At 70.7% G+C, this 55,119-nt stretch carries 54 protein-coding genes and 1 pseudogene (1 of these 55 running past the window's edge); 20 read left to right on the top strand and 35 right to left on the bottom strand.

Features of this window, described 5'->3' with window-relative positions; all coding sequences use genetic code 11:
* The 5 genes from ACWIHY_RS06670 to ACWIHY_RS06650 form a co-directional block, all read right to left on the bottom strand.
* Positions 1–47: the beginning of an N-acetylmuramoyl-L-alanine amidase gene (locus ACWIHY_RS06670; protein ID WP_454374525.1), read on the bottom strand. It extends 1,930 nt beyond the left edge of the window; 47 of the gene's 1,977 nt are visible here — the first part of the coding sequence; it begins with the start codon at positions 45–47; its stop codon lies beyond the left edge, outside the window.
* A 211-nt stretch (positions 48–258) separates the two neighbouring features.
* Entirely contained in the window at positions 259–531 is a 273-nt protein-coding gene (locus ACWIHY_RS06665; RefSeq protein ID WP_454374524.1) for a hypothetical protein, read from the bottom strand.
* 64 nt (positions 532–595) lie between these two features.
* Positions 596–1,627 carry a PHP domain-containing protein gene (locus ACWIHY_RS06660; RefSeq protein WP_454374523.1) on the bottom strand — a complete coding sequence of 344 codons (1,032 nt, stop codon included), beginning with the start codon at positions 1,625–1,627 and terminating at the stop codon, positions 596–598.
* Positions 1,628–1,781: 154 nt separating this feature from the next.
* Positions 1,782–2,798, bottom strand: coding sequence for a glutathione S-transferase family protein (locus tag ACWIHY_RS06655; RefSeq protein ID WP_454374522.1), 1,017 nt, complete (start codon positions 2,796–2,798; stop codon positions 1,782–1,784).
* A 177-nt stretch (positions 2,799–2,975) separates the two neighbouring features.
* The gene (locus ACWIHY_RS06650) at positions 2,976–4,127 is read right to left on the bottom strand and encodes an aminoglycoside phosphotransferase family protein (protein WP_454374521.1); all 1,152 of its coding nucleotides are present in this window, start codon (positions 4,125–4,127) and stop codon (positions 2,976–2,978) included.
* Positions 4,128–4,357: 230 nt separating this feature from the next.
* Between ACWIHY_RS06650 and ACWIHY_RS06645 the strand changes: the two genes are divergently transcribed.
* Positions 4,358–5,845, top strand: coding sequence for a DNA-binding protein NsdB (locus ACWIHY_RS06645; RefSeq protein ID WP_454374520.1), 1,488 nt, complete (start codon positions 4,358–4,360; stop codon positions 5,843–5,845).
* Between the two features lie 75 nt (positions 5,846–5,920).
* On the opposite strand, the gene ACWIHY_RS06640 is transcribed toward ACWIHY_RS06645, so the two are convergent.
* On the bottom strand, positions 5,921–7,345 hold the full coding sequence (locus ACWIHY_RS06640) for a PP2C family protein-serine/threonine phosphatase (RefSeq protein ID WP_454374519.1): 1,425 nt from the start codon (positions 7,343–7,345) through the stop codon (positions 5,921–5,923).
* A 210-nt stretch (positions 7,346–7,555) separates the two neighbouring features.
* Between ACWIHY_RS06640 and ACWIHY_RS06635 the strand changes: the two genes are divergently transcribed.
* Positions 7,556–8,053, top strand: coding sequence for a peptidylprolyl isomerase (locus ACWIHY_RS06635; RefSeq protein WP_454374518.1), 498 nt, complete (start codon positions 7,556–7,558; stop codon positions 8,051–8,053).
* Between the two features lie 115 nt (positions 8,054–8,168).
* On the opposite strand, the gene ACWIHY_RS06630 is transcribed toward ACWIHY_RS06635, so the two are convergent.
* The gene (locus tag ACWIHY_RS06630; protein WP_454374517.1) at positions 8,169–9,260 is read right to left on the bottom strand and encodes a glutamate--cysteine ligase 2; all 1,092 of its coding nucleotides are present in this window, start codon (positions 9,258–9,260) and stop codon (positions 8,169–8,171) included.
* A gap of 152 nt (positions 9,261–9,412) precedes the next feature.
* Complete coding sequence (locus ACWIHY_RS06625; protein ID WP_454374516.1) at positions 9,413–9,883, bottom strand: hypothetical protein; 471 nt, start codon at positions 9,881–9,883, stop codon at positions 9,413–9,415.
* A 140-nt stretch (positions 9,884–10,023) separates the two neighbouring features.
* On the opposite strand from ACWIHY_RS06625, the gene ACWIHY_RS06620 reads away from it, so the two are divergent.
* Entirely contained in the window at positions 10,024–10,842 is an 819-nt protein-coding gene (locus ACWIHY_RS06620) for an MmyB family transcriptional regulator (protein WP_454374515.1), read from the top strand.
* Here ACWIHY_RS06620 and ku read toward each other — a convergent pair.
* The 4 genes from ku to ACWIHY_RS06600 form a co-directional block, all read right to left on the bottom strand.
* A complete protein-coding gene (ku, locus tag ACWIHY_RS06615) occupies positions 10,839–11,903 on the bottom strand; it encodes a non-homologous end joining protein Ku (RefSeq protein ID WP_454374514.1) in 1,065 nt (354 codons plus the stop codon). The two genes, ACWIHY_RS06620 and ku, sit on opposite strands and share 4 nt — an antisense overlap.
* Before the next feature lie 130 nt (positions 11,904–12,033).
* Positions 12,034–13,050 carry an NAD(P)/FAD-dependent oxidoreductase gene (locus ACWIHY_RS06610; protein WP_454374513.1) on the bottom strand — a complete coding sequence of 339 codons (1,017 nt, stop codon included), beginning with the start codon at positions 13,048–13,050 and terminating at the stop codon, positions 12,034–12,036.
* Positions 13,047–13,592 (bottom strand): isoprenylcysteine carboxyl methyltransferase family protein, encoded by a 546-nt coding sequence (locus ACWIHY_RS06605; protein WP_454374512.1) that lies wholly within the window; start codon positions 13,590–13,592, stop codon positions 13,047–13,049. The genes ACWIHY_RS06610 and ACWIHY_RS06605 overlap by 4 nt, the downstream gene beginning before the upstream one ends.
* A 12-nt stretch (positions 13,593–13,604) precedes the next feature.
* Positions 13,605–14,663, bottom strand: coding sequence for a type III polyketide synthase (locus ACWIHY_RS06600; protein ID WP_454374511.1), 1,059 nt, complete (start codon positions 14,661–14,663; stop codon positions 13,605–13,607).
* Between the two features lie 168 nt (positions 14,664–14,831).
* On the opposite strand from ACWIHY_RS06600, the gene ACWIHY_RS06595 reads away from it, so the two are divergent.
* The 4 genes from ACWIHY_RS06595 to ACWIHY_RS06580 all read left to right on the top strand — a co-directional run bounded on the left by ACWIHY_RS06595 (position 14,832) and on the right by ACWIHY_RS06580 (position 17,832).
* Entirely contained in the window at positions 14,832–15,725 is an 894-nt protein-coding gene (locus ACWIHY_RS06595) for a UbiA family prenyltransferase (protein ID WP_454374510.1), read from the top strand.
* A gap of 115 nt (positions 15,726–15,840) precedes the next feature.
* On the top strand, positions 15,841–16,116 hold the full coding sequence (locus ACWIHY_RS06590; RefSeq protein ID WP_454374509.1) for an isoamylase early set domain-containing protein: 276 nt from the start codon (positions 15,841–15,843) through the stop codon (positions 16,114–16,116).
* A gap of 154 nt (positions 16,117–16,270) precedes the next feature.
* Complete coding sequence (locus ACWIHY_RS06585; protein WP_454374508.1) at positions 16,271–16,726, top strand: DUF4383 domain-containing protein; 456 nt, start codon at positions 16,271–16,273, stop codon at positions 16,724–16,726.
* Positions 16,727–16,737: 11 nt separating this feature from the next.
* Positions 16,738–17,832 (top strand): carboxylate-amine ligase, encoded by a 1,095-nt coding sequence (locus ACWIHY_RS06580; RefSeq protein ID WP_454374507.1) that lies wholly within the window; start codon positions 16,738–16,740, stop codon positions 17,830–17,832.
* Here the strand turns inward: ACWIHY_RS06580 and ACWIHY_RS06575 are convergent.
* Positions 17,826–18,146 (bottom strand): hypothetical protein, encoded by a 321-nt coding sequence (locus tag ACWIHY_RS06575; protein WP_454374506.1) that lies wholly within the window; start codon positions 18,144–18,146, stop codon positions 17,826–17,828. The two genes, ACWIHY_RS06580 and ACWIHY_RS06575, sit on opposite strands and share 7 nt — an antisense overlap.
* 646 nt (positions 18,147–18,792) lie before the next feature.
* On the opposite strand from ACWIHY_RS06575, the gene ACWIHY_RS06570 reads away from it, so the two are divergent.
* Complete coding sequence (locus ACWIHY_RS06570) at positions 18,793–18,996, top strand: cold-shock protein (RefSeq protein ID WP_356654763.1); 204 nt, start codon at positions 18,793–18,795, stop codon at positions 18,994–18,996.
* 165 nt (positions 18,997–19,161) lie between these two features.
* Positions 19,162–19,470 carry an SCO5918 family protein gene (locus tag ACWIHY_RS06565; protein WP_454374505.1) on the top strand — a complete coding sequence of 103 codons (309 nt, stop codon included), beginning with the start codon at positions 19,162–19,164 and terminating at the stop codon, positions 19,468–19,470.
* A 46-nt stretch (positions 19,471–19,516) separates the two neighbouring features.
* Here ACWIHY_RS06565 and ACWIHY_RS06560 read toward each other — a convergent pair whose 3' ends face one another.
* Positions 19,517–20,467, bottom strand: coding sequence for a DUF3048 domain-containing protein (locus ACWIHY_RS06560; RefSeq protein ID WP_454374504.1), 951 nt, complete (start codon positions 20,465–20,467; stop codon positions 19,517–19,519).
* Between the two features lie 222 nt (positions 20,468–20,689).
* Between ACWIHY_RS06560 and ACWIHY_RS06555 the strand changes: the two genes are divergently transcribed.
* Positions 20,690–22,771, top strand: coding sequence for a SpoIIE family protein phosphatase (locus tag ACWIHY_RS06555; RefSeq protein WP_454374503.1), 2,082 nt, complete (start codon positions 20,690–20,692; stop codon positions 22,769–22,771).
* Between the two features lie 54 nt (positions 22,772–22,825).
* Here ACWIHY_RS06555 and ACWIHY_RS06550 read toward each other — a convergent pair whose 3' ends face one another.
* The 3 genes from ACWIHY_RS06550 to ACWIHY_RS06540 all read right to left on the bottom strand — a co-directional run bounded on the left by ACWIHY_RS06550 (position 22,826) and on the right by ACWIHY_RS06540 (position 28,257).
* Positions 22,826–24,598 carry a ThuA domain-containing protein gene (locus tag ACWIHY_RS06550; RefSeq protein ID WP_454374502.1) on the bottom strand — a complete coding sequence of 591 codons (1,773 nt, stop codon included), beginning with the start codon at positions 24,596–24,598 and terminating at the stop codon, positions 22,826–22,828.
* 22 nt (positions 24,599–24,620) lie between these two features.
* A complete protein-coding gene (locus ACWIHY_RS06545; RefSeq protein ID WP_454374501.1) occupies positions 24,621–27,476 on the bottom strand; it encodes a PQQ-dependent sugar dehydrogenase in 2,856 nt (951 codons plus the stop codon).
* A gap of 334 nt (positions 27,477–27,810) precedes the next feature.
* Complete coding sequence (locus ACWIHY_RS06540; protein WP_454374500.1) at positions 27,811–28,257, bottom strand: subtilase-type protease inhibitor; 447 nt, start codon at positions 28,255–28,257, stop codon at positions 27,811–27,813.
* A gap of 434 nt (positions 28,258–28,691) precedes the next feature.
* On the opposite strand from ACWIHY_RS06540, the gene ACWIHY_RS06535 reads away from it, so the two are divergent.
* Entirely contained in the window at positions 28,692–30,230 is a 1,539-nt protein-coding gene (locus tag ACWIHY_RS06535; protein ID WP_454374499.1) for an extracellular catalytic domain type 1 short-chain-length polyhydroxyalkanoate depolymerase, read from the top strand.
* A gap of 28 nt (positions 30,231–30,258) precedes the next feature.
* On the opposite strand, the gene ACWIHY_RS06530 is transcribed toward ACWIHY_RS06535, so the two are convergent.
* The 5 genes from ACWIHY_RS06530 to ACWIHY_RS06510 all read right to left on the bottom strand — a co-directional run bounded on the left by ACWIHY_RS06530 (position 30,259) and on the right by ACWIHY_RS06510 (position 35,805).
* Positions 30,259–30,498: a hypothetical protein gene (locus tag ACWIHY_RS06530; protein ID WP_454374498.1), complete on the bottom strand. Its 240-nt coding sequence runs from the start codon at positions 30,496–30,498 to the stop codon at positions 30,259–30,261.
* A gap of 9 nt (positions 30,499–30,507) precedes the next feature.
* The gene (locus tag ACWIHY_RS06525) at positions 30,508–31,191 is read right to left on the bottom strand and encodes a TNT domain-containing protein (protein WP_454374497.1); all 684 of its coding nucleotides are present in this window, start codon (positions 31,189–31,191) and stop codon (positions 30,508–30,510) included.
* Positions 31,192–31,317: 126 nt separating this feature from the next.
* Positions 31,318–33,372, bottom strand: coding sequence for a CocE/NonD family hydrolase (locus ACWIHY_RS06520; protein WP_454374496.1), 2,055 nt, complete (start codon positions 33,370–33,372; stop codon positions 31,318–31,320).
* Positions 33,373–33,401: 29 nt separating this feature from the next.
* Entirely contained in the window at positions 33,402–34,712 is a 1,311-nt protein-coding gene (locus ACWIHY_RS06515; protein WP_454374495.1) for an ATP-grasp domain-containing protein, read from the bottom strand.
* 109 nt (positions 34,713–34,821) lie between these two features.
* Complete coding sequence (locus ACWIHY_RS06510) at positions 34,822–35,805, bottom strand: aldo/keto reductase (RefSeq protein WP_454374494.1); 984 nt, start codon at positions 35,803–35,805, stop codon at positions 34,822–34,824.
* A gap of 86 nt (positions 35,806–35,891) precedes the next feature.
* Between ACWIHY_RS06510 and ACWIHY_RS06505 the strand changes: the two genes are divergently transcribed.
* Positions 35,892–36,494 carry a GNAT family N-acetyltransferase gene (locus ACWIHY_RS06505; protein WP_454374493.1) on the top strand — a complete coding sequence of 201 codons (603 nt, stop codon included), beginning with the start codon at positions 35,892–35,894 and terminating at the stop codon, positions 36,492–36,494.
* A 112-nt stretch (positions 36,495–36,606) separates the two neighbouring features.
* Positions 36,607–37,560, top strand: a complete 954-nt coding sequence (locus tag ACWIHY_RS06500) for an NAD(P)/FAD-dependent oxidoreductase (RefSeq protein WP_454374492.1) — start codon at positions 36,607–36,609, stop codon at positions 37,558–37,560.
* Between the two features lie 123 nt (positions 37,561–37,683).
* Here the strand turns inward: ACWIHY_RS06500 and ACWIHY_RS06495 are convergent, their stop codons facing one another.
* The 3 genes from ACWIHY_RS06495 to ACWIHY_RS06485 all read right to left on the bottom strand — a co-directional run bounded on the left by ACWIHY_RS06495 (position 37,684) and on the right by ACWIHY_RS06485 (position 38,802).
* Positions 37,684–38,142, bottom strand: coding sequence for a CBS domain-containing protein (locus tag ACWIHY_RS06495; RefSeq protein ID WP_454374491.1), 459 nt, complete (start codon positions 38,140–38,142; stop codon positions 37,684–37,686).
* A gap of 93 nt (positions 38,143–38,235) precedes the next feature.
* A complete protein-coding gene (locus ACWIHY_RS06490; protein WP_454374490.1) occupies positions 38,236–38,532 on the bottom strand; it encodes a hypothetical protein in 297 nt (98 codons plus the stop codon).
* Positions 38,533–38,634: 102 nt separating this feature from the next.
* Positions 38,635–38,802, bottom strand: a complete 168-nt coding sequence (locus tag ACWIHY_RS06485; protein ID WP_454374489.1) for a hypothetical protein — start codon at positions 38,800–38,802, stop codon at positions 38,635–38,637.
* A gap of 241 nt (positions 38,803–39,043) precedes the next feature.
* On the opposite strand from ACWIHY_RS06485, the gene ACWIHY_RS06480 reads away from it, so the two are divergent.
* Both ACWIHY_RS06480 and ACWIHY_RS06475 read left to right on the top strand, forming a co-directional pair.
* The gene (locus ACWIHY_RS06480; protein WP_454374488.1) at positions 39,044–41,449 is read left to right on the top strand and encodes a SpoIIE family protein phosphatase; all 2,406 of its coding nucleotides are present in this window, start codon (positions 39,044–39,046) and stop codon (positions 41,447–41,449) included.
* A 149-nt stretch (positions 41,450–41,598) separates the two neighbouring features.
* Positions 41,599–42,072: a DUF5709 domain-containing protein gene (locus ACWIHY_RS06475; RefSeq protein ID WP_454374487.1), complete on the top strand. Its 474-nt coding sequence runs from the start codon at positions 41,599–41,601 to the stop codon at positions 42,070–42,072.
* Positions 42,073–42,124: 52 nt separating this feature from the next.
* Here ACWIHY_RS06475 and ACWIHY_RS06470 read toward each other — a convergent pair whose 3' ends face one another.
* Positions 42,125–43,246 carry a haloacid dehalogenase-like hydrolase gene (locus ACWIHY_RS06470; RefSeq protein ID WP_454374486.1) on the bottom strand — a complete coding sequence of 374 codons (1,122 nt, stop codon included), beginning with the start codon at positions 43,244–43,246 and terminating at the stop codon, positions 42,125–42,127.
* A 221-nt stretch (positions 43,247–43,467) separates the two neighbouring features.
* On the opposite strand from ACWIHY_RS06470, the gene ACWIHY_RS06465 reads away from it, so the two are divergent.
* The 3 genes from ACWIHY_RS06465 (at position 43,468) to ACWIHY_RS06455 (ending at position 45,236) form a co-directional block, all read left to right on the top strand.
* Positions 43,468–44,058, top strand: coding sequence for a hypothetical protein (locus tag ACWIHY_RS06465; protein ID WP_454374485.1), 591 nt, complete (start codon positions 43,468–43,470; stop codon positions 44,056–44,058).
* A gap of 205 nt (positions 44,059–44,263) precedes the next feature.
* Complete coding sequence (locus ACWIHY_RS06460; protein ID WP_454374484.1) at positions 44,264–44,656, top strand: hypothetical protein; 393 nt, start codon at positions 44,264–44,266, stop codon at positions 44,654–44,656.
* Positions 44,657–44,774: 118 nt separating this feature from the next.
* A complete protein-coding gene (locus ACWIHY_RS06455; RefSeq protein ID WP_454374483.1) occupies positions 44,775–45,236 on the top strand; it encodes a hypothetical protein in 462 nt (153 codons plus the stop codon).
* Positions 45,237–45,316: 80 nt separating this feature from the next.
* Here ACWIHY_RS06455 and ACWIHY_RS06450 read toward each other — a convergent pair whose 3' ends face one another.
* The 3 genes from ACWIHY_RS06450 to tgmA all read right to left on the bottom strand — a co-directional run bounded on the left by ACWIHY_RS06450 (position 45,317) and on the right by tgmA (position 48,665).
* Positions 45,317–47,443, bottom strand: coding sequence for a transglycosylase domain-containing protein (locus ACWIHY_RS06450; protein ID WP_454374482.1), 2,127 nt, complete (start codon positions 47,441–47,443; stop codon positions 45,317–45,319).
* 76 nt (positions 47,444–47,519) lie between these two features.
* Positions 47,520–48,458, bottom strand: a complete 939-nt coding sequence (gene tgmB, locus ACWIHY_RS06445) for an ATP-grasp ribosomal peptide maturase (protein ID WP_454374481.1) — start codon at positions 48,456–48,458, stop codon at positions 47,520–47,522.
* A gap of 15 nt (positions 48,459–48,473) precedes the next feature.
* Complete coding sequence (gene tgmA / locus ACWIHY_RS06440; protein ID WP_454374480.1) at positions 48,474–48,665, bottom strand: putative ATP-grasp-modified RiPP; 192 nt, start codon at positions 48,663–48,665, stop codon at positions 48,474–48,476.
* Positions 48,666–48,879: 214 nt separating this feature from the next.
* Here tgmA and ACWIHY_RS06435 point away from each other — a divergent pair.
* Positions 48,880–49,118 (top strand): annotated as a pseudogene (locus ACWIHY_RS06435) (ADP-ribosylglycohydrolase family protein); the annotation flags it as partial.
* Between the two features lie 77 nt (positions 49,119–49,195).
* Here ACWIHY_RS06435 and ACWIHY_RS06430 read toward each other — a convergent pair.
* The 6 genes from ACWIHY_RS06430 to ACWIHY_RS06405 all read right to left on the bottom strand — a co-directional run bounded on the left by ACWIHY_RS06430 (position 49,196) and on the right by ACWIHY_RS06405 (position 54,454).
* Positions 49,196–50,314 (bottom strand): CapA family protein, encoded by a 1,119-nt coding sequence (locus ACWIHY_RS06430; RefSeq protein WP_454374479.1) that lies wholly within the window; start codon positions 50,312–50,314, stop codon positions 49,196–49,198.
* A gap of 146 nt (positions 50,315–50,460) precedes the next feature.
* Positions 50,461–50,703 carry a hypothetical protein gene (locus ACWIHY_RS06425; protein WP_454374478.1) on the bottom strand — a complete coding sequence of 81 codons (243 nt, stop codon included), beginning with the start codon at positions 50,701–50,703 and terminating at the stop codon, positions 50,461–50,463.
* 156 nt (positions 50,704–50,859) lie between these two features.
* On the bottom strand, positions 50,860–51,312 hold the full coding sequence (locus tag ACWIHY_RS06420) for a YbhB/YbcL family Raf kinase inhibitor-like protein (protein ID WP_454374477.1): 453 nt from the start codon (positions 51,310–51,312) through the stop codon (positions 50,860–50,862).
* A gap of 115 nt (positions 51,313–51,427) precedes the next feature.
* Positions 51,428–52,075 (bottom strand): nucleotide exchange factor GrpE, encoded by a 648-nt coding sequence (gene grpE, locus ACWIHY_RS06415; RefSeq protein WP_454374476.1) that lies wholly within the window; start codon positions 52,073–52,075, stop codon positions 51,428–51,430.
* A complete protein-coding gene (gene dnaK / locus ACWIHY_RS06410; RefSeq protein ID WP_454374475.1) occupies positions 52,072–53,964 on the bottom strand; it encodes a molecular chaperone DnaK in 1,893 nt (630 codons plus the stop codon). Before dnaK ends, grpE begins: the two co-directional genes overlap by 4 nt.
* Positions 53,965–53,974: 10 nt before the next feature.
* Positions 53,975–54,454 carry a J domain-containing protein gene (locus tag ACWIHY_RS06405; RefSeq protein WP_454374474.1) on the bottom strand — a complete coding sequence of 160 codons (480 nt, stop codon included), beginning with the start codon at positions 54,452–54,454 and terminating at the stop codon, positions 53,975–53,977.
* Between the two features lie 206 nt (positions 54,455–54,660).
* Between ACWIHY_RS06405 and ACWIHY_RS06400 the strand changes: the two genes are divergently transcribed.
* The gene (locus ACWIHY_RS06400) at positions 54,661–54,996 is read left to right on the top strand and encodes an STAS domain-containing protein (RefSeq protein ID WP_454374473.1); all 336 of its coding nucleotides are present in this window, start codon (positions 54,661–54,663) and stop codon (positions 54,994–54,996) included.
* Positions 54,997–55,119 lie beyond the last annotated feature (123 nt).

Below are 55,119 nucleotides of genomic sequence, written 5' to 3'. Positions count from 1 at the left end.
GCACCTCTGCATGCGCTCGTGGATCGTGACGTGACGGATCCTTGCAATGCGGCCTCCAGGGACGGGCGGTACGCGAAGGGCCTGCGGGCGGGGACTCGACTCCAGGGGTATCGGCTCCCGGACGATCCGTCAATGAGGCTCAGCCGCGTGGATTTCGCACGTCAGCGTGGGTGCGGCGGAGTTTCGCCGCGACGGCCCGCGGGCCTGCGGCGCGTCAGTGGTCTGAACCAGTGTCCCTAGAGCGCAGAGGAGCTGACGTCAGGTCACGTCACGCCCGGCGCGCACCGACTTCAGAGCCAGCAGCAGTACGCCGATGTCGTCGAGGAACACCGGGTCGGGCATCAGATCCGCCGGCAGCACGAGATAGGCGACAGCGGCCCAGAAGACCCAGGGGCGCCCCTCCGGCAGCCCCGCCTCGCGCAGGCTCCGGCGGGCGCGGACCAGCCGTACGAGCACGAAGACCGCAGCCGCGAGCGTGGCCACCACCAGGACCACGGCGACGGCGAGCAGCATCCAGGCTTCGGTGCTCATGGGACCTCCAGGCGGCTCACGTCCGGCGTGCTCTCTCTCCCCGTCTGCCCCTGCGCGGGCCGGTTCAGGCACCGGACGACGGGATGTCGCGCGTACGGGCCCATGACAGGAGGTCGTCCATGGCCCACGTGTTCACCACCCGTTCCACCGGCACGCCGCATTCCTCGGCCCTGGCGCACCCGTAGATCTGCCAGTCGAGCTGGCCGGGCGCGTGTGCGTCGGTGTCGACGGAGAACAGCACACCGGCGTCGACCGCCCGGCGCAGCAGCCGCTTGGGCGGGTCGAGACGCTCCGGCCGGCTGTTGATCTCCACGGCGGTGCCCGACGAGGCGCAGGCGGCGAAGACCTCGTCGGCGTCGAACTGCGACTCGGGCCGTCCGCGCCCGGAGATCAGCCGGCCGGTGCAGTGCCCGAGGATGTCCGCGTGCGGGTTGCTCACGGCGGCGACCATGCGGCGGGTCATCGCCGCGGCGTCCATACGCAGCTTGGAGTGCACGGACACGACCACGATGTCGACCTGCTCCAGCAGCTCGGGTTCCTGGTCGAGCGAGCCGTCGAGGAGGATGTCGCACTCGATGCCGGTGAGCAGCCGGAACGGCGCCCAGCGCTCGTTGAGCCCGGCCACCACCTCCAGCTGCTCGCGCAGCCGTTCGGGAGAGAGCCCGTTGGCGACCGTCAGCCGGGGGGAGTGGTCGGTGAGGACCGCCCACTCGTGGCCCAGCGCCGCCGCCGTACGGCCCATCTCCTCGATGGGGCTCCCGCCGTCCGACCAGTCCGAGTGCAGATGACAGTCGCCACGGAGCAGTGCGCGCAGGTCTTCCCCGCCCTCGGTCCGCGGCCCCGTGCTCTCCTCCTCCAGCCGCTTCAGATACGCCGGCACCCCTCCCGCCAGCGCCTCGCGCACCACCTGTGCCGTCTTGGGCCCGACGCCCTTGAGCGTCTCCAGCGAACCCGCCGCCGCGCGGCTCGCCGCCTCGCCTTCCGGGAGCGCGGCGACGGTGGCGGCGGCCGTGCGGAAGGCGCGCACGCGGTAGGTGGGTGCCTGGGCCCGTTCCAGCAGGAACGCGATCCGCTCCAGAGCCTCGACGGGATCCATCGGCACCTCTCGTCGGTGGGGCCGGCACGTACGTGCCCGGTCGGCGTGGGGTGTCCAGCTTCACCCAGCACTCCCCGCCGCGCACGTCCGGATACGGCGGACCGCGCGCCTTCCCAGCGGGAAGAGCGGGAGGGGAAGGCTCCGCGGATTCGGCCTACGGCCGACCCTCCGCCGCCACCCGCTCACCCGCCGGGACCGGACCCGGCGGCGTACCGTCACCGAACGGCCGCCCGCCCAACTCCTCCCGGTGATGCGGGGTCAGCCAACGGGACAGCTCAGGGCCCAGCGGCACGATCCCGGTCGGGTTGATGCCGGTGTGCACCCGGTAGTAGTGCCGCTTGATGTGGTCGAAGTCGACCGTGTCCCCGAATCCGGGCGTCTGGTAGAGATCGCGCGCGTACGCCCACAGCACAGGATCCTCGACCAGCTTCCACAGATTGCACTTGAAGTGACCGTGGTAGACCGTGTCGAACCGCACCAGGGTCGTGAAGAGCCGGATGTCCGCCTCCGTGATGGTGTCCCCCACGAGGTAGCGGCGGTCCGCGAGCCGCTGCGACACCAGGCCGAGCCGCCGGAACACGTCCCGGCAGGCCTCCTCGTACTCGCTCTGCTCCGTTGCGAACCCGGCCCGGTACACCCCGTTGTTGACGTCGCGGTAGACACCTTCCATGACCTCGTCGATCTCCCCGCGCAGAGGCTCCGGGTAGAGATCCGGTGCGCCCGGACGGTGCAGCGCCGTCCACTCGGTGGCGAAGTCCAGCGTGATCCGCTGGTAGTCGTTGGTGACGAGCCTGCCGCTCGGTACGTCCACGATCGCGGGGACGCTGACCCCGTCGGCGTAATCCGTCTTGCGCGCGTCGTAGGCCTCGCTCAGGTACCGGATGCCCAGTACGGGGTCGCGGCCCCCGGGATCGAGGGTGAACCGCCAGCTGCGGTCGTCCTGGACCGGGTCGGCGACGGCGAGGGAGATCGCGTCCTCCAGGCCGAGCAGGCGCCGCGAGACCACCGCGCGGCTCGCCCAGGGGCAGGCGCGGCTCACCACGAGCCGGTAGCGGCCCGCCTCGACGGGCCAGCCGTCCTTGCCAGCGGCCGTGATGCGGTCCGCGAAGTGGCTCTTCGACCGCACGAAGGGCTTCCTCCCGTACGCGGCATTGCCGTCCGTGCTCATCATCGTGATGTGCCTTCCCGGTCGGGTACGGAGAGACTCTTCCCGTCGGCGCCCGCTCCGGCACGCGGGCGGTGACACCGCCATTGTCCCTCGGTCACCACCTTCACCGGCACGGCACATGACCATGCACTGGCCCACCCGGCGGTGACCGCCGGGTGGGCCAGTGCGTTCCCCTCTTCGTCAGCGGGTGCCGACAGCCGCGCGAACGGCCCGCCGGGCCATCGCGCAGTCGTCGTGCAGTCGCCGCAGCAACAACCGCTGTTCCTCACCGGTCGACAGGGCACCCGTCGGCGCCTGCCCCGCCGCCCCGCCCACCGGAGCGGCCTCGCGCATGGTGCGCTGGACAGCGGTCTCGTACGTACGGATCTCCCGCGTCAGTACGAGCATCAGGTTCACCAGGAAGGCGTCCCGCGAGGCCGTGCCCGGTGCCTGCGCCAGCTGGCTGATCTGCCGCCGCGCCGCCGGAGCGTCGCCCAGCACCGCCCACAGCGTCGCCAGGTCGTACCCCGGCAGGTACCAGCCCGCGTGCTCCCAGTCGACCAGTACGGGACCGGCCGGCGACATCAGGATGTTGGAGAGCAGCGCGTCGCCGTGACAGAACTGGCCCATGCTCTGGCGGCCTCCGGTCGCGTGCGCGACCCCGTGGAGCAGCTTCTGCAGGTCTCCCTGATCCCGGTCGGTGAGCAGACCCAACGCGTGGTACCGGGAGATGCGCGAGGCGTAGTCGAGCGGCGCGTCGAAGATGCCGGGGGGCGGCCGCCACGCGTTGACCCGCGTGATCGCGCCGAGCACGGCCCGCAGATCGGCCCGCGGCGGCGCCTCGGCCGGATGCCGGGTGAGCGCCGCGACCCGGCCGGGCATCCGCTCGATCACCAGGGCGCAGTTGTCGGGGTCCGCCGCGATCAGCCGGGGCACACGTACGGGTGGACGGTGCCGGACGAACGCGCGGTAAGCAGCTATTTCGTGCCGGAACCTCTCCGCCCAGGCGGGGGAGTGGTCCAGTAAGCACTTGGCGACCGCGGTCGCGCGGCCTGTGGTGCCGACGAGCAGTACGGACCGTCCGCTGCGGCGCAGTACCTGCACCGGATTGAACTCCGGGCAGATCCGGTGCACCGAGGCGATGGCCTTCCGCAGCTGCGCGCCCTGGGGGCCGGACAAGTCGAGTCTCCCGCTGAGCGGTTGGGAACCCAGCCCTGCCGCCGCGCGCCGGGCCCGTCCCGCGCCGAGTGACGCTCCGCCGGCGTGGTTGGGATCGAGATACGGTCCGCTGCCCGTCGCCACTGGACGGTACGGCCGAGGCGGGGCGGACACGGAGGACGATGCTGTGTACATGGGACAGATCCCTTCGCGCGCCGACGAGTTACGTGCGCCGCCCGCCCCGGCAACCGGTCAGCACCCTGGGGAATGCCGGCCGGTTGCCGGAACGGGGTGGCGCTTTCTTACCTGACACCCGCCTGCGGGTGGCACACCATCTGGCGGACCCTGGCGAACCCTGGCGAATATCCCCGGCGCATCTGACACGGGGTTACTGTCGAAATCAGCCGAGAACCTGGGGGCTTGAAGTGACCGGAGAACCCAACACCCGCCTGGCAGACCTGTTCGGCCTCGCCGGCTGGTCCAAGGGCGAACTCGCGAGACTGGTGAACCGGCAGGCGGCGGCCATGGGCCATCCGCAACTGGCCACCGACACCTCGCGCGTACGACGCTGGATCGACATGGGGGAAGCCCCTCGCGATCCCGTGCCCAAAGTGCTGGCAGCTCTGTTCACCGAGCGACTCGGCCGTGTCGTGACCATCGAGGACCTCGGGTTCGACCGGCACGGGCGCACGGGGAAACGGCGAGACGTCAGGAACACAGAGAATCCCGACGGTCTGCCGTGGGCGCCCGAACGGACGGCAGCGGTCCTCACCGAATTCACGGGAATGGACCTCATGCTCAACCGACGCGGCTTGGTGGGCGCGGGCGCCGCGCTCGCCGCAGGCTCCGCACTCAGCAGCGCCATGCACGACTGGCTGCACACCGACCCCGCTCTGACGGCCGACGCTCCACGCACCGACCATCCCCTGCACGCCGACCCCGCTGGGTACGACCGCTACGAGGCCGCCCCCATCGGGTCGCAGGAGATCGAAGAGCTCGAGCGATCCGTCGAAGTGTTCCGCGCCTGGGACGCCGCCCGTGGCGGCGGTCTCCAGCGCAAGGCGGTGGTGGGCCAGCTCAACGAAGTGGGCGGCATGCTCGCCTACCATCACCCCGACCATCTCCAGCGCCGGCTGTGGGGCGTGGCCGCCAACCTGGCGGTTCTCGCGGGCTGGATGTCCCACGACGTCGGCCTCGAACCCACCGCCCAGAAGTACTTCGTCATCGCCGCCCACGCGGCCCGCGAAGGCGGCGACCGCCCCCGCGCGGGGGAGGCCCTCTCCCGGGCCGCCCGCCAGATGGTGCATCTCGGAAAGCCCGACGACGCCCTGGACCTGATGAAGCTCGCCAAATCCGGATCCGGCGAGCAGATGCTGCCCCGCACGCGCGCCATGCTGCACACCATCGAAGCCTGGGCACAGGCGGCCATGGGCCGCGGCCAGGCCATGCGGCGCACACTGGGGGAGGCGGAGGAACTGTTCGTGTCGGACAAGGGCGATGTCCCACCGCCGAGCTGGATGCAGATGTTCGACGAGGCCGACATGCACGGCATGCAGGCTCTCGCCTTCCGTACGCTCGCCGAGCACGACCCCTCGGCGGCGGTCACGGCTCAGCGGCACGCCAAGCAGGCGCTCCATCTCCGGGAGGGCGGCAGGCAGCGGTCGAAGATCTTCGACTACCTGTCCCTGGCCTCCGCGTGCTTCATCGCGGACGATCCGGAACAGGCCGACCGGTACGCACGCCTCGCGCTGGTGTCGATGGGGGAGACCTCGTCGCACCGCACGTGGGACCGGCTGCGCCAGATGTACCGGCTCACCGGTGAGTACGCCGGGTACCCGAAGATCGAAGACCTGCGTGAGGAGATCCAGCTGGCGCTGCCCGCCAAGAAGGCGAACAGGAGTACCAGCATCTAGATCCGGAAGGTCCGGGCGAAAGATTCCACACCTACGACCACACCAACTACGTCAACCACAGCTGCGGCTACGCGCCTACGCCGCGATCCGGGCGATCAGCACGCACGCGTCGTTCTCACGCTCCGCCTCGCCGAACTCCTCGACTGCCAGCCGCACGCACTCCTGCGCGCTGCGGGCCTCGGCGAAGCGCGGCGCGAGATCCAGCAGCCTTGAGGGGCCGGCATCGTCGGTGGGGCTGCGGCGCGCGATCCCGTCGGTGTGCAGGACCAGCATGTCCCCTGGGCGAAGCTGTACTTCGGCCTGCTCGTACGCGGCACCGGATGTCGCCCCGAGCAGTACGCCCTCGGGCGGCGTCAGCGCCCGCCCCGTCCCGTCGCGGAACAGCAGCGGGGCGGGGTGGCCCGCCTGAGCCCAGGTCATGAGCCGGGTGACCGGGTCGTAGCGGCAGCACATCGCGCTGCCGAGCGCGGGCTGCGTCGAGGCTTCCAGCAGCTGGTTGAGATGCCCCATCAGGGCTCCGGGCGCGATCCCGGCCATGGCCATCCCGCGCAGCGCACCGAGCAGCATGGCCATTCCGGAGGTGGCGGCGACCCCGTGGCCGGTCAGGTCGCCGACCGTCAGCAGCGTATGGCCGTCGGGCAGCTCCAGCGCGTCGTACCAGTCCCCGCCGATCCTCGCGCTCGACGCGGACGGAAGGTAGTGGGCGGCCAGGTCGAGAGCGGCGGGCCCGCCGTGCGGGAGCCGCAGCGAACCGCGCCACGGCGGCAGCACGGATTCCTGCAGCTCGACCGCGATCCGGTGCTCCGTCCGGTCGATGTGCCGCCGACGCTGGAGCGAGTCACGGGTCTCGCGTACGGCCCGCTGGCTGCGGCGCAGCTCGCTGACGTCCCGCAGTACCGCCCACATCGACGCGGTGCAGCCGTCGGAGTCGAGTACCGGCTCGCCCATCATGTGCAGCGTCCGTACGACGCCGTCGGTGCGCACGATGCGGAACTCGCCGTCGATCGGCTTCCCGTCGACCAGACAGTCCGTGACCATCGAGGCGAGGAAGCCCTGGTCCTCGGCGAACAGCATCGACGGCAGCTCGTCGAGCGTCAGCGGCCCGCTCTGCGGCGAGCGGCCGAAGATCTCGTACAGGTCGTCGGACCAGCTCGCCTCGTCGGTCAGGAGGTTCCACTCGGCGCTGCCGACTCGGCAGAGTAACGCCGCGTCGCCGCCCGTGGCCGGGGAGCGGTCGGCAGGTGCTTCCTCCGCCCGGGCGGGCAATCCGGCCTTGAGCTGCCCCAAATGGGCGCCCAGATCGTCGAGTTGATGAACCGCCAGGTCGCACAGGGCTCGCTGCCAGCGCACCTGGGGGTCTTCGTCGTCCACCGTGACCGCGTCCCGGCGCACCGCGTCCACGTCGCCGCGCAGCCGACGTGTCTGCGAAATCAGTGCGTCGACCGAGCCCCGCTCGGGAGGCTGTGGCGCAGGACGGTCCGCGAAGAGATGGGACGGCATGTCGTACTCCGATACAGGCGCGGCCAGGCCAGGTCTGATGGATGGACCAGTTACGACTGTGGCACAGCCGGGATAGGCCCGTAAGGGATTTGGCAACACTCGATACGGTGGTGCTTCTGGCATATGCCATCGGCCTCACTGAAGGACCCGGAAACGCCCATGCGGGATGCCGGATGCACGGGACGCGGTCCGGGATGTCAGGATAGAGGCATGACGATCAAGGCTTACTTCGACATCACCATCAACGACGAGCCCGCCGGGCGGATCACCTTCAACCTGTTCGACGACGTGGCTCCCAAGACGGTGGAGAACTTCCGCGCGCTGGCCACGGGCGAGAAGGGCTTCGGCTACGCCGGTTCCTCCTTCCACCGGATCATCCCGGCCTTCATGCTCCAGGGTGGCGACTTCACCCGCGGCGACGGCACCGGCGGCAAGAGCATCTACGGCGAGAAGTTCGCCGACGAGAACTTCAAGCTCACGCACAACAAGCCGGGCCTGCTGTCGATGGCCAACGCCGGCCCGAACACCAACGGCTCCCAGTTCTTCGTCACCACGGTGCTCACGCCGTGGCTGGACGGCAAGCACGTCGTGTTCGGCGAGGTCGCCGACCAGGAGAGCATGGACCTCGTCAAGAAGATCGAGGGCTACGGCACGTCCAGCGGCAAGCCGAAGGCCAAGGTCACCGTCTCCGACTCCGGAGTCCTCTGATCCCTGCCGCAGTCTGAGCTTCCGGCCGTGAGCGCGCCGGCCGACGTCACCCGTCGGCCGGCGCTCCCGCATGTGGCGCCCGTACGCCGGTCATCCAGGGCCGGGGACCCGTGACCTACCCGCGCGTCCTGCGCACGCACTCGGTGACCACGCCGCTCAGGCCGTCGCTCCGGCTCAGCAGCTCACGCTGGACGCGCGCCCCGTTTCCGGTCTTGAGCAGTGTCGCGAGCCCCTCCTGAGCGGCCACCACGTCGCCGCTGTCCTCCAGGGCGTCACGGACATGATCGAACAGCGCCCGTACCACCGCTTCGGCCGGTGCGGGGCGCATCGTGCCCGGATGGATCAGTTCTCCCTCGAGCCCCGACCGGCCCGCTCGCCACGCGGCCAGCCGCAGCAGGCCGACGCCGTGCCGCGCGGGCGGCTCACCGGCATGCCATTGGCGGGCCGCCGTCTCCACGAGACCACGGATCAGCGTGGCAAGGAGCACCGGCGTACCGGGATCCAGACAGACGTCGGAGACCCGCACCTCGACGGTGGGGTAGTGGTGTGAGAGCCGGGCGTCGAAGTAGATCATCCCCTTGTCCCGCAGCGCCCCCGTGCCGACCATGGCGTCGACCTGCTCGTGGTACCGGTCGGCGGAACCGAAGATCTCCACCGGCCCGGACGACGGCCACCGGCCCCAGACCCGGCTGCGGTAGCTGCTGTACGCACTGTCCTTGCCCTGCCAGAAGGGTGAGTTCGCGCTCATCGCGAGCAGGACGGACAGCCACGGCCGGATCCGGTCCAGGACGGCGACGCCCTCCTCGTCGGAGTCCACCGACACATGTACATGGCAGCCGCAGGTGAGCTGCTCCTGCGTGGTCAGCCCGAACTGCTCCTCCAGCCACTGGTAGCGCTCGCCGCTGCCGATTGCCGGGCTGACGGGCAGCGGAGACGTCGCCAGGGCGACGACGGCCGCGCCGAGGTCTTCCGCATGGCGCGCGGCCTCCGCCCGCCAGCGGAGGATCTCCTCCGCGAGGTCCCCCATTCCGGTCTGCGGCCGGGTGGCGAATTCCAGCATCTGCCGGTGCAGCTCGGCCTCGAAGACCTCGGCCTCACCGCCGCCCTCCCGGGACACGGCGGCCAGTACCGCCGTGGACAACGCCTGCGGCTCACCGGTCCGCGCGTCCACCAGGAGGAGCTCCTCCTCCACTCCGACACTACGCAAGACGACTGCCTCTCCGCGGCGCGGCGGGCCGGCTGCGGCCCGGGCGCAATGCTGTGTGTACGTGCTGTTCGTGACCCCACCACGGCTGACATGTACGACCGGGTCGGGCAGGCCGCGGCGCGGTTTCTTTCCCTCTGCCCCCCGCCGGACGCTTAATGCCCGGCGCTCTCACCGGCTCCGGGGCCACCGGCCGGCCCGGCGCTCCCGGCCCGGCGGTGTCCGGCGTACTCCAGCCCGGCGAAGACCGCCACCACCACCGCTCCGACGACCATGAACGCGATGCCGAGGCCGGTGAGCGGCACGACGCCCGTGAACGCGATCAGCAGGAGCGCCACGCAGGAGAGCGCGTTGCCCACCGCGACAGCCATGACCGGGCGGGACGGGATCCGCGGAGCGCCGGCGATGAGAGCGAGCGCGGCGGCCCCGCCCAGCATGGCGATCCCGAACGGGACGGACCAGGTGACCGGCAGTCCGAGCGGGCCGCTGAGCCAGTTGCCGCCGGCCAGCAGGACGACTCCGAAGGCGGCGGTGCTCCAGCTGTCGACGCGCAGGCTGGTCCGCAGCTGGCTGTCCTGCGCTCGGCCGGCCGTCCGGCGCCGGGCTGTCGTGGCAGGGGCGGTCATACGGGTCTCCCTCGGTCGTGGTGGGCCGAGCCTGACCGGTCCCGGCTTCTCCTGCCGAGACCGTGGCACCGCGGAGGTCCCGGACACAATGACCTCCCAGGTCATGGCCGCCATGATCCATGGGTGGATATCCTCCGGGCATGGATGCGGAACAACTGTCGCGGGTGGGTGCCCTGTTACGGGAGTGGCGTCGGCGCCGCAGGCTCAGCCAGCTCGGCCTCGCTCTTCTGGCCGACACCTCCGCCCGGCATCTTTCCTGCGTGGAGACCGGCCGGGCCCGGCCGAGCCGGTCGATGGTGCTCCGGCTCTCCGCCGCCCTGGAGGTCCCGCTGCGCGAGCGCAACACGCTGCTGGTCGCCGCGGGGTACGCACCGGAGTACCAGGAGAGCGGTCTCGACGACGAGAGCATGGCCTCGGTCCGTTCCGCGCTCGGCACGATGCTGACGGCGCACGAGCCGTACCCTGCCGTCGTGGTCGACCGCTGCTGGAACGTGCTGGCCGGCAACCGGGCCATGTCCGTACTGATGGACGGCGTACCGGCGCATCTGCTGGAGCCCCGGCCCAACGTGTTCCGCCTGACCCTGCACCCGGACGGGCTGGCTTCGCGGCTCGCCAACCTCGCCGAGGTGCGGGGCCTGTTCCTGGAGCGGCTGCTGCGCCAGGTCAACGCCACCGGCGACATGCAACTGCGCGCGCTGTACGACGAAGTGCGCCGGTACCCCGCAACGGTGCGCGAGGAGACGGGCGGTCCCGGCAACCCGGCAGCGCGGCCCGGCCCGGTACAGGTGCCGCTGCGCGTGCGTACCCCGATGGGTGAGCTGTCGATGTTCAGCACCATGGCGACGTTCGGAGCCCCGGCCGATGTGACGCTGTCGGAGCTGGCGATCGAGCTCTTCTACCCCCTGGACGACTTCACGACGCAGGCTTTGCGCGCGCTCGCGGGAGCGGCACCCGTCTAGGACGCCTGGGCCTTGCGCCGGCCGCGTCTGCCGCTGAGCGCCTTGATGAGCTCCTCACGCGTCATGGAGGAACGGCCCGGGACATCGGCGTCCGTGGCGCGCCGGTAGAGCTCCGCCTTGGTCAGGGAGTCGAGCGACGAAGCCTTCGTCTGCTGTGCCTTCTGCGTCTGCTTCGGCTCCTGCTCGCGCTTCGCCGCGCCGCCGGTCCGGCGCTTGCCGGCGGCGTCCTTGATCCGGGCGACGGGGGCGGACTTCCCCTTCCCGCGGCTCTGGGAGCTCCCGGAGCCCTTGGCATGATCGACGCTGGCCCGCAACGCCTCCATCAGGTCGACCACGTTCGTGGACTCGGCCGGGGGCTCCGCCTTCTCGACCGACTCGCCGGTGCGTTTGGCCTCGATGAGCTTCGTCACCTGTTCCTGGAACGTGTCGTGGAACTCCTCGGGCTGCCACTCCATGCTGAGCGTCTCGATGAGCTGCCCGGCCATCTTCAGCTCGCGGCTCGTGACATCGGTGTGGCCGGGCAGGGAACCGATCTCCTTGCGCGGATCCCGGATCTCGTCGGCCCAGTGCAGCGTGTGCAGCGTCAGCAGCCCGCCCTCGGCCTTCACGGCGACCAGGTACTGCCGGTTGCGCATGACGAATGTCGCGATCCCCGCCTTGCCCGCCTCGCCAAGGGCCTTCTCCAGCAGGGCGTAGATCTTGGCGTACTCCTTGCCCTTCGGACCCAGGTAGTACGTCTTGTCGAAGAAGATCGGCTCCACCCGCTCCAGGTCCACGAACCCGGAGATCTCCACCGCCTGGGAGCGGCCCGGAGCGATGTCCTCCAGCTCACCGGGCTCGATGAGCACGTACTCGTCGCCCGCGTCGTAGCCCTTGACGATCTCGTCGAGCGGGACCTCGTCGCCCGTGCGCTCGTTGACCCGCTTGTTGCGGACCCGGTCCGACGTTCCGCGCTGGAGCTGGTGGAAGTGGACGGTGTGGCTGTCCGTCGCGGTGAACATCTGGACGGGCAGGGACACCAGCCCGAACGTCAGGGCCCCACTCCACACCGGACGCGCCATGGCCGCTGCCACCTCCTTCTGCCTGCATCCATGGCACCTCCGCCGGCCCCGATCCGCATCCCGGGGCGGCCGGGGACGGCGAGCACCGTGACCCGGCAGCCGACGGTTCACGGCGCCCCGGGCGGTGGTGTCACTGCAGCGCGCGGACAGCCGCCGCGAAGGCCGACGGCATCCTGGCCGCCGCCGGTACGACCAGACGGGCGACGGCCGCGTGACCCGTCATCCGCACGAGACCTTCCGTGAGCAGCCGGTGCCGCAGGGACAGCCGCCGCCAGCACCGCTCGTACGCCTGCGGGCGTCCCGCCCTCAGACACCGCACCGCCGCCTCGGCCGACGCCAGCGCGAGCGCGACGCCCTCACCGGTGAGCGCGTCGGTGTATCCGGCCGCGTCGCCCACGAGCAGGACGCGCCCGGCGGTACGACGGCGGGCCCGCTGGCGCAGCGGTCCCGCGCCCCGCACGGAGCCGGCGGAGGGCCGGCCGTCCAGCAGCTCGAACAGGTGGGGGAAGTGGGCCAGGTGCGCGTCGAAACCGCGCTTCGCCGTGCTGAGCACGGCCACTCCGACCAGGCCGTCACCGACCGGTGTCACGTACGCCTCGCCGAAGACGGACCAGTGCACCTCGACGAAGTCGGTCCACGGCTCCACCCGGTAGTGCCGCCGCAGGCCGAAGCGCCGGGGCCGTCCGCTGGGCAGGTCCAGGCCGAGCGAGTGGCGCAACGGCGAGTGCAGGCCGTCCGCGGCGGCCAGCCAGCGCGCCCGCAGGCCCCCGGCGCTCACCCCGTCCGCACTCTGGCGCACCTCCGAGACCCTGCCGGTGACGACCTCGACGCCGACTTCGGCGGCTCGCCGGGCCATCGCCGCGTGCAGTTCCGTACGGCGTACCCCGAGGCCCGAGCCGTCGGCAAAGGACGCCTGGGCGCGGTGGCGCCCGTCGACGTAACGGATACCGCGCAGTGCGCGGCCGCCGACCCGTACGCCCAGGGCCTCCAGGGCCAGCACGCCACCGGGCATGATGCCCTCACCGCACGCCTTGTCCACGGGCGCGGCGCGCGGTTCGATCACGACCGCTTCCATACCGGCCGACGCCGCCTGGATGGCCGTGGCCAGCCCCGCCGGTCCGCCGCCCGCCACGAGCAGGTCGATCACGGCCGGGCACCCGCCCCGCTGCCGGCGGTACGCGGCGGAGCGAGCCCGAGCGCTTCGTTCTCGCAGCGGATCCGTACGGTGAGCAGGGCCGCGTTGAGGCCGGTGAAGAGCGCGGCGGTCACCCAGGCGCCGTGCACGAGCGGCAGGGCCAGCCCCTCGGCCACGACCGCCACGTAGTTGGGGTGGCTCAACAGGCGGTACGGTCCGCCCGACACCAGCGGCAGGCCCGGCACGACCAGCACGCGTGTGTTCCAGCGGGGCCCGAGAGTGCGGATGCACCACCAGCGCAGTGCTTGGGAGGCCACTACGACGGCCGTCGCCGTCCAGCCCGCCACCGGGTCGAACGGCCGCCCGGCCCACCAGACTTCGGCCAGGCAGCCGGCGAGCAGCCCGGTGTGCAGGACGACCATCGCCGGATAGTGCCGCCGTCCCGCCTCGACGGCGCCCCGGGCCAGACTCCAGCGGGCGTTGCGGCGGGCCACGACGAGTTCGGCGACGCGTTCCGCGCCGACCGCGAGCACCAACAGGGCGTACCAGAGCATGAGTTCCTCTCCCTACCAGCGGAGCAGGACGAGTTCGGAGCAGAAGCCCGGGCCCATGGCGAGCAGGAGCCCCGCGCTGCCGACGGGCGGACGGCGTTCGGCGAGGGTGTCGCGCAGGACGTGGAGCACCGAGGCGGACGACAGATTGCCCACGGCCGCCAGCGACCTCCAGGTGACGTCGAGTGCGCCGTCCGGCAGTTCGAGCGCCTCCTCGACCGCCTCGAGCACTTTCGGTCCGCCCGGGTGACACACCCACGCGGTGATGTCCGCGCGGCGCAGACCGTGTCCGGCGAGGAACCCGTCGACGTCCGCGGCCAGGTTCTTGCGTACGACGTCAGGGACGCTGGCGTCCAGCACGACGCGGAACCCCGAGCCGGTGATGTCCCACCCCATCACGTGCTCGCTGTCCGGATAGAGATGGCTGCGGGTGTCCACCACGGCCGGCCCGGTGACCGCCGCCGACCGGCGGGCCCCGCACGCGACGACCGCCGCGGCGCCGTCCCCGAAGAGCGCGCCGGCGACGAGATTCGCCGGTGAGGCGTCGTCGCGCTGGAACGTGAGAGAGCACAGCTCCACCGACAGCAGCACGGCCACGTCGTCGGGACGGCCCAGGAGGTAGTCGTGCAGGCGCGCGATGCCGGCCGCCCCCGCGACGCAGCCCAGGCCGAAGACGGGGACACGCTTGACGTCCGGACGCAGCCCGAGGGGGCCTACGAGTCGCGCGTCCACCGAAGGCGTGGCGATGCCGGTCACCGAGGTGAACATCAGGAGGTCGACGTCACGCGGGGAGAGCCGCGCCGTGTCGAGGGCCGCGCCGACGGCCTCGGCGCCCAGGCTCAGCGCCCCCTCGATGAACGCGTCGTTGACCGCGCCGAAGTCGCGGAGATCCGCGTAGGCGTCGAGGGGGAGTGCCGTATGGCGGGTACGGACCTTCGCGCTGTCATGGAGCCGGTCCAGCACCCGGCGGTCGGTCCCCTCGGGCAGACACACCCGGGCGATCATGTCCGTGATCTCGCGTTGGGCGTGCCGGTGGGGAGCGAGAGCTCCGTGAACAGCTGCGATCCGGGTCATCTGGGGTCCGAGGTCGGGGGCGGGAGACCTTGCAATGAGTGCCCCGGCTCGCCGCCGCCACACGCCATGTCGCTCGTCCGGCCGCTGGGCACGACTCGCCGCGGGCGACGCCCCGGCGGCGCACCGCGGGTCCCTCCTGGCGGCGCCCGGTCCGCCTAGCATGAGCGCGTGGACGTTGAGGCCGACGTGGACGCGGGCGCTGCGGGCCGCGCATCGCGGCGTGCCGATGCGGGGCGCCGGCTACGGCTGGCAGGCGGGCTGCTGAGGGCATGTCACCTGGGTCCGACCGTCGCGGTCACCGTCCTGATGACCGCGCTGGCGGCGGCCTGCGGGCAGGACGCGGCCGGGTCCCTGCTGGTGGCCGCCTCGGTGGTGACGGGACAGCTGTCCGTCGGCTGGAGCAACGACGCCGTCGACGCGGCGCGCGACACGGCCGCCGGCCGGCGCGCCAAACCCGTGGTCGCCGGCACGGTCGGCGTCACCGCCGTACGCGGTGCGGCGCTCACCGCCCTGGCCCTGTGCGTACCGCTGTCCCTCGCCTACGGCCCTCTCGCCGGTACGGTCCACCTCGCCGGCGTCGCCGCGGCCTGGGCGTACAACTTCGGCCTGAAGGCGACCGCGCTGTCCTGGCTGCCGTACGCGGTCGGGTTCGCGGCCCTTCCCGCCTTCGTCTCGCTCGGACTGGAGGGGCAGCCCTGGCCGCCCTGGTGGATCGTCGCCTGCGCGGCGCTGCTCGGCGTCGGCGCGCACCTGGCGAACGTGCTGCCCGACATCGGTGACGATCTGGCCACCGGCGTACGGGGCTGGCCCCAGCGGCTGGGCCCCGCCCGGGTGCGGCTGCTGCTGCCGGTTCCCCTGGTGGCGGCCACCGCGCTGCTGGCGTTCGCCCGCCCCGGCCGGGTCGGCGATGCCGGGGCGGCCGCGCTGGCGGTGGCACTGGCCGTGGCGGGCGGCAGCGCGCTGCTGGGCCGTCGGCGCCCGAGGCTGCCGTTCCTCGCGGCGATCCTCATCGCCGCGGTCGATGTCGCGCTGCTGCTCCTTCAGGGCGCGGCTGTCATGTGACCCGGCGCCGCGTGCGCCATACGGGCGACCGGCGGCGCCGTCGGCTCAACAAGACGTGCTGGAAGGGCCGGCGGGCGGAGATCCTGAGGCACTCCCCCCGAGGAAAGGTTCAGCGATGCTGGAGCGCAGCCGACGTAAGAAGCACACGGAGATCACCTTCGTCATCCCGGCGGGCCAGGCCTGCGGGCAGGTCAGCGTGGTCGGAGACTTCAACGACTGGCAGCCGGGAGCCCACCCCTTCACCGAACGTGCCGACGGCACCCGCTCCGTCACCGTCACCCTCCCCAAGGAGCAGCGCTACGGCTTCCGCTATCTCGCTCACGGCGACTACTGGTTCAACGACGGCCACGCGGACGACCAGGACGGCCGCAACAGCGTCGTCCACACCTGAGGACGCGGTCACCGCTGGTGAGCGGTCCTCGGCAGGCCGCGGACGACCCGGTCGGGCGGGCTGGCCAACCGCGGGGGTACTGGGTACACAATGCGTAGTACTGGGACCGATCGGGCGGTCCGGTGGGCTGCCCTCAGGAGAAAGAAGCGCGGTCATGAGTGCTCAGCACCGTACGGCGTCGGTCGCCCGGACCCCTGTGCAGCAAGCGGCCCTGCTGGTCGGCGCGGTCTTCCTGCTGGTCGGCGTACTCGGCCTCATCCCCGGGATCACCACCGACTACGACACGATGAAGTTCGCCGCGCACGACTCCGAGGCGAAGCTGCTCGGGCTGTTCCAGGTGTCGGTACTGCACAACGTCGTGCATCTGCTGTTCGGCATCGCCGGTGTGGCCATGTCCCGCGCCGCGTCCACGGCGCGCAACTATCTCGTCGTCGGCGGTGTGATCTACCTGGCGCTGTGGCTGTACGGCCTGTTCATCGACCATGACAGTGCGGCCAACTTCGTACCGGTCAACACGGCCGACAACTGGTTGCACTTCGCTCTCGGCGTGGGCATGATCGCCCTCGGCGTCCTGCTCTCCCGCCACCCGCGCGCCGGCGCGGCACGCTGACCGGGGTCGGCGTGATCACTGTGGGGGTCGAGGAGGAGTACCTCCTTCTCGACCCGGACACGGGCCTGCCGGTGCCGCTGGCGGACGAGGTGCGGGGGTCGTCCGGTCTGGAGCCGATCGTTGACCGGAGCGAGGTGCAGTCCGAGCTGTTGCAGGCACAGGTCGAGGTCGCCACTCCGGTGTGCTCCGATCTCGAGGAGGTCGGCGGTCATCTGCTGCGGCTGCGTCACGCCGTCGGCGCCGCGGCAGAGGAGTTCGGATGCCGGCTCGCCACCACCGGGACAGCACCGTTCAGAGAGGTGGCGCCGGTCCCGGTGACCCGCTCCCCGCGCTACCTCGCCATGCAGACCCAGGCCCCGCAACTGGTCGCGGAGCAGCTGGTCAATGGCATGCACGTCCACGCGGCCGTGTCCGATCCGGAGATGGGTGTCGCCGTCCTGAACCGGCTCAGGGTCTGGCTGCCCGTGCTGGTGGCCATGTCGGCGAACTCGCCGCTGTGGGACGGCCACGACACCGGCTTCTCCAGCTGGCGCACCGTGATCTTCGGCCGCTGGCCCGTCAGCGGGCCCCCGCCGCATTTCGCCGACCTGGCCGACCACGAGCGGCGGGTCCGTGGACTGCTGACGTCCGGGATCATCAGCGACGTCGGGCAGGTCTACTGGCAGGCCCGCCTCTCCGACCGGTACCCCACGGTCGAGGTGCGGTGCATGGACGTGCAGATGAGGGCCGACGACGCCGTCATGTTCGCGGGGATCGTGCGCGCTCTGGTCGCGGCCGCCATCAGCGAGGAGAAGGCCGGTGTGCCGCTGACCGAGTGCCCGCCGGAACTCCTGCACGGCGCGAACTGGTACGCCGCGCGGGACGGCATCAGCGGTTCGCTGGTGGCGCCCGACGGCAGGCTCCGCAGCGCGGGCGATGTGATCTGCCAGCTGATGGACCACATCGGACCCGCCCTGGAGGAATCGGGAGACACCAGGGAGGTGGGCTCCCTGGTCCACCGGCTCCTGCAACAGGGCACCTCCGCCGACCTCCAGCGCCGCGCGCTCGCCGAGGGGGGTCTGCGGGCGCTGACCGATCTGGTCACGATGCAGGGCACCCCTCAGTAGCGCTTCGGCCTTCCGCATTCCGTCTCGCCGGCCTCCCCGGCGAGTGGAGCTTCGGAGAGCCCAACTCGCGAAAAATACAGCTTAGTTGTGCGACGCCGGATCGCCGGGGGCACATGCTGTGCGTCGCGCCGCCGCACACGCAGCGCCGCCCGCTGCGCCGGTCGCGGCCGGGTGTGGTCACGGCGGTGGCACAGGCGCCGTGATCGGTGCGCCGCGAGGATCGCGGTGATCGGCCGCGTGCCGTCCGCGCCCACCCGTTGCGCCGGAACAGCTGCCGTCTTGCCGCGAATATCTGTCGTGACGATGGTAGACATCTGAGTTCCCTGTGATTAGAGTTTCTGACGTAGCCAACGAAGTCAGCACAGCGCGGCAGAGACGACCGGCGCCCGCGGTGCACACGGCACCGCATGAAGAGCAGAGCAAGCCGGAATTGATCAGCAAGGGAGGAGCAGACGCCATCAGGATCGCCTGAGTGAGGAGCCCGTCGCTCAGGTACCGCGACCCCGGATTGGAAGGTGGTCTCCGGTTAGGCATCAGAAGCCCCGCACCTCCGGCCTCCCCGGCGGACGTGCGGAAAAACAAGAGTCGGCGCCAAGCGCCGACAGATGGTGTTGAACCCCTAAGGCCCCGGTGCCGGACGCACCGGGGCCCCTCTGTGTGCTCGCGAATACCTGTGGCCGCGGGTGCAGAAAACAACGTGATGCGCGACGAGAATTTCAGAGCTGGTTTTAGGGCTTCCGGGTGAAATGATATTACTTGCAGCCCTCTCCCGCCCAAGTCGTGCTACGGTGAATATCAGTTGCAGTTGTGGTTCCCAAAGACTTCAAGTGCTCTTGTCGGCCGTTCATGCCGACGGGTGCACTTTTATATTTCCGGTGTTTTTTCCGGAGGGGCAATCATCGCGGCGACACCGGAACTCGCACAGTGCGGCTCCGGGCACTGCCCCGAAGGAGATATGACATGGCATCTGGCACCGTGAAGTGGTTCAACGCGGAAAAGGGTTTCGGCTTCATCGAGCAGGAGGGCGGCGGCGCTGACGTCTTCGCCCACTACTCGAACATCGCCGCCCAGGGCTTCCGCGAGCTGCAGGAGGGCCAGAAGGTGAACTTCGACGTCACGCAGGGCCAGAAGGGCCCGCAGGCCGAGAACATCGTTCCCGCCTGACGCTGAGGCGTCTGGCGTAGCTGGGGCCCGCACCTTGGGGTGCGGGCCCCAGCTCATTGCTTTTCCGGGGCGCTGTGCATGTCGGCGTCTTTTTCTATTTTTTTCTCGGCTCGTTGTCGGACGTGCCAATCATTTCCGGATCTCATCAACCCTGCTGAGGCATTTATGCGCTGCGTCATCGCCCGTTTCCCCTTCGACCTTTTCAAGGTCGACGTGCAGGAGTCGATGAAGGGCATCAAGCCCGAACCGGTCACCGGCGAGTCGGTGATCATCGGCCGTCGTCACTACCCCGTCAAGCAGGTGGGTGAAGTGATCACCGGACAGGACCGTCGCGACTTCAGCGCCGGTGAAGTGACCAGGGCGCTGGCCCGCCTCGGCTTCACCTGCCGCGCTGTTCCCCTGCCGGTCGAACCCCCCGTCCTCACGCCGCTCGAGACCGCTTCCGCGCTGCTGGGCGCCCCGGAACGCGTCTGAGACCGGTCGGCCCCACAACCACCGGGCCGCGAACCGCCGCGACCGGTCAGCGTGCGACGTACACGATCCACATCTGACCGGAAGCGAACGTCATGCGTTTGCCGTCCGGGGCCGTGAACGCGGTCCGGGACTTCGCGTCGTCCCGCGACCAGTCCGCGTCGTACGCCCTGCCGTCGCGCAACACCGTCGCGGAACCGGAGCCCACGGTCTCGGTGAACGGCGTCCTGTTGCCCGAGCGGTCCCCGAAGTCCGACGGGCGCACGGTGACCTCCTGCATCACTACGGTGGCCGCTGCCAGCCGCTTTCCCCCTGCCGTACGGGCGGGGGCGCCGTCCATCTCCACCAGCCACCGCTTCTGGTCCGGGGACCAGGTGAAGCCGAACGTGGCCGCCGGGTAGCGCACGGTCCGCTCGGCGGTGGGCCGGCCACCGGAGGGCGCCGGGCCGAAGCGCATTCCGATGTCCTCGGCGGCGTTCGTACCGGAGCCGGGCTGTGGAATGTTCCCGGGGCGCAGATACAGGTTGTGCGGCGCCGGGCGGTCGCCGCTGCGGAAGAACGCACGCGGTGCGTCCGAGGGTGACAGCGCGTCCAGCGGCGCCGCCTCGATGAGCGGCATGAGCTTGCTCTGCGCGCCGGAGTAGGCGAGCGTGGGCCGGTTGAACTGGCGAAGCAGCTCCAGGTCCGTCTCGCGTGCGCTGCGCACCGGGCCGACGACGGGCGGCACAACAGACGAATAGACGGCGAGTATGCGGCTGAGACCGGCCTCCACCTGCTCCAGGTAGACGATGTCCGCCCTCTCCAGCCCCGTCGGCGGCCGGGCCGCCCCGACGTTGTCGATCTTCACCCCGAGGACGCGGGTGCTGGACGAAACGCGGTCGTCCGGCGGGGGAGTGCTTTCCCCGGTGCCCCCGTCCCCGCCACCGCACGCTGTCACGATCAACAACGCCAGTGTGGCGAGTGAAGCAGCGGCTGATCTCTTCGCGCCGGCTGCACGCATGGCTGCCACCTTCCGAGGCGGGCCGCGGGGGCCCACCGCTCCTTGACCGCGGCGACGAAAGTTCCCTCATCAATCATCACGCCGTCGAGCGGTTGTCGGTTCGCTCCGGGGCGCGCCGGTCGGGGCGACGTCGGCAGCTGCCGGGCACGGCGCAGCGGATAATGGCGCATCCTGGGTAGAGAGACGATGGGAGACAACGGCGGCGGGCGGAAGGAGCCCGGGATGCGCGCAACCGAACCCGTCCCTGCCCACCCCGATCGGCCGGGGGGCGCACCGTCCGAGTCGGGGGGTTTGCTGGACCTGCTGAGCGTCGCGGCCGTGGTGCTGGACGCTCAGGGGCGGATCGTGCTGTGGAGCCCGCAGGCCGAGGATCTCTTCGGTTACTCCGCCGAGGAGGCGCTCGGCCGGTTCGCCGGCCGGCTCCTGGTCAAGGAGAAGCACCTGGAACTGGTGGACGGGCTGTTCGATCAGGTCATGGCAGGAGGGGCCGGCTGGGCGGGCGTCTTTCCGATGAGCCACAGGGACGGCAGCACGCGTCTGGTGGAGTTCCGCAACATGCGGCTGGAGGACAGCCGCAAAGACCTCTACGCCCTGGGCCTGGCCACTGACCAGGCCACTCTGCACCGGCTGGAACGGGACCTCGCCCTGTCCACCCGGCTCGTCTCCCAGTCCCCGATCGGCCTGGCGGTCGTCGACACCGATCTGCGGTACGTCACCGTCAACCCGGCACTCGAGCGCATCAACGGTCTGTCCGCCGCCGAGCATGTGGGCCGCGACGTCCGCGAGGCGCTGCCCTTCCTGGACACCGAGTCCATCGAGGCGTCGATGCGGGAGGTCATGGCCACCGGCGCGCCGATCCTCGACCGTGAGTCAGTCGGGAGTACCCCGGCCGCCCCGGACCGTGAGCAAGCCTGGTCGGTGTCCTTCTACCGGCTGGAAGGGTCCAACGGGAAGGTGCTCGGGGTGGCCGTCTCCGTCGTGGACGTCACCGAGCGGCGCAGCGCGACGATCGAGGCCGCGCACGCCCGTCAGCGTCTCGCGCTCGTGGCCGATGCCTCCATCCGCATCGGCACCACGCTCGACCTCGACCAGACCGCCCGCGAGCTGGCGGAGGTGTCGGTGCCGGAATTGGCCGACGTAGCCGCCGTGGATGTCCTCGACAGCGTCCTGAACGGCCGCGCGGCCGTGACGGTACAGACAGGGCACGCGGTGTTCCGGGCCCTCGCCGTGGCCAGCGCGTACCCCAGCGAGGCGGTGAGTGCGGCCGACCCGCCGGGTGAGGTGGCCCGGTACGAAGCCGACCGGCTGGTCACGCAGTGCGTGAACACCGGCCGCCCCGTCCGCGTGTCCCACGTGAGCGCGGACGACCTGCCGTGCGTCGCCCGCAGTCCCGAGGCCGCCGAGCTCCTGGCCACCGCGGGACTGCATTCCTATCTGGCCGTGCCGCTGATCGCGCGCGGCCAGGTCCTCGGCGCCCTCGACCTCAAGCGCACCCGTAACCCTGAACCCTTCACCGCCGACGACGAGGTCCTCGCGGGCGAGCTCGCCGCACGGGCGGCGGTGTGCATCGACAACGCGCGCTGGTACCGCCAGGCACGCAACACCGCCCTCACCCTCCAGCGCAGTCTCCTTCCCGAGCGGCCGCCGGACCAGCCCGGCCTGGAGATCGCCAGCCGCTACCAGCCAGCCCAGGCGGCCGACGAGGTGGGCGGCGACTGGTTCGACGTCATCCCGCTGACGGGCGACAAGAGCGCCCTGGTCGTCGGCGACGTCATGGGCAGCGGCATCAGCGCCGCCGCCACCATGGGGCAGCTGCGCACCGCCACCCGTACGCTCGCCGAACTCGACCTGGAACCGGACCAGGTGCTGCACCATCTCGACCGGCTCACCGACCGCATGGGGCAGACCATCACCACCTGCATCTATGCCGTCTACGATCCGCATCAGGCCCAGTGCCTCATCTCCAACGCCGGTCACCTGGCGCCCGTTCTGATACGCCCCGGCCGGCCGGCCGAGCTGCTCGACCTGCCCACCGGTGCCCCCCTCGGTGTCGGTCAAGTCACCTTTCACACCACGACGCTGGCCCTGAATCCCGGTGACCGCCTGGTCCTCTACACCGATGGCCTGGTCGAGACGCGCGACCAGGCCATCGACGAACGTCTGGACGCCCTTCTCGCCCATCTCAACGACCCTCCCAGGTCCCTGGAGGAGACCTGCGACCTGCTGCTGCATGCCCTTCGGCACCCCGGAGACCACGACGACGTGGCACTGCTCATCGCCCGGGCCACCGTCATGAACGGCTGACTCCGGTGTCAGCCGGTCCGTGGACCGGCTGACACGGGTGCCGAGGACCACCGGTCAGGGAAGCGTCCATTTCTGGTTGGGGCCGGTGTGGCAGGTCCACAGGTGGACGCGGGTGCCGTCGTTCCAGGTGCCGCCCTCGGCGTCGAGGCACTTGCCCGACTGCGGGTTGCGTACGGTCCCGTCCGGCTGCGGCTGCCACTGCTGCGCGCCGGTGCCGTTGCACGTCCACAGCTGGATCTTCGTGCCGTCGGCGGTCCCGCCGCCGCTGACGTCCAGGCACTTGGCCGACGCCCGCAGCGTTCCGTCGCCGGGCAGAGTCCACTTCTGCGCGGTTGCGCTGTTGCAGGTCCACAAATGGATCTGGGCGCCATCGGCCGTCGAGCCGCCGGCGACATCCAGGCACCTGCCGTTGACGCCCCTGACCTCCCCCGTTCGCGGCCCCGGGGGCGTACCACCGGATGTGCTCACGCGGACGTTGCGGAAGGACACCTGATCACCGTCGCCGTGGTTCTGGATCCCGATGTGCCCCTGCCGCAGGCTCCGGGCAGGGTCGGCGTTGGTGAAGTCGTTCACCTTGCGGCCGTTGAGGAAGACCTCCAGCCGTTCGCCGGTCACGCGGATCTCGTACGTGTTCCATTCGCCGGGCGGGTTGAGCGCGGCGTCACGGGCGGCGACGTCGGCGGACTTGAACCCGTACACGGATCCGGTCGTCCGGTCGGCGCTGTCCGTGGCGTCGATCTGGATCTCGTACCCGTTGTCGACCGCCGACCACGGGTCGTCGGACGCCGGGAAGCCGACCAGGATCCCGGAGTTGTCGTCGCCGTCCATGCGCCAGTCGAGCTTGAGGGAGTAGTCGCCGGTGAACTCCTTCGCGGAGTACCACAGCATCCCGAGCCCTCCCTGGGACGTGAGCGTTCCGTCGGCCAGTGTGAACGATCCGGGTCCGGCCTGCTTCCAGCCGTTCGTGCCCGTACCGTCGAACAGCGGTGTGTACCCGGTCTCCGGTCGGCAGTCGGCCTCCGTCATGCCCGCCGCCCACCGGATGCCGCCCAGCAGGTGCCTGCGGAAAGCGGGTTCGGTGTACGACTCGTCGGTGTGGCCGCCGCCCGTGTAGAAGGCCCGGCCGCCTTCGTACCCCTTGCACCAGGAGATCGGGTGGTCCCCGGACATGGTGCCGCCCGAGTAGCTGGACTCGTCGAGGGACGCCAGGACGCGGGCCGTCGTACGGGGGTTGGTGCGGTAGTTGTACCACTCGTCGAAGCGCTGCCAGGTGGCGCCGAGGTGGGCGGTGGCGTCGTGGGCCCGGTCCTCCACCTTGACGGTGGCCGTCTGGTTGTGCGGATGGGAGTGGAACAGGGCTCCGGCGAGCCCGGCGTAGAACGGCCAGTCGTACTCCGTGTCGGCGGCCGCGTGGATGCCGGCGTAGCCACCACCCGCCTTGATGTACTGCTCGAATGCCGTCTGCTGCGTGCCGTTGAGCACGTCCCCGGTCGTCGAGAGGAAGACGACGGCCTTGTACCGGGCCAGGTTGGCGGTGGTGAAGGCCGCGGAGTCCTCCGTGGCGTCCACGGTGAAGTTGTTCGCGTCGCCGAGCGAGCGCAACGCGGCGAGACCGTCGTCGATGGAACCGTGGCGGAAGCCCGCCGTCCTGGAGAACGCGAGGATCTTGTAGGCCGGATCGGCCGCGGCCGCGGCGGCCTTCTGCCGGACGGCGGTGCGAGCGGATTCGTCCGGTGCCCGGTCGCTCGCGGCCACAGCGGGAGCGGTGGCCGCACAGAGCAGCGCTGCGGCGAGCAGGCCGCCCGCCTTCGTGAGCTTGGTACGCATGTCGGTTGCGCCTCCTCTCCTGCTACGGCAGGGTCCATTTCTGGTTGGGGCCGGTGTGGCAGGTCCACAGGTGGACGCGGGTGCCGTCGTTCCAGGTGCCGCCCTCGGCGTCGAGGCACTTGCCCGACTGCGGGTTGCGTACGGTCCCGTCGGCCTGCGGCGCCCACTGCTGGGAGCCGGTGCCGTTGCATGTCCACAGCTGGATCTTCGTGCCGTCGGCGGTGCCGCCCGCGCTGACGTCAAGGCACTTGCCCAGTGCCCGCAGTGTTCCGTCGCCCGGCACCGTCCACTGCTGTGCGCCGCTGCTGTTGCAGGTCCACACCTGCGCCTGCGTCCCGTCGGCGGACGCCCCGTCCGCGACGTCCAGGCAGGCGCCGTTCACCCCCTTCACCGCACCCGTGCGGGGGCCGGCGCCGGAGGTGGTGAAGCGGAAGTCGTCGATGTCGAAGAGCGCGCCGAGGCCCCCCTTGAAGACCAGGTACAGCGTCGTCGTACCGGCGGGCCGGTTGGTCAGGGCGGTGCCGACCTCCTGGTACGACTCCCAGCCGCCCGTCAGGGGCACGGCCGCCGTTCCCAGCAGCGTGCCGGTGGGGGAGCCGGCCCGTACCTCGACGGTGCCGCCGACGCCGGCGGAAGCGACCCGCGCGGTGAACCGCGTGGCGTCGTCCAGGGCGTACGGCTTGAAGGAGATCCAGTCGCCGTTGTCGATGTAGCCGACCGCCTTGCCGCCGTGGGCCGGCGTGTGACTGACGACCTGGACGCCGGAGGAGTCGCCGTAGTGCTCACCCTGCCGGTGGCTGGGCTGGCTGATGTGCTGGGCGTGGGTGGTCAGGGCGGGCTGGCCGTTGGCCCCCTTGTCGGTGTACTCCGCGTCCCAGACGCCGAAGATGTTCGCGTTCGGGTCGTGCTCGCCGTCCGCGATGGTCTGCACGGTGCCGGAGCACCCGGTCGCGGAGGTCTGCGGGTGGCCGTGGCTGTCGTGCCCGACGATGAAGGTGATCTTCACCTTGGCGCAGTCGATGGAGGTGTCCTCCGGATCGGTGACGGTCACCTTGAACGGGACGGCCGCTCCGGGGTCGATGATGCGGCCGTCCACCGGCAGCTCCAGCCTCACGGTCGGTGCCGTGTTGCCGACGGTCACCTGCACGGAGGCGGTGGCGCTCTTGCCGGTGCCGTCGGAGACGGTGAGCTCGGCGGTGTACTGGCCGTTGGCCGTGTACGTGTGGGAGGGGTTCGCGGCGGTCGACGTGCCGCCGTCGCCGAACTTCCACGCGTAGCCGAGTGGGTCCCCGTCCGGGTCGGAACTGCCGGCCGAGGAGAACGCCACGGTGAGCGGCGCCTTGCCCGAGGTGCGGTCGGCCTTGGCCTGGGCGACGGGGGAGCGGCCGCCGCTGACGTGCTCGATGCGGTACAGCGCGGAGTTCGCGTCACCGTTGAAGTAACCGGTGCCGTAGTCCAGGACGTACAGCGCGCCGTCGGGGCCGAAGGCCATGTCCATCACCTGGGTGCCGTTCCAGGGGAAGGCGTTGATGGACTGGACGGTTCCGTCGGCGCCCTGCGCGATCCGCTTGATCCACTTGCGGCCGAACTCGCCGGCGAAGAAGTTCCCGTCGTAACTCTGGGGGAACTTCACGGCGGAGGTGGAGGCAGCGTCGTAACGGTAGACCGGTCCGCCCATGGGGGACTCCGAGCCGCTGCCGAACTCGGGCACCGAGCCGCCGTCGTACGGGATCCACGCGGGCTGGGCCGGGGGCAAGTCAGTGAGTCCGGTGTTGCGGGGCGAGGTGTTCTTCGGCCCGGCGCAGTCGAACTTCGCGCCGGAGGTCGCGGTGGCGAAGTTGTAGTCGGTGTACGCGTCGTTCTTGCCGGTGCAGTACGGCCAGCCGTAGTTGCCGGCCTTGGTGACCCGGTTGAACTCGACCTGGCCGGCGGGGCCGCGGCCGGCGCTCGCCGTTCCGGCGTCGGGCCCGTAGTCGCCGAGGTACACGGTGCCCGTGGCCTTGTCGACGCTCATCCGGAACGGGTTGCGAAAGCCCATGGCGTAGATCTCGGGGCGGGTCTTCGCCGTGCCGGGGGCGAAGAGGTTGCCCGCGGGGGTGGAGTACGAGCCGTCCGCGTTCACCTTGATGCGCAGCAATTTCCCGCGCAGGTCGTTAGTGTTGCCGGCCGAACGCTGGGCGTCGTACGCCGGGTTGCGGGTGGCGCGCTCGTCGATGGGCGTGTAGCCGTCGGAGGCGAAGGGGTTCGCGTCGTCCCCGGTGGTGAGGTAGAGGTTGCCCTGCGCGTCGAAGTCGATGTCGCCGCCCACATGGCAGCAGATTCCGCGTGAGGCCGGTACGTCGAGGATCTTCTTCTCGCTGGCGAGGTTCAGCGTTCCGTCGGCGGTGAGGGAGAAGCGCGAGAGCCGGTTCACGCCGTCGAAGGGGGCGAAGTCGGCGGCCGTGCCGTCGCCCGGGGCGTCGCCGGCGGGGGTGCTGAGCTTGGGCGCGTAGTACAGGTAGACGAGGCGGTTGGAGGCGAAGCCCGGGTCGACGCCGACGCCTTGGAGACCTTCCTCGTCGTGGCTGTAGACGTCGAGCTTGCCCGCGACCTTTGTCGTGCCCGCCGCGTCCGTGAGCCGCAGCGTGCCGTCGCGCGAGGTGTGCAGTACCGAGCGGTCGGGGAGAACCGCCATCGTCATCGGCTCGCCGGTTTCCGCGACGCCCTTGGCGAGTGTGACCTGCTGGAACTCGTCGGCCGCGGCCGCCTTCGCGGAGCCACGGTCCGCGCCCCGGGGGACGGCGGAGGCGGATCCTGCGGGGACGAGGAAACCGGCGGTGAGTAACGCGGTGAGGAGGAACGCGGGGACCAGGCGGGGTCTGAACGGTTTTTTGCGCACAGAAGTCTCCCGGAGGGGGGTGGGTGCCCGGCGGACCAGGACGTGAGTCCCGCCGGGGGGAGCCAGGCGCGCGCCGTCGCGCCGGAAGATCACCGGACATGCATGCCTGTCCGGTTCATTTCAAGGAAGCTAGCGGGCTTGGTCCCACCGCGTAACCCCTTTCGCACCCGCTTTCCCGACTTCTTCCGCGCCCAGGACAAAGCACCCGTCCCCTGGGCCGGTGAACCGGCCAGGACCCCGGCGGCGCCCTCCACGCCCTTCCGGACTCAGGCAGTTGCCGCCCCGGCTGGGTTCCCCCACCAGCCGGGGCTTCCTCGTGCGGAGGAGCGGACGGTCAGAAGGCGAACAGCGCGCCCTCGGCCAGGCCGGCCTCCATCTGACACGGGTTGCCGAAGGTGGTCGACCAGGTGACCGGCTTGCCCTGCCACACGCCCTGGGCGGTGATCACGACCGGGTTCCACTCGCGGGTGCAGTTCCGCTGCGGCGACGTATCGATCAGGCCGGCGAACTCGCCACCCGCATCACGCAGTTCGGCGCAGGCGGCCGCGGGCGCCGGGTGTGTGCCGCCGGGCCGGGGCGCGCAGCTGAGCGTCACGGCGCGCGCGACGGTCGCGGTGCCGGCTTCCTCGCCCGTACCCAGGGTGAGCACCAAGGCGGACGGAGCGTAGAGGCTGGCCGTTCCGGCCGGCTGCGCCTGTGCCGGGCTCGCGGTGGCGACGCCCGACAGTGCGAGGACCGTGGCCGCGCCGACGGCGCCGAGCGTGTTCCGGAGGGGACGCATGAATGAAACTCCTTTGATTGCGGATGAGTTGCGAAGGTGTTGCGGTGAGGAGTGTTGCTGATGCGGACAGTGAGTGCACACTGATCAACCCATTCCGGCCGTACGCCATCCAAACGGCATGACCGAATGGTCGTTCGGGCAGCTCGGGGACGGTGTGCGTATTGCCCCGCGAGGCGTCCATCATGTGGACAGAGCGGAGTGGTACAACGCAAAACGACCCTCTGGCCTGCACTTTCCTGTAAGTGGTTCACTCGTCACTTACGTCGCTTCGACCGGAAAGCATCGCTCCGGGGCGGGTCCCGGCCGACGGCAACGTGCGCGGACCACACCCCGCACGGCCGGTGACGGTGGCGCCGCCCCGTCCTGCGCGGCGTACCGCCGGCCCTACAGTCCGACTTCCGGACGGACGGGGGAGACCCGTTGAAGGAGCCGCCATGTATACAGCTTCATCCCGTACGAAGAAGGGACTCCCCGCCGTTGCCGTGCTGCTGGCCCTGCTCGCCGCACTGCTCGGCACCGGCTGGACCGCGTTCGCGCCCGTCGCCCGGGCAGCCTCGCTCACCGAGGTCACCGGCTTCGGCACGAACCCCGGCAGCCTGCGGATGTTCCGGTACGTTCCGGACGGCCTGCCGGCCGGGCGCCCCCTCGTCGTGGCGATGCACGGCTGCACGCAGTCGGCGGCCGCGTTCGACGCGGAGACCGGCTGGACGGCCTGGGCCGACCGCTGGGGCTTCGCGCTCCTGCTCCCGCAGCAGCAGTCGGCCAACAATCTCAACTCCTGCTTCAACTGGTTCGAGCCGACGGACACCAGGCGCGGCTCGGGCGAGGCGCTGTCGATCAAGCAGATGACCGACCGGATGAAGGCCGACCTGGGCAGCGACCCCGCCCGCGTGCACGCCACCGGGCTGTCGGCGGGCGCGGCCATGACCAACGTCATGCTGGCCGCGTACCCCGACGTCTTCGCCTCCGGAGCGCCGGTGGCCGGGCTCCCGTACGCCTGCGCGACCACCGTCGCGACCGCGTACACCTGCATGAGCCCGGGAACCAACCTCTCGCCGACCGCCTGGGGCGACAAGGTCCGCGCGGCCCACCCCGGCTGGACGGGCCCGTGGCCGACCGTCTCCGTCTGGCAGGGAACGAGCGACACGACGGTCGTGCCCGCCAACATGACCGAGACCGTAGAGCAGTGGACCAACGTCCACGGCACGGACACCACGGCCGACACCACCGACACCGTGGCGGGATATCCGCACGCGGTGTACCGCGACAGCGCTGGACGCCCGGTCGTGGAGACGTACTCGATCACCGGCATGGGCCACGGCCAGCCGGTCGACCCCGGGGCCGGTGCGGAGCAGTGCGGCACCACGGGCGCGTACATGCTCGACGTCAACCTGTGCGCCGCGTACCGCATCGGGCAGTTCTGGGGCCTCGGCGGCAGTGGACCGGGAGACGGTACGAAGAGCGCGGTCCTGCCGAGCCGGGCGGCGGACGACGGCTACGTGAAGGCCTCGGCAACCGGCGGCGCGCCGGCCGTCGGCACGCTGGAAGCCACCTACGGCGTGGCGGTGGGCAGGGGCTCGGACGGACAGCACAACCGCGCGCTGCTCTCCTTCGACACCTCGTCCGTCCCGGACGGAGCGACCGTGAGGCGCGCCTACGTGAGCGTCACGTACGCCAGCGGCAGCGGTGACCCCTGGGCTGCCGGAAACCGTATGGTCCTGGACGTCAGATCCAACTGCTTCGGGGCGGGGTGCGCGACGGGCGCCGACGACTGGAGCGCCGCCGCGTCGGCGTCCGGCGTGGCGGACATCGGCCGGTTCACCTCCGGCACACAGACGTCGGGCGACTTCACGGCGGTGAACGACACGGGGATCACCCAGGTACGCCTGCGCCTCGCCTCCGCGCCCGCCGCCACGGCGTACGTGTTCCTGAAATCCGGGGCTTCCGCCACACTGACGGTGGAATGGGAATGACGGGCCGGGGCCGGGCCCCGGCGGCACCTCAGGTCAGCAGGCGGAACAACCGGGCGCAGGCCTCGGCCTCGCTCGCGTGCCGGGAGACGGTCTCATGGACACCGCGTTCGTACGCACCGGTCTCCCACACCCCGCCCTCCTCCTGGACCTTCCGCAGATACAGGAAGTCGGGGGGCGTGGGGGCCGGTTCGTGGACGCCCTCGATGCGGTAGTAGTCGTCGGGCACTCCCGCCGCGCCGAGCGCGGCCCGCAGTTCGTGGCGGTCCATGGGGTGAGGCTACGCGCCGGCCGGTTCGAGGTAGTCGTGCTCCAGCAGCCACTTCACATTCAGCCGCTGCCCCTCACCCGGGTCCAGGAAGGCCTGGTCGAGCTTGATCTGCTGCCCGCCGCCCGGCTGCTCGAACCACGGCGCGATGCTCCCCTGCCACACCCGGAACGGCTTGGTGACCTCGTAGACACGGTAGTCGCACGGAACCGACGGCTCACGGGTGTTCAGGTTCTGCGGAGGCAGCGCGCGCTTGGAATACGCGTCACCGGCGGGCGCCAGGTAGGCGCCGTACTCGGAACCGAAACGGTCCAGGCGCTGACCGCTGCGGAGCCTTGTTGGCGCCTTGTCCACCTCGCCGTTGACCTCGCCGAACCCGTCATTGGGCGGATATTTCCAGCCACCCGAGTCCGCGGGACCCTGCCAGTACTCCTTCAGAAAGTCCGCCGACGACAGCTCCCCGGTCCGCTTGTAGCCCTTCAGTAGCGGGCCCACCGGCTTCTCGTGCTTCGGCGGGAGCCACTTGGGGCCGAGCCGTGCGTCGCCCTCGAACGAGCCGGTACAGGGCTCGTGCCGGGACGCGGCCGCCTGCCGTTCCTCGGGAGGCTGCGGCGGCGGTGCGGCGCTCGCGGTGGGCGCGAGCACTGTCGCGGCTGTGATGCCGAGCGCGGCGAGTACGGTGCGCATGCGGTTCACTCAGGGTTCCCCTCGGATGCTGGATCCAACACGTGACGCGGCGCAGCGTAGTGGATCAACTACGCTGCGCGCGTCAGAGTTGGTGCAAATCGCCCCGAGGGGGGGACTGATTACAGCCAGTCCCGCCTACAGCCAGTCCCGCGGCAGAGTCTCGTTCCACGTACGGGAGAAGACCCGCCGCTCCCCTTCGTAACCGTCGAGGGTCGCGTCGACGAAGAACTCGCTCTCACTGCACCGCAGTTCGGTACGGGTCTCCACGCGCACGTCCCAGTCGTCCCGCCGGAAGCGCATGGTCCAGGCCGCTTCGCCGCCGACGGAGGTGAAATCGTCGGCGGTGGCGGTGTAGCGCTCGTACGCGCGGCAGCCGACGTCGAGCCCGATGTCGTCGATGCGCACGGTGCCCCGGTCCTTCACGATCTCCAGCGCGGACTCGTACCCGATCAGGTCGCGCTTGACCTCCCAGCGCTGGTCGGGAGCCGACAGCCGGGTGGTCGTGATCGGCGGTGCGCCTTCCGGCTCGCCGAAGGGGCGCTGCGGCAGCTCGTCCGGTTCCTCGACCGGACGCACCGGCAGCGTCAGTGCGCTGGACCGCTCGTGGACGCTCAGCAGAACGGGCCTGGGCGGCGGCCAGGCGAGCGGCCAGTACGACGTGGACAGGGAGAGCCTGATGTGATGGCCGCGCGGGAAGACCTGGGCCACGCCGTTGAGCTGGACCGTGGCGCGGTAGCGTCGGCCCGGCTCCAGCGGCTCGGGCTCGCCTGTGCCGTCGCGGTGCGTCAGATTCAGCACGCCGTACGTGACACGGGTGGCGCGGCCGTCGGGCGCGACGTCGGAGAGGCGGGCGGCGACCGTGGCCACCGGTTCGCTGACGGACAGGTCGAGTTCGACCGTCGGGGAGCCGAGGATCTCGACCGGCTCACCCATTGGGCCGGTGTCGAACACCAGGGACCCGCCGTCCTCCTCGCGCTGGTCGTACGGCAGGTCCGGCGGGGCGTTGTAGGACGCCCACTTGCCCGCGAACTGGCCGACCGACAGCGGCGACTGCACCGTCATCACGCCGTCGTCTCCATCGCCGTCACCCGCGCCGGCCGGCTCGACGTCGTCCTGCGGCATGAGGATGCGGTGCCGCAGCAGCGGATGCGCGACGGCCTCGATGTGCGGCGAAGGCCAGTGCGGCTCGCCGACCCACCGGCCGGGCCGTTCCTCGTACGAGGTCGACGGCGGCACACTGTCCTGCATCCACGCCTGGAGCATGGGCCCGTCCATGACGCCGTTGTCGGCGCCCTTCAGCCAGTGGTCCCACCAGCGCACGACCTCCTGGAGGTAGCCGATGGCGGGGCCGGGCTCACCCAGGTGCGGGAACTTGTGGGACCAGGGCCCGATCAGCCCCTTGCGCGGTACGTCGAGATTCCCCAGCAGCCGCGTCACGGCGTTGGAGTAGCCGTCGGCCCAGCCGCTGGACGCGAGGACGGGACAGCGTACGGCCGTGTAGTCCTCGCAGACCGAGGCGTGCCGCCAGTAGTCGTCACGGCGCTGGTGGCGCAACCACTCCAGGACCCACGGGCGTGTGTGTTCCATTCGTTCGTGCCACATGTCCCGCCACCGGTCACCGACCACCGCCGGGTCCGGCGGACACGTGGCGTACGCGAACATCGTCCCCGCCTCGGCGAGGTTGTCCGACAGCATCGCGCCGCCCATGTAGTGCATGTCGTCGGCGTACCTGTCGTCCGTGAAGGACGCGATGACGACGGCGCGCAGGCTCGGCGGCTGCCGGGCCGCCGTCTGGAGGGCGGCGAACGCGCCCCAGGAGATGCCCATCATGCCGGTGGAGCCGTCGCACCAGGGCTGTTTGGCCAGCCAGGCGAGGACCTCCTCGGCGTCGGCCTGCTCCTGCTCCAAGTACTCGTCGGCCAGTACGCCCTCGGAGTCGCCGGTGCCGCGCAGATCCACCCGTACGCACGCGTACCCGTGACCCGCGATGTACGGGTGGTGGATCGAATCACGCACGGCGGTCAGGTCGCGCTTGCGGTACGGGATGTACTCCAGCACGGCCGGTACGGGCTCCTCGTCCGAGGAGACCGGACGCCAGATACGGGCCGACAGGCGCGTGCCGTCGGACATGGGGACGACGACGTGTTCTTCTTCCTTCGTCGCGTGCGGCAGGTTGCTCACGAAACGCATACGGCTGAGCCGCTCCTTCCCTCGGGGTCTCAGAGGTTCTTCTGGTCGCGTCCGCCCGGTGTGGTCTCGTCGAAGTCGAGTCCCAGGGCCGCCACACAGCGGTCGTACTTCTCCCGCAGCTCCTTCTCGCTGTCGCCGCCCGTGAAGATGTGGGCGAGTTCGTAGCTGTAGCTGTCCTGCTGCGGAGTCTCCGACAGGCGCTGCCCCTCCTCCGGCACCACGTCGACCCGTACGCCCGGAATCTCCCGCTCGATCCGCGCGATGTCGTCGGCCGTCGGCACCTGACGCGCCGCACCGTCGGCGAACCACCGGTAGTACCACTTGGCGGCCACCGCGTACGGGCCTGCCCGGTGCGGAAGGGCGGGGTCCTTGCCCAGGGCGAGATTCAGCATGCAGTGGTGGTTCGGGACGCCGTCGACGTACTCGAACAGCTCGGCGTGCGACTGCGAGTGCCGGGGATTGATCTCCAGCAGGTTGATCGCGTCGGTCTGCGGGTCGTAGAAGTACTCGATGCTGAACGTCGCCGCGTCCATGCCGATCTGCCGCATCACCCGTTCGGAGACGTCATGCAGCCGGCGGATCACCGGATCGGGCAGGGCGGAGGGGTACTGGTGACGCAGGAAGCTGGAGGAATCCGGGTAGTTGATGGAATCCAGGACACCGTACACGGTGACGTCACCGTTGTGGACGTACCCCTCCACCGCGACCTGGATCCCGGAGAGCGCCTCCTCGGCCAGGCAGACCTGACCTCCGACACCGGCCATCTCCTCGGGCAGGTCGAGCCGGTCGAGGACGTACTCGAAGGGCCGGCCCACCCGGGCGACTCCCTTGCGGATCGCCTCGACCGCTTCTTCGAACTCCTGCTGGTCCTTGACGCCGAAGGCCAGCTCCGAGGAGTACGACAGGGCGGGCTTGAGCCACATGGGGAACCGCACGCCCTCGGGTGCGCGCGGTTCGTCCGACTCCAGATCGACCCGGCCGAAACGCGGATGCTCGTCGACGACCTTCTGCTGCTCGAGGCGGCTCCAGTACTTGTGCTCGCACTTGACGACGGACTCCAGGCCGGTGCTGCGCGTGCCGTAGCGCTCACTCAGCATCGGTACGAGTGTGCTCACGGGGAAGTCCCAGTAACCGACGATCGCGTCGATGCTGCCGTCGAAGCCGTCGAGCACCTTCCGCGCCTTGTCGAACAGCTCCGCGACCGACACCTCGCCGTGCTGGAGCTCCTCAATGGTGAGCAGCGGGTGGAACTCGTAGTCCTGTGCGTAGGGCACCGCTCGCAGGGTCGGCAGATTGGCGTCGTCCAGGCCGATCACGAATATGTTCTTGCGCTCGCTCACTGACTCTCCTTCGTCGGTTCGTCCCGGTCGACTTCCTCGTCAGACGCTTCTCACACATCTGATGCGGGGAAACCGGCCGGTCAGCCGGTCGGAGAACCTGCGTCGGGACCTACCAGCGGTGGTGCACCTGCGCGCGGATCCGCCGGTCGTACAGCTCCCGTACCGCGTCGGCAGTGGTGTGCGGAAGATCCGGCTGCGACGCGGCCGACGTGTTCGCGCGGGCCTGCTCCGGCGAACGCGCGCCGGGAATGACACTGCTCACACCGGGCTGCTGGATGATCCAGCGCAGCGCCGTCTGTGCGGGCGTCGCTCCTCGCGGCGCGAGCGCGGCGAACTCCGCGGCGGCGTCGACACCGCTCGCGAAGTCGACGCCGGAGAACGTCTCGCCCTGGTCGAACGACTCGCCGTGCCGGTTGTACGTCCGGTGGTCGTCACCGGCGAACACGGTGTCCTTGGTGTACTTGCCCGACAGCAGCCCCGAGGCGAGCGGCACCCTCGCGATGATGCCCACACCGGCTTCGGCGGCGGCCGGAAGCACCTCTTCGAGCGGCTTCAGCCGGAACGGGTTGAGGATGATCTGTACGCTCGCCGTGCCCGGTCGTGCGATCGCGGCGAGGGCCTCGGCGCACGTTTCGACACTCACGCCGTACGCGGCGATCCGCTTCTCGGCCACCAGGGTGTCGAGCGCGTCGTAGACCGCGTCGGACGAGTAGACCGACGACGGCGGGCAGTGCAGCTGCACCAGATCGAGGGTGTCCACGCCGAGGTTCTCGCGCGACCGGTCGTTCCAGGCGCGGAAGTTGTCCAGGACGTAGTTCTCGGGCAGCTGGTCGACACGGCGGCCCATCTTGGTGGCCACGAACACACCGGCGTCGGGCCGGGCGCGCAGAAAGCGGCCGATCAGCTGTTCGCTGCGCCCGTCGCCGTACACGTCGGCCGTGTCGAAGAACGTCACGCCCTCGTCGACCGCCGCGTCCAGGACGCCGAGCGCGTCCTCCTCGCGTACGTCGCCCCAGTCTGCGCCGAGCTGCCACGTACCGAGCCCGACGACGGAGACGTTCCGGCCGGTCCTGCCCAAAACCCGCTGATCCATGGGGGCACCCTATTCGACTGCCGGTCACCGTTGCCGGCGGCGGACTTGGCTGGTCACGGGCACCGGGCGGCCCGTAGCATCCGCCCGTGACCGACAACCAGACGGACAACGCGGCCGACGACACCGAAGCGGCGTACCGGGAGCCCTGCTGGCGGGGGAGGAGAGTCGCTCTGGCGCCTCTCGACATCGACGACGCCGAGTTGATGCACAGCTGGCGCTCCGACCCGGTGGCCGCACAGGAGATCGGCTTCTGGCCGCGCTCCCTCTCCGCGCTGCGCGAGCGCATGGAGAGCAACAGGGACGACCACGACCGTGACGATTTCCTCGTCCTGCTCCCCGACGGCACACCGATCGGCCACATCGCCCTGGCCGACCAGAACATCGTCGACGGCACGGCGGAAGTCCACCTGATGCTGGCCAGCCGCTACCGGGGGCAGGGGTACGGCACCGACGCCCTCGACGCGCTGACCGACCTCGCCTTCGGCGAGCTGCCCATGCAGCGCCTCCAGGCGGACACCCACACCGGCAACACGGCCGCGCTCGCCGTCCTGGCCAAGTCGGGGTTCGTCCAGGAGGGGACACGCCGCTCGGTCTGTCTGCACCGGGGACGCCGCCACGATCTCGCGGTCCTGTCCCTGCTCCGCCCCGAGTGGGAGGCCCTGGCCCGCCCCAGGTCCTGGGACATCTGACCGGGCAGCCTGGCAGGACAGGACGCGCGGTCCGGCCCCTTATTTCCAGGAACAGCAACAAAGATTGCCGCCTCAAGCGCCTGGCCGCACCCTGTGGGCGGAGGTGATCGCCATGAGCGATACGAAGCGGGTGGCAACGAACAGTCCCGCGTACGACGTCGTGGTCGTCGGCGCGGGGGCCGGCGGCCTGAACGCGGCCCTGGTACTGGCCCGCGCCCGCCGCCGCGTGGCGGTGGTGGACGCGGGGGATCCGCGCAACGCCCCGGCCGCGCACATGCAGGGTTTCCTGTCCCGCGACGGGATGCCACCGGCGGACCTGCTGGCGGCCGGCAGGGCCGAAGTGGCGGCGTACGGCGTGGACTTGATCGAGGGCCGGGTCGACCACATCGATCCCGGCTTCCATGTGCGTCTGGCCGACGGCACCGTGCTCCGGGCCCGTCGGGTGGTGATGGCCACCGGCCTGCGCGACGAACTACCCCCGGTCCCCGGCGTGCGTGAGCGGTGGGGCAACGATGTGCTGCACTGCCCGTACTGCCACGGCTACGAGGTACGTGACCAGCCGCTCGGAGTGCTGGGCACCCACCCGGGAGCTGTGCCGCACGCCCTGCTGTTGCGGCAGTGGTCGGCCGACCTGGTCTTCTTCCCGCACACCCTGGACCTGTCGGGCGACGACCGTGAACGGCTGGCCGCCCGGGGGGTGCGCGTCGCCGAGGGGGAGATCAAGCGCCTGGTGGTGGACGACGACCGGCTGCGCGGGGTCGAACTGGCCGACGGCCGTGTGGTGTCCCGCGGCGCGGTGTTCGCCCTGCCGCGGATGGTGCCGCGCGACGCCCTGCTGACCGGCCTGGGCTGTGAGCGGGACGAGAACGGCTGGGTGACCACCGACCGTTCGGGCCGGACCAGCGTGCCCGGGGTGTGGGCGGTGGGCAATGTCGCCGATCCGCGGGCGCAGGTGGTCACGGCGGCCGGCATGGGGTCGGCGGCCGCGGCCGCCCTGCACCACCACCTGGTGCAGGAGGACATCGAGCGGGCCGTGGGCGAGCACCGCGCGACGGCCCTGCGGTAGACCGCGCGCGGCGCCGACGCTACGGGCCGTCCCGGCGCCCCGCGTGCGCACCGGGCCGAGCGGCTCCCGGAGAGGTGCCAGGCCGTGATCACGCCGACCGGGCGCGTCCCCTCGCGCATCCGCTCAGGGACCACCGACAAGATGAGTCATCAGGCAGGCGGCCGTGACGGCGCCCAGCAGGCGCACCTCGTCGCCGTCGCGCTCGATCACCCCGACCAGCGGGCTGCGCGTGCGGGCCATGAGCGCAGCGACTTGCAGCAGACCGGCGTCGGGCCCGACCACCGGAGGTGCGTAGGTGCGCGGCGGCAGCCACTCGGCGACCGTCAGCCCCGCGATCTTCTCCGTGACCTCGCCCAGGTGCCGGTCGTCGATCACGGAGACGAGGAGCGGCTCCTCCAGCAGGTAGTCGGGCACGAGCTGTTTGATGAGCTGGGAGCCCGGCACGATGGCGTACGGCCGCTGGTCGGAGTCGACCACGAGCAGCGCGGGGAGCTTGTTCGCGGCGAGCAGCCGGGCGGCGTCCACCGCGTCGGCGTCGACCGAGATGTGCGGGTAGGTTTCCGCGAGATCACGCGCGAGCATGGCCGTTCTCCTAGCTGTGCCGGGCCGTCCGCGGATGACGTGGATCGGCTTGCCGTGCGAGGAGCGGCCGACCCTACGGCCGGGGGAGCGGCGTCACTGAGGCGAGGAGCTGTGAGGTGGCGCGGGGACAGTGGCGCCGCCACCGGCGCGGACCGCCGCTACCACCGCGTCGTGCAGGTTCCGGCTGTCAGCCTCCGAAGAGGAGGGCACCGGACTGCCCGACATGGTGAACCAGTCCGCCGCACCGCTGTACTGCACAGCGATCCGTGCCTCGCCGTCGGCCCATGTGGTGTGCACCGTGAGGTCACCGGTCAGCACGCCCACCTCTTCGGTGAGCACCCCGCCGCGGCCCGTCAGTACCCCGAGCGTCGTCCATGAAGCCCAGTCCATGTTTCCAAGTCTCGCATCTGTGGCCGCATCCGCGACCGGCGTGAGAAGAGCCGCGCCCGGGCCGGAGTGCGGCTCGGTCCGCGGTCGGCGCGGCAGGGGCGATCAGCCCCGGTCCCGCTCGTCCGAGTACGTCGGGCCGCCCGGATCCCCGGACCGGTCTCCGGGCTCGGTGTCCCGCTCGGCGGCCTTCCGTTCCCGCTCCCGGGCCTGCCGCTTCTCTTCCTCCAGCTGCTTGCGGACCTCTTCCGGCTTGTCTCCGAGCTGATTCATCGCCATCTCCCTCGGTCGGCCCGGCCTCGTCCCGCGGCCAGGGTCACACGGCCCCGCCACGGCCGCACGTCGGCGTCTTCGGGGCGATCGGCCATTGGCCGGTCTTTTGCCCTCCGGGCGGGCGGACGGCCGGGGTGATGGATAGCCTGATCAAGAGAACCAGGACACCGACGGATCAATGGTGCCTATCGTCCGGCCGCATCAGGACCGATGAGATGCCGACTCGGGGGTGCGTGTGCGTATGGCTCGCAGCAACGACGATCCCCTCGACGCAGGCAACTCCGCCGGGCTGCTGGTGGACGCAGCCGGGATCATCCTCGGCTGCACCCCGGCGGCGGAGGCTCTGCTCAATCAGCGGGCCGAGGAACTGTGCGGCCGGCGGATCAAGGATCTGCTGTCCGACCCGGACCGGTGGGCGGACGTCATGGCGCAGCGGGACGGCGCTGTGTGGGAGGGCCGGGCCGTGGTGCGCCAGGGCGGCGGCGGGGAAGCGGACGTCATGTTCCGTGTCCTTCCGCTCGACCGGGGGCAGCCGGACCGGCGCTCGTCGCGTTTCTTCCTCCTGGGGGCGCCGGCGGCCCTGATGGCGCGGTGGCGCCAGGACCACGCCTTCATGCAGGAGATGTTCCTCCAGGCACGGGTCGGCTTCGCGATGTTCGACCGCGAGCTGCGGCTGGTGCGGACGAACACCCAGCTCCTTCCGTACACGGGTGTGCCTCCGGACCTGGGAGGCCTGCGGCTCGCGGAATTCCTCTGGGCCGAGGACGCGCGTGTGATCGAGGAGCAGCTGCGGGACGTGCTCACCACCGGGATCCCGCTCGTGGCGACGGACGCGCTCGTACGCACACGGGTCGACCCGGGTATGGGACGGATCATGGCGCTGTCGGCGTTCCGCCTCCAGGAGCCGGACGGACGGATCATGGGCGTCACCGCCCTGTTCACCGACGTCACGGAACAGCGCGGCGCACGCGAGCGCCTCGACCTGCTGCACAACGCCACCGCCGTGCTGGGCAACTCCCTCTCCGTCGCCGAGACCACGCAGGACCTGGCCGACGTGCTCGTTCCCGTGCTCGCCGACCTGGCCGCCGTCGACATCGCGGAGGCCGTGTTCGCCCACGAGGAGCCCGGTCCGGGCCATGAGCGACACCATGTCCTGCGCCGGGCGGCCGTGGCGGGCGTGGCGGGCGCCGGGCAGCTGTCGCCCGGCGGCTCCATGCGGGTCGACGCCGGTGAGGCCCCGCAGGGCCGCGTATGGCCGCGGCTCGCCGGTGACCGGCCGCCGGACGACGACGTACCGGGTCCGATGCCGGGACCGGACATCCGCTCCTGCATGAGCGCGCTGCTGCGGGCCAGAGGCAGACTTTTGGGCCGGGTCACGGTGTGGCGCACGGGTGACCGCGCGCCCTTCGGCGCCGAGGACCTGGCCCTGCTGGAGGAGATCGCCTCCCGCGCCGCCCTGGTCGTGGACAACGCCCGCCGCTATGCCCGCGAGCGCCACGCCTCCGTGAGTCTGCAGCGCAGCCTGCTGCCGCCGACCATGACCGAGACGGCCGCGGTACACAGCGCCAGCGTCTACTTCCCCACGGACACGGCAGGCGGAGTGAGCGGCGACTGGTTCGACGTCATCCCCCTGTCGTCCGCACGGGTCGCTCTGGTGGTCGGAGACGTGGTCGGCCACGGTCTGCAGGCCACAGCGATGATGGGACGGCTGCGCACCGCCGTGCGCACCCTGGCTGATCTCGATCTCGAACCCGACGAGCTGCTGACCCACCTCGACGACCTCGTCTCACAGCTCACGGTGGAGAACAGCACCTTCGAGAACGGCACCCCCACGTCAGAACCGCTGAGCGCGTACGACTCGTTCGGTGCGACGTGTCTGTACGTCACGTACGACCCCGTGGCGCGACAGTGCGCCATGGCCAGCGCCGGCCACCCGCCGCCCGCTCTGCTGGCTCCGGACGGCACGGTCGATTACATCGATGTCAGCCCCGGGCCGCCCCTGGGAGTCGGCGGGCTGCCCTTCGAGCCCGTGGAGCTGGAGGTCGAACCGGGCAGCGTACTGGCGCTCTACACGGACGGCCTGGTCGAGCGGCCCCGGGCCGACCTGGACGAAGGCATGGCGGCGCTCAGGAGCCGGCTGATGGCCGCAGGCGCTCTCGACCGTCCGCTGCGGGACGTCGGCCGTGAGGTGGTGGCCGATCTGGCCCCCAGCCCGCTGTCGGACGACGTGACGCTGCTCCTCGCGCGTACCCGGGGAATCTCCCCGGACGACAGCGTGACATGGGTCCTCGAACCCGACCCGGCGGTCGTGGCCGACGCCCGTGCGCTGGTACTGGGGCAACTGTCCCGCTGGGGCCTGGACGAACTCGCCTTCACCACCGAACTGGTGGCGAGCGAGCTGGTCACCAACGCGATCCGCTACGCGGGGGGCGGCCCCGTCGAACTCAAGCTCATCCGCACGTCGACACTCATCTGCGAGGTGTCCGACCCCAGCAATACGCAGCCCCGGATGCGACGCGCGCGCGCCACCGAGGAAGGCGGGCGCGGGCTGTTCCTGATCGCACAGCTCACCGAGCGGTGGGGCAGCCGGTACACACGTCACGGAAAGACCATCTGGACGGAACAGCCGCTGCCGGGCCCGTCATGAGGTGTTCGCGTGGCGGGCCGCGTGGGGGTGGCGCGGGCAGGGTGGCCCGCGGGGTGAAATGTCACAGAAGCGGTGTGGTGTGTGTCCCGACGGGTACCCACATGCGCGACAGGCAACAGGGCACTGCCACGCGGGAAAGGAACCGGCGTATGTCTGAGGAAGCGGCACGAGGCGACGATGTGTACCAGCCGGAACGCTCCGACGCACAGAACAGGCCGACCGACGACCTCGACCTGGAGAACGCGGTAGGGGAGCGCGACCTGGACGACATCCTGGACGAGGGATACTCCCCGCCCGAGCGGGCCCTGGGAGTGACGAAGTACGGCACCACGGGAGAGGAACAGCGCGAAGGCGAGTCCCTCGACCAGCGCCTGGCACAGGAAACGCCCGAGGTGCGGCCACCGGAGGGCGACGAGGTCGGCGACCTGCCGGGGGGTGAGGGTGAACCCCTGGACGAGCAGGCCGCCGATGCGCGCGCGGGCCGGATCGCCCCGGTGCCGGAGGAGGCGCCGCGGCGGAACATCGGCGTACTGGGCCGGGATGTCGGTATCGACGGTGGCGCGGCTTCGGCCGAGGAGGCCGCGATGCACGTCGAGCCGGCGGACGAGGACGACGCGCGGTAGTCCCCGGCACTGACCGGGGGACCGGGCCGCCGGGGACTGTGGTGCCGTACGGCTAGCGGATCTCGTCAGGCTTGACGACCAGCCACCGCTTGTCGGCGGTCACCGGACCGCCGAGCTCCCGCTGCCGGGCGGCATTGGAGCGCCGCATGTCCTCGATCTGCTTCAGGTACGCGTCCTTGCGGTTGACCCAGAGCTTCGTGCCCGCGTTCTTCGGGTCGGTGCTGTGGAACAGCATCGGGCCGTCGCTCACCGGCGTGTCACCGGCCACCAGCACGGGCTTGCGCCACTCGTCGATGTAGGTCCTGATCGCGGCGGGTTTCCCCTCGAACCATGTCAGCGGCGCCCAGAGAGCCGGTGTCAGTTCGCGTTCGCTCAGTTCGGCCGGGTCGTAGTGACCGGCGGCGATCTCCTTGCGGGCGGTGGTGACTTCGCCGGTCTCGCGGTCCTTCAGGAGCAGCGATACGCCTATGACGTTCTGCGGCTTGACGTTGTAGCCGTACTTGGGGTCGGCCAGCACCATGCGGACCAGCTCCTCACTGGCCGCGCTGACCACGTAGACCTCGATGCCGTTGGTCCGCAGGGTCTTGTACAGCTCCCGCATTCCCGTCAGGAACTGAGGTGCCTCGACCTCGGTCGTGGTGCGTTTCCCGTCCTTGTAATACTCCGCCGGGATGGGCTTCCCGTACGCGAGCAGGTCGTCGACGTACCCCTTGAGCTCCTTCAGTGTGAACCCGGAGAAGATCTGGGCGACCCACGGGTAGCAGACCTGGTCGTCAATCTCGCACGGCCTGTTGTAGTAGCTGTACAGGCTCTCCTTGTGGTCCGCCGTGTCGTTGAAGGGAATGGTCCTCAGCGACGGGTCCATCGACGCGCGGGTGACCACTCCGCGCATTTCCAGGTAGGGGAGGAGGGATTCCTCGAGGTCGTTGCGGTAGGTGGTGTTGTCCGCGTCGAACACGGCGTACGCACCCTTGTGGGCGTTCTTCGAGATGACCCGGCCGAGTTGGGCCGCCACCGGCTTGGGCCAGTGCCGCAGGCCGGCCGCTGCCTTGCCAGAGGTGTCCGCCGCCCTGGCCTCGGGGCGAGAACCGAGTCCCGCTCCCGCCACCAGAGCCCCCGTCAGTACGCCCACTGCTCCGAGGACCGCCAGCCTGCTTTTTCTGCGCTCTGCCATCTTGCCCGTCCTCTGAGATCGATCTTCACGGCGACCCGCGATCGTAGCTTGTGCCAACGGGAGTTGGCGCTGTGGGGAGCACTACGCCGAGTGAACTTGGGCGCCCTGCTCGACAGCGGGTCGAGCGGTGATGTCGAATTGCCGCACACGTGTGGTTCTGCAACGACGACATATGTGAGTAGCATCCGCCCCCAACAGTCGTGCAAAGAAAGTGAGCTGTCATGGCAGAAGTCAACGCCACACTGCAGTCCCAGTACGCACAGCAAGTGGATGCCGATCTGGAGCGCAACACGAAGGAACAAGAACGCGTCAGGGCCGAGGTCGAAGACCTGCGTGCCCAGCTCGAGGAACTGGAGAAGGACTACGAACTGCTGGTGAGCATGCGCGCCGCGCTGGGCACACCGCCGGCGAAGAAGGCCAAGTCGGCCAAGCCGGCGACCACCACCGCGGCGGTTCCCAGGGCACGCCGCGCGAAGGCAGCCCCCGAGACCAGCAAGCGTCCCAAGAAGACAGCGCAGTCGAATACCGGAGCCAAGGCGAACAAGACCACGCCTCCCCTGCGTGAACTCGTCGTCGCCATCCTCACCAAGCACGACGAACCGCGGTCGGCGGCCGAAGTCACCCAGGAACTGACAGAGGCGCATCCCGACCGCACGTTGAGTGTCACCGTGGTGCGCAACGCACTCGAGGCATCGGTCGCCAAGAACCAGAGCGAGCGGACCAAGCAGCAGAAGTCCGTCTACTACAGGGCCGTCAAGAGCGGACAGCCGACGCAGCAGCCGGCTGCCGCGGCCGGCGCGGCGGGCGCGTAACCACACCTCGTGGCCCGCAGGGCGACACACCTCCACCGAGGAGTCGGGCTGCGGGCACGACGGCGATGTCAGTGGCAAGAGACGGAGGCGGGCGAGGAGCGAATTCGAACACGCGCTGAACATGCCGCCCACACGTTGCGTATTACCGGCTACCTGCGCCCGAGCCAGGTGTGGCGATGCGTCTGTGTCAACGACAGGAGCGGACATGACTGATCGTGTGGAATCAATGATGCAAGGGCTCCCGGGTGGTGGCGCCGAGCTCTCCGTGGTGCTGAGCCTGCGCTGGGACGACGTGGCGGCGCTCGGCCGGGAGGCGAGCCGGCTGGCCGAGCAGCGCGGGGCGCCCGTGACGCTCGACGAGGCAGCCAGTCATCGGCTCCGCACCTGGTCCTCGGTGGCGAACGCGCCCGACGAGCGCAAGAGTGCGACGGCCCCCTCGGGCCCGCCGCCCGCCGCCATCGCCGGAACGCCCGCCGCGGACCGGGCCCGCCCGCATGTGGGGCATCTGAGCGAGACCGCCCCCGTCGCGTCCATCTCGCCGCACGCCGCCCAGCCCTTGCAGGCCCCCGTGGGAGCGGGCGGCAGCCCGCAGAGATGAAGGCCCTCCCGTGCGCCGGGCCCGCCGGTATCGGTGAGGCCCCGCGCGCCGGAGCCGGACACGCCCAAGCCCCGGGCCGCCCCTCCCCCAGGACGGCCGCCGGAAAGGAACAACGAACGTGACAGCCCAGCGCACCCTCACTCGCCTCGTCACACTTGTCGCGCTGCCCGCCGCCCTCCTTCTCGCGGCAGTGGTCCCTGCACCCGCCGCCGCAGGGACGACGCACCGGATCGGCCTGGACCCGGCGAGCAACTCCGGTGCACTCGCCGGTGCAGGCATCCCCGTAAACGGTGAGATCACCACGTCGGGGAAGGTCCCGTCCGAGCGTACGATCACCGTCTCCCGGGATGTGACCGGCCGCGGAGAGGGGCTGCATGCCGGACAGAGCGGAATTGGCCCGAGCGGCAACACGCAGTACGACTTCGCCCGCAACGAGGTCTCCGGGGCGCTGGTCGCCGCCGGGGGGGTCGCGTTCGTGGCGGTGGCCAGTGCCCTTGCCCTGGGCCGCAGGCGGCCCTCGGCCGCCCCCACGAAGCCCGCCGGCGCCAGTGCGCCCGTGACCGATCAGGGCGGCCGGTAGAGGCGCCCCAAGACCCGTCCGGCAGGGGCCGGCGTCCTCTCGGACGCCGGCCCCTTCGCCGTACGCCGGCGGCAGGCTCCTCAGCGGGCGTCGGCGGACGCCCCGTCACCTTCACGGTCCGGTGCCGGTCGCGTCCCCGAGACAGTCGCCGCCATGTACGAGGACCACACCCGCAGTGGCAGGAAGTCGCCCCGTTCCGGCCCGGAGCCGCCGCCATCGGAGGCCCCTTCCACTCCGCCCACTCCGAACATCGGCAGCAGACCACCCTTGCCCGGCTTGTTCCGGAAGACGGTCACGGCGGTCGACTGCTCTTCCGTGTAGCCGATGAACCACGCGGCCGGCAGCCGGTCGTCGTCCCCGGTCCGGCCCGCGGAGACCGGTGCCAGCGCCCGGAGTGTGTCCGGTGCCAGGGCGTCCACGGCCACGTCCCGCATCGCGCGGGAGACCTCGCGGGCCACATCCGTGTCCAGAACCTGCCTGCCGGGCGGCCGCTCCAGCCCTTCGAGCGGTGTGCCCCGGTAGGTGACGGCGGTGACCGAGTACGGGTCCGTGCGCCGGCCGTCCTCGGCGAAGGTGGCGTACGCGTCGGCCATCCGAATGGCACTCGGGGTCGAGGTGCCGACGGAGAAACGCCGCTCCAGGGGAGCCATGCTCTGCGGCAACAGACCCGTACCGACCGCGAGATCGCGCACCTTTGCCAGGCCGACATCCTCACCCAGACGGCTGTAGACACTGTCACCGCCCTCCTCGCCGTCGCCGCCCCCGTCGCCGCCCGGCACCAGCGCCTCGCGCAGGGTGGGAAGGCCGGTGGAGAAGGGCAGGCCGCCGCCCGCGAACGGGTTCGCGCCGCTACTCGCCCCCTCGGGCGGCAGCAACGGCGCCGCGGAGGTCAGGGTGCCGGTCCCGTCGTAGAAGCTGTCGGACGTCACCGGCAATCGCGGCGGGGCCACCCCGCCCGACCGGACACCGTGCTGAAGAGCCGCCGCCAGGACGAACGGCTTGAAGGCCGAACCCACCGGCACACCGGCCGTGTCGGCGTTGTTCGTGAAGTGCCTGGTCGCGTCGGGGCCGCCGTACAACGCCAGCACCGCGCCGTCGCCCGGGCGGACCGACGCGGCGCCGACCTGGACGTCCCGGTCGGCGATCCGGCGCTCGGGGTCCAGCGCCTGCGCGGAGACCTTCTCCACGGTCTGCCGCAGTTGCTCCACCTTGGTCCTGTCGAAGGTGGTGCGAATCCTGTATCCGCCGCGCCCCAGGTCCTCGGTGGTCAGCCCGGTGCGTTTGGCGATGTACTTGTTCGCCACGTCCACCAGGTAACCGGTCTGTCCCGACAGGCCGGTGGGCACGGACTGCCGACGCGGCTCCGGGAAGACGGTGTACTTGGCCCGCTCCTCCCGCGACATGTGGCCGAGCTCCACCTGCCGGTCCAGTACGTACCGCCACCGCGCCTCCGCCCGGCGGTGGTTCGCCTCGCTGAGGGAAGGGTCGTACTGCTCCGCCCCCTTGAGCAGCGCGGCCAGCAGCGCGCTGCGGCCGGGATCGAGTTCCTTGGCGTCCATGCCGTAGTAGGCCACCGCTGCGGCCTGCACTCCGTACGCGTTGCGGCCGAACCAACTGGTGTTGAGGTATCCCTGCAGGATTTCCTGCTTGGACAGCGACCTGGAGAGTTTGACCGCCAGACACAGCTCACGCAGTTTGCGGTCCACGGTCTGTTCCGGCGTCAGGTACGTGTTCTTCACGTACTGCTGTGTGATGGTGGAACCGCCCTGGACCTCCCCGCCGCGTGCCATGTTCACCACGGCCCGCCCCACGCCGCCCACGGAGAAACCCGGGTCGGTGTAGAAGTCGGCGTTCTCCGCCGCGATCACGGCGTTCTGCAGGGAGGGCGGGATGTCGGACAGGGGGATGTTCTGCCGGTTGACCGCCCCGGTGGTGACCATCTGCTTGCCGTCGGCCCAGTAGTAGATGTTGGCTTCGGCGCGCGCGGTGGCGTTGACGTCGGCGATGTGCACCGTGGAATAGACGTAACCGAGCAGGGCGGCGACCGCACCGCAGCAGATCAGCGAGATGCCGAGCAGCTGGCGCCACGACGGGACCAGCCGTAACAGTCCGCGACGCCCCTGACGCGGGTAATCGACGCGGAACCGTCGGCTGTTGCCGGGAGACCGGCGCGGCGCCGCCCACGCGTTCGGTCCTTTTCGACGCATCACAGATGCTCGCCCCTTTTCTGTACGATCACGGTCACCCTCCCGCCCCCTACTACGCGGCGCGCCGGCCCCCCGTTCAGGCCGGCTCACGCGGCTCCTGGGCCAGCCAGGACGCGACCGCTTCCGCGATCGGCTGGCCGGTCTCCAGCTCCACGAAGCCGAACTGGCCGCCCTGGTTGCACTCCAGGAACCACCACACGTCCTCGGCGTCCTCGGCGAAGTCGAAAGCCGCGTACGCGAGCCCTGCCAGGTCCATGTACTCGTGAACGGCCCGCGCGATGCGGTCCGGTACGTCTGCGGGCTCCCACGCGTTGCCCGTGTCGCCGTAGCGGCCGTCGACCTGCCCGGACGCCGACACCTTGCGGGCGGCGAACAGCCGGCCGCCGACGCTCGTCAGCCGGACGTCGGCCCGTTTGGGGACGTACCGCTGAAGGAGCGTGGGACCGGCCGCCACGCCCGCGAAGTCCGTGCCGGGCTCGACCAGGGCGGTGGGCAGGGCGATCGACGGCTCACTGCGCGGCGGCCCCGAGAGGGACTTCACCACCACCTGTCCGTACTGCGCCGCGAACTGCTGGGCCACGCGCGGGAATGTCGTGACGACCGTGGGCGGCACGGCGAAGCCGCTCTGGTGGGCGAAGCGCAGCTGCCAGGGTTTGAGGCGCGCCTGTTCCGCCTGGCGGGGATGGTTCATCCAGCGTGCTGTGGTGGAGTACAGCACGCCGTACAGGGCCTGTCCGGTCTCGGCGGTGAGCCACTGCGACGGCTCCGGGGCGTGCGCGGCGGGTTCGCCGGGCCGTCGCACCCATATGGAGCGCAGGGCCTTGGAGCTGACCATGCGCCCGTCCGCCGACAGGAAGCAGTGGAAGTCGCCCCGCACGTACTCGGCCGACAACCCCGCTTCACCGGGCAGATCAGCCGGATCCAGGCGCACCAGGGGGACGCCCCGTTCGTGCAGCTTGGCCACCACCATGTCCGTCGTGACGTCCTGATGGCACGTCAGGATCAGTACGGTCATCGGCGTGCCGGCCGGTCAGTCGTCGAAGTGTGTCTGGGAACCGGCGGTGGACGTGGTGGTGCTGGTGGCCAGGAGCAGCGCCTGGTCGCAGATGGCGGGCCGTCCGTCGGGCAGCAGGTTCAACTGGTGAACGGCGCTGTAGTCGTAGGGAACCGGGACGTCCGGCCGTTCATTGTGCTGGGCGTAGTTCAATACGAACGGTCGCATGGGGCTCCTCGTTGCCTTCTCAAGCGGCGGTGTACGTACGTTGAGTACGCGCAGGCCATGTAGGGAGTTCATCACTCTCCGCTACGCAAATCTGCTGGGCCGCGACCCCTCGCGTCCCGGAGACTTGCCCCTGCGTCCGCGTCCCTCGCCTCTCGTCCGCCGGTTACCGTCGCTTCGTTCGCCCCTGCGTCGATAGCCCCACCACGTGAAACGGATGCGGAGGACCGCCGGCGCGGTCATCGGATCGGCGGTGGGTGACGCCCTCGGCGCCCCTTCGAGTTCGGCCCGGCGGGCGCGTTCTCCGCCCGGTTCCCGGCGACCGGTGACTACAGCGAGATGTGCGGAGGAGGCGGCTGGGACCCCGGCGAGGCCACGGACGACGCACAGACGGCCGTCCTGGTGGCTGAGTCACTGCTGGAGCGGGGCGGACTGGATCTGCCGGACATCTTCGCCGGGGACTCCGGGAAGAACTGATCCAGCGCGCTACGGGACGCGGCTGAACGGCCCGTACGACGGCGTGCGACGCGCTCTCACCAGCGGAGCGTGAGGAAGGGATCGGCGCCGGGCCCGTGCTCCAGCCCGGTACCGAAGGCCTGTCCCGCCCTCGTCAGGGCATGGCACAGCCAGTCGGCGTCCTCCGCCGACGCGTGGTGGAGCGTCAGCCGGCGGGCCCGCAGCGGGGCGATCCGCAGACCGGTCAGTTCACCCGTACTCGCGTCCAGCGACGGGAAGTACAGCAGGCGCAGGTCGTCGCGGTAGTGCTCGTAACCGGTGATGCCCTCGTAGTCGTTGACGAGGTCTCCGCAGCCGTACAGCACGAGTCTGCCGCGGTAGACCTCGATCGGGCGCGGATGGTGCGAGGAGTGGCCGTGCACGACGTCCACACCACCGTCGACGAGCCGCCGCGCGAAGGCGGTCTGGGCCCGCGGCACCGTGTACCCCCAGTTCGACCCCCAGTGGATCGAGACGACCGTCAGGTCACCGTCCCGCCGCACCGCCCGCAGCCGCCGTACGACCGCGTCCGCGCTGCGGACCGACAGATCGGGTACGAAGTCGACGCCCGGCCGGTTCTCCGTCGCCCCCCAGAGCGACGGGACCCCGCTGGACGCCGTCCCGCACGACAGCACGACCACTCGCCCGCCGCTCTTCGTGGCGACCGCCACCGCCCGCCGCGCCTCGGCCGCGTCCCGCCCCGCTCCGGCGGTGCGGAGCCGGGCTGCGTGCAGGACGTCCAGCGTCTCCTCGAGGCCGCGGGACCCGAAGTCCAGTACGTGATTGTTCGCGAGCGCGCACACATCGGGCCGCGCGACGGTCAGGCACGGGACGTTGCCCGGATGCATCCGGTAGTTCACGGCCTTGCCCGGGGCGAAGTCGCCGCTCGTCGTGACGCTCGTTTCCAGGTTGACGATCCTGACGTCGGGCGCCACGGCGTCCATCACACCCAGCGCCGCGCCCCAGGGCCAGGTGTAGTCCGCCGGCACGGGCACCGGACCGTGGGCGGCCTCCGCCAGCGCGACGTAGTCACGGGCGTCCCGGACGTATCCCTCGCGCAGCTCCGGGTCACCGGGGTGCGGCAGGATCTGGTCGACACCCCGGCCCGGCATCACGTCGCCGCTCAGCAGGGGTGTCACGAGGGTCTGGCCGCCCATGCACCCCATGTTCCCACCGGAGAGCGCGTCGCTCATCCCGGCCGCCGCGCCCCACCGGTGTTGACGTCGTCGTGGCCGCCACCCGCCGGGCGGTCTCACGACTCGCCGGGCCCGCAGTGGCGACCCGGCCGGCGAACGGTCAGTGCCTACTGTCCCTGGAAAGGAGGCTGTTGAGCGTACGGGTTGGGGCTGTTGTGCGGGGCCTGGTTCGGCGGTGCCGGGGGACAGGTCTGGCCGGGCTGCACCGGGTAGGGCGGGGGCTGGTGACCGCCGTGAACGGGCGTCGCGCCGCCACGATTGCGGTTGCGTACGACCAGGATCACTGCGATGACGATGCCGAGGACTACTACGCCCACGATGCCCGCACCGATGGTAATCAGCATTCCCATGGGCTGTTCCATCCTGAAGTCGCTGGTGAGAGGGGGGCGGTGTGGTGCCGGCCCGGTGTGATCGCGTCGGCAGGTGCCGCCGGTTCAGGGTACGTGATCAGTTTCCCCGGAGTCCCGTCGGCGGCCGGACCGCGCGCCCGGCCGTCCGCCCGCACCTCAGCGCTGGTAGAGCCCGACCATCGTGCCCGCCGCCAGTTGTCGCCCGTCCACCGCCGCGTGCACATCGTCGGCACTCGCCTCGTCGGCCAGAGCGACCGGCTCGGGGAGCGCGTAGACGCGGAAGAAGTACCGATGGGCCTTGTCGCCCGGGGGAGGGAGCGGACCTCCCCAGCCCGTCTCGCCGAATCCGTTCATGCGGGCGTGCCCGCCCTGTGGAGTCTGCCCCGCCTCCACACCACGGCTCGCGGGATCGATGCCCGTGACCAGCCAGTGCACGAAGGTCCCGCTCGGCGCGTCGGGATCCTCGCACAGCAACAGCAGCTCCGACGTGCCCTCCGGCACCCCGGACCAGGTGAGCTCGGGGGAGACGTCGTCGCCGTCCTTGGCGTAGTGGCGCGGGACGGTCGCACCGTCGTTGAACGCGGAACTCTTGAGCTCGATACCAGCCATGGACGAAGGGGTACCCCGCAGCCGCACCGGTCTGCTGAGCCGGTCGGCAAGATGCACCGACTGGCGCAGTGGCGGCGAACGCCATGCGTCGCGTCAGCCGGGCGGCCCTCTCGCGTCACCGCCGGTCCCCGCTCCCCTCGTGGGGGTCGGCCGGAGGTTCGGCGACCGCCGCTTGGGCGGCCCGCAGGAGCTGATCGCCGACCCGGTATCCCGGCCGCAGGATCGCGGTGCAGGTGGGGCGCTCGACCTCGTCCGTAAGGCTGTACGAGACGGCCTCGTGCACGAACGGATCGAAGGCGTCGCCCGCCGTCCCGAACGCCTGCAGCCCCAGCGCCTCCAGTTCCGACCGCAGGGCCTGGGCGACGCGCTCGAACCCGCCGGTCACCTCTCCCTGCTCGGTCGCCTCGGTGAGGGCGTCGAGCACGGGCAGGAGCCGGCCGAGCACGTTGACCACGGCGATCTCGCGGACCGCGAGCCGGTCGCGGCGTACCCGCTTGCGGTAGTTGTCGTACTCGGCCTTCAGCCGCTGCAGGTCGGCCGTGCGTTCACGCAGCTCCGCGCCGAGCGCCTCCTCCCGGGACGGCTGCCGGGCGTCGCCGCCGTCATGGGCGGGCGGGGCGCCGGCGGCCCGCTGCGTCTGCACCTCCCGCTGGGCGGCACGCGGCGAGAACGCGCCCGGGGAGCCGCCGCTTTGTCGCCCGTCCCGGACGATCTCCAGCGACGGCACGCGGGGCCGGCCGCCACCGTCGGTCGGGCGGTTCATCCGGCGCCTCCCTGCCGCTTGTCGTCGTCCACGATCTCCGCGTCGACGACTTCGTCCTCGTTCGCCGCGCGCGCACCGCTCTCGCCCGCGCCGCCCGAGGCCTCACCGGACCCCTGGGCCCGCGCCTGGGCATCGGCGTACATGGCCTGCCCGAGCTTCTGGGAGACGGTCGCGAGCTTCTCCGTCGCGGTGCGGATACCGGCGGTGCTGTCACTGTCGGCGGACTCGGCCTTGAGCTTTTCCTTCAGCTCCGTGGTGGCGGTCTCGACCTCGGTCTTCACATCGGCCGGGACCTTGTCCTCGTTGTCCTTGAGGAACTTCTCCGTCTGGTAGACGAGCTGCTCGGCCTGGTTGCGGGTCTCGGCGCCCTCGCGGCGCCGGTGGTCCTCCTCCGCGTACTGCTCGGCGTCGCGGACCATCTGCTCGATGTCGTCCTTCGGCAGCGCGGAGCCACCGGTGACCGTCATCCGCTGCTCCTGGCCGGTGCCGAGGTCCTTCGCGGTCACATGCATGATGCCGTTGGCGTCGATGTCGAACGCGACCTCGATCTGCGGCACACCGCGCGGGGCCGGCGGCAGACCGGTCAGCTCGAACATGCCGAGCTTCTTGTTGTACGCCGCGATCTCGCGCTCGCCCTGGAAGACCTGGATCTGCACGGACGGCTGGTTGTCCTCGGCCGTCGTGAAGACCTCGGAGCGCTTGGTCGGGATCGTCGTGTTGCGCTCGATGAGCTTCGTCATGATGCCGCCCTTGGTCTCGATACCGAGCGACAGCGGCGTGACGTCGAGCAGCAGGACGTCCTTGACCTCACCCTTGAGGACACCGGCTTGGAGCGCGGCGCCGATGGCGACGACCTCGTCGGGGTTCACACCCTTGTGCGGGTCCTTGCCGGTGAGCTCCTTGACCAGTTCGGTCACGGCCGGCATCCGGGTCGAGCCGCCGACCAGGATCACGTGGTCGATGTCGGAAACCTTGATCCTCGCGTCCTTGATCGCGTTGTGGAACGGGTCCTTGCAGCGGGCCAGCAGATCGGCCGTGAGCTGCTGGAACTGCGCGCGCGTGAGCTTCTCGTCCAGGTGCAGCGGCCCCTCGGCCGACGCGCTCAGATAGGGCAGGTTGATATTCGTCTCGGTGGCGGCCGAAAGCTCGATCTTGGCCCGCTCGGCGGCCTCCCGAAGCCGCTGCGTGGCCATCTTGTCCTTGGAGAGGTCGATGCCGTACGCGTTCTTGAACTGCTTGGCCAGGTAGTCCACGATCCGCTGGTCCCAGTCGTCACCACCGAGGTGCGTGTCACCGTTGGTGGCCTTCACCTCGACCACACCCTCGCCGATCTCCAGCAGCGATACGTCGAACGTGCCGCCACCGAGGTCGAACACGAGGATGGTCTGGTCGTTCTCCTTGTCCAGGCCGTAGGCGAGCGCCGCGGCTGTCGGCTCGTTGATGATCCGCAGCACCTTCAGGCCCGCGATCTCCCCGGCCTCCTTGGTCGCGGTGCGCTGGGAGTCGTTGAAGTACGCGGGAACGGTGATGACGGCGTCCGTCACGTCCTCGCCCAGGTAGCTCTCCGCGTCCCGCTTGAGCTTCTGCAGGACGCGCGCGGAGATCTCCTGCGCGGTGTAGCGCTTGCCGTCGATGTCGCCGGTGTCGGGGAACCGCCACTGTGCCTCGCCCATGTGGCGCTTCACCGAGCGGGCGGTGCGCTCGATGTTGGTCACGGCCTGCCGCTTGGCGATCTCGCCCACCAGCACATCGCCGCTCTTCGCGAAACCGACCACCGAAGGTGTCGTCCGGGCGCCCTCGGTGTTGGTGATGACCGTGGGCTCGCCGCCCTCCAGGACGCAGACCACCGAGTTCGTCGTACCAAGGTCAATACCCACTGCACGTGCCATTGCCTTCTCCTCACCCTGCGATCCACTTCCGGACCAGGTCCCAGCCGGTGGCCGGGTGCGGCCCCGGCGGGCCGGGGGCCTCGTACGCCGGACGCCCCCGGGTGGGGCCCGCCCACAGGGGCGGGGCGTGCCGGGGCGGAGCCGGGTGCACTGTCACTTCCACCGTCACACGCGCCGCGCGCGGTGACCACGTGTCCCTGGCCCCGGCGGGGGCGTCACGGCTCCCTGGTCCGTCCGGCCCCCTCGGACCGCGTCGGGAGTCGTATGCCGCGCGCAGGACAGGATCGCGCAGGGTGGCGCGGGCAGCCACGACCTCGGTGAACCGGCCGTCCGTCGCGGGGCCGCCCGGGTTGGCGTCGCGGTGCGGTGCGCGCGCGACCCCGCGGTACGCCGATGTGATCTGCGCGGCCGAAGCGGTCGGCCGCACGCCGAGCACGGCGTAATGGCCGTGTCGTCGGCCGGACGGCTCCTGCCCTGCCACTGCGTTCACTTCCCCCGCTCTGACCTGCGGATATGGAGGAAACCTCTTCAGAATCCTGGATAGAACGTGCCGCCCCGCTTGTCAAGACATGCGGGCTTCCCCCTCCTGGGGGTACCCGCGGCCGGCCCGCCCGGTGGACAGGACGTCCGGGTAGGGGTTTCTCTTGAGGAACAGCCGGTCCACCCCGTAGGCGCATCGCGATCGAAGGGGGCGCCGTGAACGACACGTTCCAGGTTGGCGTCCAGGCCACCGGACCCGACAGCTGCCGGATCACTCTGGCAGGGGATCTCGACGTCGTGAGTGCGCCGGATCTCAGGGAAGCCGTCCAGGCAGCCGTGGCAGGCCATCGGCAGGTCCGGGTGGACTGCGGCGGCCTGACCTTCTGCGACTGCTCGGGGCTGAACGCCCTGCTGGGCGCAGCCCGGGTGGCCAGGGCCGGCGGAACCGACCTGCGGTTGTGTGCCGTCCCGCGCGCGCTGGCCCGGCTGCTGCGGCTCTCCCACACCGGAAGCGCCTTCACGATCGAACAAGAGCCGGCGGACGTGGGGTAGCGGTGCAGCAGACGAACCCGGAGCGGTGGGGGGGCCCGGGTGGGGCGCGGCGCCGGCCCCCACAATACACGGCGGGAGCGAAATATAGATGTTTGTGGTAGGCCCGGGGGGGGGGCCAAAGAG

This window comes from Streptomyces sp. NPDC055287 (assembly GCF_053646035.1).
This window is presented reverse-complemented; position numbering and strand designations above follow the sequence as displayed.

What these genes read in the sequence shown, in the direction of transcription:
- ACWIHY_RS06530 (WP_454374498.1), bottom strand. Translation starts at nt 30,498, where the DNA reads ATGGACCGCCACGAACTGCGGGCCGCGCTCGGCGCGGCGGGAGTGCCC.
- ACWIHY_RS06570 (WP_356654763.1), top strand. Translation starts at nt 18,793, where the DNA reads ATGGCATCTGGCACCGTGAAGTGGTTCAACGCGGAAAAGGGTTTCGGC.
- ACWIHY_RS06565 (WP_454374505.1), top strand. Translation starts at nt 19,162, where the DNA reads ATGCGCTGCGTCATCGCCCGTTTCCCCTTCGACCTTTTCAAGGTCGAC.
- ACWIHY_RS06650 (WP_454374521.1), bottom strand. Translation starts at nt 4,127, where the DNA reads ATGTACACAGCATCGTCCTCCGTGTCCGCCCCGCCTCGGCCGTACCGT.
- ACWIHY_RS06475 (WP_454374487.1), top strand. Translation starts at nt 41,599, where the DNA reads ATGTCTGAGGAAGCGGCACGAGGCGACGATGTGTACCAGCCGGAACGC.
- ACWIHY_RS06490 (WP_454374490.1), bottom strand. Translation starts at nt 38,532, where the DNA reads ATGGACTGGGCTTCATGGACGACGCTCGGGGTACTGACGGGCCGCGGC.
- ACWIHY_RS06460 (WP_454374484.1), top strand. Translation starts at nt 44,264, where the DNA reads ATGACTGATCGTGTGGAATCAATGATGCAAGGGCTCCCGGGTGGTGGC.
- ACWIHY_RS06535 (WP_454374499.1), top strand. Translation starts at nt 28,692, where the DNA reads ATGTATACAGCTTCATCCCGTACGAAGAAGGGACTCCCCGCCGTTGCC.
- dnaK (WP_454374475.1), bottom strand. Translation starts at nt 53,964, where the DNA reads ATGGCACGTGCAGTGGGTATTGACCTTGGTACGACGAACTCGGTGGTC.
- ACWIHY_RS06495 (WP_454374491.1), bottom strand. Translation starts at nt 38,142, where the DNA reads ATGCTCGCGCGTGATCTCGCGGAAACCTACCCGCACATCTCGGTCGAC.
- ACWIHY_RS06620 (WP_454374515.1), top strand. Translation starts at nt 10,024, where the DNA reads ATGGATGCGGAACAACTGTCGCGGGTGGGTGCCCTGTTACGGGAGTGG.
- tgmA (WP_454374480.1), bottom strand. Translation starts at nt 48,665, where the DNA reads ATGCGACCGTTCGTATTGAACTACGCCCAGCACAATGAACGGCCGGAC.
- ACWIHY_RS06550 (WP_454374502.1), bottom strand. Translation starts at nt 24,598, where the DNA reads ATGCGTACCAAGCTCACGAAGGCGGGCGGCCTGCTCGCCGCAGCGCTG.
- tgmB (WP_454374481.1), bottom strand. Translation starts at nt 48,458, where the DNA reads ATGACCGTACTGATCCTGACGTGCCATCAGGACGTCACGACGGACATG.
- ACWIHY_RS06625 (WP_454374516.1), bottom strand. Translation starts at nt 9,883, where the DNA reads ATGACCGCCCCTGCCACGACAGCCCGGCGCCGGACGGCCGGCCGAGCG.
- ACWIHY_RS06575 (WP_454374506.1), bottom strand. Translation starts at nt 18,146, where the DNA reads ATGTCTACCATCGTCACGACAGATATTCGCGGCAAGACGGCAGCTGTT.
- ACWIHY_RS06660 (WP_454374523.1), bottom strand. Translation starts at nt 1,627, where the DNA reads ATGGATCCCGTCGAGGCTCTGGAGCGGATCGCGTTCCTGCTGGAACGG.
- ku (WP_454374514.1), bottom strand. Translation starts at nt 11,903, where the DNA reads ATGGCGCGTCCGGTGTGGAGTGGGGCCCTGACGTTCGGGCTGGTGTCC.
- ACWIHY_RS06635 (WP_454374518.1), top strand. Translation starts at nt 7,556, where the DNA reads ATGACGATCAAGGCTTACTTCGACATCACCATCAACGACGAGCCCGCC.
- ACWIHY_RS06450 (WP_454374482.1), bottom strand. Translation starts at nt 47,443, where the DNA reads ATGCGTCGAAAAGGACCGAACGCGTGGGCGGCGCCGCGCCGGTCTCCC.
- ACWIHY_RS06470 (WP_454374486.1), bottom strand. Translation starts at nt 43,246, where the DNA reads ATGGCAGAGCGCAGAAAAAGCAGGCTGGCGGTCCTCGGAGCAGTGGGC.
- ACWIHY_RS06665 (WP_454374524.1), bottom strand. Translation starts at nt 531, where the DNA reads ATGAGCACCGAAGCCTGGATGCTGCTCGCCGTCGCCGTGGTCCTGGTG.
- grpE (WP_454374476.1), bottom strand. Translation starts at nt 52,075, where the DNA reads ATGAACCGCCCGACCGACGGTGGCGGCCGGCCCCGCGTGCCGTCGCTG.
- ACWIHY_RS06605 (WP_454374512.1), bottom strand. Translation starts at nt 13,592, where the DNA reads ATGCTCTGGTACGCCCTGTTGGTGCTCGCGGTCGGCGCGGAACGCGTC.
- ACWIHY_RS06485 (WP_454374489.1), bottom strand. Translation starts at nt 38,802, where the DNA reads ATGAATCAGCTCGGAGACAAGCCGGAAGAGGTCCGCAAGCAGCTGGAG.
- ACWIHY_RS06420 (WP_454374477.1), bottom strand. Translation starts at nt 51,312, where the DNA reads ATGGCTGGTATCGAGCTCAAGAGTTCCGCGTTCAACGACGGTGCGACC.
- ACWIHY_RS06510 (WP_454374494.1), bottom strand. Translation starts at nt 35,805, where the DNA reads ATGGATCAGCGGGTTTTGGGCAGGACCGGCCGGAACGTCTCCGTCGTC.
- ACWIHY_RS06600 (WP_454374511.1), bottom strand. Translation starts at nt 14,663, where the DNA reads ATGACCCGGATCGCAGCTGTTCACGGAGCTCTCGCTCCCCACCGGCAC.
- ACWIHY_RS06640 (WP_454374519.1), bottom strand. Translation starts at nt 7,345, where the DNA reads ATGCCGTCCCATCTCTTCGCGGACCGTCCTGCGCCACAGCCTCCCGAG.
- ACWIHY_RS06555 (WP_454374503.1), top strand. Translation starts at nt 20,690, where the DNA reads ATGCGCGCAACCGAACCCGTCCCTGCCCACCCCGATCGGCCGGGGGGC.
- ACWIHY_RS06585 (WP_454374508.1), top strand. Translation starts at nt 16,271, where the DNA reads ATGAGTGCTCAGCACCGTACGGCGTCGGTCGCCCGGACCCCTGTGCAG.
- ACWIHY_RS06480 (WP_454374488.1), top strand. Translation starts at nt 39,044, where the DNA reads ATGGCTCGCAGCAACGACGATCCCCTCGACGCAGGCAACTCCGCCGGG.
- ACWIHY_RS06520 (WP_454374496.1), bottom strand. Translation starts at nt 33,372, where the DNA reads ATGCGTTTCGTGAGCAACCTGCCGCACGCGACGAAGGAAGAAGAACAC.
- ACWIHY_RS06560 (WP_454374504.1), bottom strand. Translation starts at nt 20,467, where the DNA reads ATGCGTGCAGCCGGCGCGAAGAGATCAGCCGCTGCTTCACTCGCCACA.
- ACWIHY_RS06465 (WP_454374485.1), top strand. Translation starts at nt 43,468, where the DNA reads ATGGCAGAAGTCAACGCCACACTGCAGTCCCAGTACGCACAGCAAGTG.
- ACWIHY_RS06590 (WP_454374509.1), top strand. Translation starts at nt 15,841, where the DNA reads ATGCTGGAGCGCAGCCGACGTAAGAAGCACACGGAGATCACCTTCGTC.
- ACWIHY_RS06540 (WP_454374500.1), bottom strand. Translation starts at nt 28,257, where the DNA reads ATGCGTCCCCTCCGGAACACGCTCGGCGCCGTCGGCGCGGCCACGGTC.
- ACWIHY_RS06425 (WP_454374478.1), bottom strand. Translation starts at nt 50,703, where the DNA reads ATGGGAATGCTGATTACCATCGGTGCGGGCATCGTGGGCGTAGTAGTC.
- ACWIHY_RS06655 (WP_454374522.1), bottom strand. Translation starts at nt 2,798, where the DNA reads ATGATGAGCACGGACGGCAATGCCGCGTACGGGAGGAAGCCCTTCGTG.
- ACWIHY_RS06500 (WP_454374492.1), top strand. Translation starts at nt 36,607, where the DNA reads ATGAGCGATACGAAGCGGGTGGCAACGAACAGTCCCGCGTACGACGTC.
- ACWIHY_RS06430 (WP_454374479.1), bottom strand. Translation starts at nt 50,314, where the DNA reads ATGGGCGGCCAGACCCTCGTGACACCCCTGCTGAGCGGCGACGTGATG.